The sequence below is a fragment of the Amycolatopsis sp. MtRt-6 genome, from assembly GCF_017308975.1.
Taxonomy (GTDB): domain Bacteria; phylum Actinomycetota; class Actinomycetes; order Mycobacteriales; family Pseudonocardiaceae; genus Amycolatopsis.
The window spans coordinates 1-54,952 of record NZ_JADWPD010000006.1; the positions used below are offsets into that span (position 1 = coordinate 1).

Consider the following 54,952-nt stretch of genomic DNA (forward strand, 5'->3'; position numbering starts at 1 on the left):
CCACATCGAGGGTGGCACCATAATTGATCACGTGGGGCCTCTGGAACCTCGGACTTGATCTTCGCAAATCCAGTCCTACCAGGGGCCCCACGCCTTATCCACACACACCGCTACTGAGAAAACCTCAATGTGGCCTTGGTTGCGTTGAACGCACCGAAGGCCACATTGGGTGCGTTGGACGCACCGAAGGCCACATTGGGGCGCATGAGCCGGACCGTCAGCGAGCCGGAACCGCGGCCCGAAGCCGGTCCCGGAACTCAGCCACCAGCTCCTCGAGCCCCCGCGGCCCGCTCGCGGTGCCGAAGACGTGGTAGTCCGGCCGCACCAGCGCCGAAGTCGCCCCGTACCGCGCCAGGAACGACCGCAGGACGTCGTCAGCCGGCTTCACCACGCGAGTCCCCAGCGAGGCGAGGAACGGCGAGTCGTACTCCTCCGTGGTGAGCAGCACGAAGCCCGGACCGACGCCAGGCCCGTCCGGCACCACCACACCCGCCCCCGGGCTCTCGTGCAACAGTCCGCCCGTGAGCGGCGCCGCCGGTTCAGGGCGCCCCGCGGGCTTCCCCCGCCGGTTCGCCAGCACCGTCTCGTCCCGCGAAGCGGCCGCCGCCGGGTCCGTCACGCAGATCACCCGGCCCAGCTGGACCGACGCGAGGATCGCCTCCTTCGCCGCCTCCCGGCGTTCCGGCTCGTACGTGTCCAAAATGGACTCGTCGGCCAGGTCGCCCAGTACCAGGTCCAGCTTCCACGCCAGGTTCGTGACGTCACGGACGCCGGAGCACATGCCCTGGCCGGCGAACGGCGGCATCAGGTGCGCCGCGTCGCCCGCGAGCAGGACGTGCCCGACCCGCCACCGGTCCGCCCAGCGGGCCTGGAAGATGTACGTCGTGCTGCGCAGCAGCGTGGCCGTTTCCGGGGTGACGCCGAACGGCGCCATCAGCCGCCACGCCGTCTCATCCTTGTTCAGTTCCGCCGGGCTTTCCCCGGGCAGCCGCATGAACTCCCAGCGACGGCGGCCGGGACCGCTGCCGACGAGCGTCGTCGGGCGGGCCGGGTCGCAGATCTGGACGTTCGTCGGCACGAACTCGCGCGGCTCGTTCAGCCGGACGTCGCAGAGCAGCCACTCGTACGAGAAGCCGAGGTCGGTCACCGGCACGTCGAGGTGCTCGCGGACGAAGCTGTTCGCGCCGTCGCAGCCCACGACCCACCGGGCCGAGATCGTCCGCGGCACGTCGTCTTCGTCGACGGCGGTCACCTCGACGCCCGATTCGCCGTCGGCGATGGCCACCACCTCGTACCCGCGCAGGACAGTGAGCCCGGAGAGGGCCTCTGCCCGGGCCGCGAGCAGCTCCTCCAGCGCCGGCTGGTGCATCGTGTTCGCGTCCGGCCAGCCGTACCGGCCGGTGGTCGAGAAGGCGATGTCCAGCAGCGTCCGGCCGTCGGCGGTCTGCCACTGGTAGCCGTTGGCCGGCTCGGTGATCCCGGCGAGGTCGCCGCCGATGCCGGTGGCGGCCAGCAGCCGGGCGGTCTCGCCGTCGAAGCTGGTCGCCCGGGGCAGCCGGTACGGCCGGGGCCGGCGTTCGAGCACCGTCACCCGCCGGCCGCGCTGCGCCAGCAGCACCGACAGCGTCGCGCCGATCGGGCCGTTGCCGACGACGACGACGTCCGTGTCCGTCACGGGAGCTCGTTCCGCAGCACGTGGCTCACCCGATCGCGCACGCAGGCGACGCGGCCGGGCAGCGACGGATCGCCTTCGGGCCACACCAGGTCGATCCCGACCCGGCCGCCGAAGGTGCTCAGCACGTAGCCGCCGAGGGCGAGGGTCTCACGCATCCGGGACGCGGAGTGCAGGTTGGTCAGCCGCAGCCCGGCCGGCGTGCGCATCGGCGGCGCCACGCCCCAGTTCATGATGCTGACCACGGCGAGGGCCAGCTTCGGGTCCCACGGCTTCGCGGCGGCGGGCCGCGAGAACATGTCCAGGATGCTGCGCTGCACGGAGCCGTCGGCCAGGCCGGCCCGCAGCTCGTCGCCGATCGCCCGGCCGATCACCACGGCGTCGGGCGCCGTCCCGGGGGACACCTTGAACCCGACGCCGCCGAGCACGTTCGTGCCCTCGGTCGCGCCGACCGGCGGAGCGAGCCGGCTGCGCAGGTTCACCGAGTACCGGTACACCAGGTCGGTCAGCGGCATGTCACGCAGCTCGGCCTCGGCGAGCAGGATCGCGCCCGACACCAGGCCGTTGATCGTCACCTTCTCGCGGTGCCCGAGATCCGCCAGCGCCGTCGTTTCGGCCTCGGTCAGGCGGTGCTGGACGACGTGGCGGACGACCGGTTCCGCGGGGGACACCGCCGGCGGCGGCCCGGCGGGCGGCGGACCGTCGGCGTGGATGCCCCGCTCGGCGAGCAGGTCCTCGAGCGACCGGGGGAACGGCTGCCGGGGCAGGTCGACGGGCACGCCTTCGACGATGTCGGTGTAGCACGACCAGAGCGTCGAGAGGATCGCCGTGGCGTGGTGCGCGTCCCCGACGCTGTGCTGAAGCGCGAAGCAGACACTGGCCTCGTCGCCGTCGCGGACGACGTTGAGCGCGCTCAGCGCCCGGCTCTGGTCGAGGTCCAGCCCGGACAGGGGCCGGCCCGGGTCACCGTCGGCGAACCGGATCTCCGGCCGCGCGCCGGACTCGGCCAGCACGACGCCGTCTTCGGTGACCTCCACCCGGGCCGCGAGGTGCGGGTAGGCGCGGTACACCGCTTCGAACGCGGTGGTCAGCGCTTCGGGATCCAGCCGGCCGGTCGCGCGCACCGTGTAACCGATGTACGCCTCCTTGACGGCGTGGATCCGTTCGCTGGGCGCCAACGCACGCCGGACACCAGCTCGCGTCACGAGTTCCTCCAGAGCGTCGCGGTCACGGCCGGCTCAGTGCGGTGCCGGCCAGTTTTTCGGTCATCGTCGCGATCATCGGGGCGGCCTGCTCGACCAGGAAGAAGTGGCCGCCCGGCAGCACGTGCAGCTCGGCCGGCCCGGTCGTGTGCTCCGCCCAGGCGCGGGCTTCGCCGACGGACACGCGCGGGTCGCGGTCGCCGGTGAACGCCGTGACCGGGCAGGCCAGCCGCCGTCCGGGTTCGTGCCGGTACGACTCGACCGCCCGGTAGTCGCCGCGGATGGCGGGCATGATCATCGCCAGCAGCTCGGGGTCGGCCAGCATGGCCGCGTCGGAACCGCCCAGCTTCCGCAGCTCGGCCACGAGCCGCTCGTCGGAGACACCGCGAAGGTCGTCTTCGCGGTAGCGCGACGGCGCCCGGCGGCCGGAGACGAACAGGTGCGCGGGTGCGGGCAGCCGCAGCGCGAGCTCGTAGCCGATGATCGCGCCCATGCTGTGGCCGAACAGCGCCAGCGGCCGGTCGTCGAACGGGCGCAGCACGGCCAGGATCCGCTCCGCCAGCTCGGTGATGCTGCCGACGGGCGGCTCGTGCCGCCGGTCCTGGCGCCCCGGGTACTGCACCGCCAGCACCTCGACCGCGGGCGCCAGCGCCTTGGCCAGCGGGAAGAAGAAGCTGGCCGAGCCGCCGGCGTGCGGCAGGCACACCAAGCGGACAGCGGCGTCCGGGGCCCGCTCGAAACGGCGCAACCACTTCTCGGCGTCGGGTCGGAGCACGAGCGGACTGCCTTTCGCGGTTTCCCCGCGCTCAGGCGAGGTTGAGGGGGAGGGTCTTGGTCCGGGTGAACGCGGGCCGCAGGATCCACGGGAGCTCGTCCCGCGGCACGGCCAGCGACAGGTTCGGGAACCGGGTGAACAGCGCGTGCAGCGCCACCTCGGCCTCCTGGTAGGCCAGGTGCTGGCCCAGGCAGCGGTGGATGCCCTTGCCGAAGGACAGGTGCGTCTCGTTGGCCACGGTCAGCCGGTCGACGATCAGCTTGTCCGGCTCCGGGAACTTGCGCGGGTCGGTGTTGGCCGCCAGCAGCAGCGGCGCGACCGGCGCGCCCCGCGGGATCGTGACGCCACCCAGCTCGACGTCTTCCGACGGGAACCGCACCTGCGTGAACTGCAGGGGCCCCAGCCGCTGCAGTTCCCGGACGGCCTGTGCCCACAGGGACGGGTCGGCCTTCAGCCGCGCGAGCTGCTCGGGGTGTTCGAGCAGGAAGAGCACGGAGTTGCCGATCAGGTAGGTCGTCGTCTGGTGCCCGGCGGTGACGAGGCTGAACAGGATGCCGACGATCTCGTCGTCGGAGACGCGCGAGGGGTCTTCGGCCTGCGCCTGCACGAGCGCGGTGACCAGGTCGTCCTTCGGTTCGACGCGCCGGCGGGCCATCAGCTCCCGCGAGAGGGCGATGCACTTGCGCAGGGCGGGCGGGATGTTCGGGGCGTCCATGGTCGCCATCGCGTTGCCCCAGGCGTGCCAGTCGGCGCGGTCCTCCTCGTCGATGCCGACGAGCTCGCAGATCACCGTGACCGGCAGCGGGAAGCAGAACTCCTCGACCAGGTCGACCGGCGAGCCGTCGGAGCTCTGGGCGACCATCCGGTCGATCAGGTCCTCGGTGATCTTCTCGACGCGGGGCCGCAGCGCGTTGACGCGGCGCGCGGTCAGCAGGTAGGAGACCAGCTTGCGCAGCCGCGTGTGCTCCTCGCCGTCGGCGGAGTTGAGCTTGTTGGCCATCCACGGGATCAGGTCCTCGGGGAAGTTCATCCGCTTGAAGATGCCGTCGCGGATGTCGGCCATCGGCGAGTCCGCCGGCGGGTTCGTCAGGAACCGCGGATCGGTGAGCACCTGCAGCACGTCGTCGTAGCGGGTGGCCAGCCACATGTCCGGCCCGCCCATCATGGTGCCGAGGTTCAGCGTCCCGTGCCCGGCCAAGGGTTCTTCGCGCAACCGCGCGTACCAGCCGAACGGGTCGGCGACGACCTCCGGCGACAGCAGGTCGACCGGTTCGGCCTTCGGCCCGGCAGTGGCGGTCATGGACCTCCCCTTTCCTGGTGGCGGACGTTCGGAGCGTAGGAAAGGCCCGGCCCGTTGACATCCCCCAACCTGACAGTGCTCGGTTTGTCCTCTGTGGACAATGGCGGTCCGGCGCTATCAGGTCGGGGGATGCCCGGCGGCCCGCGCACGACCTAGCCTGCGACAGGACTCGTGCCCGCAGCGACCGAGGAAGCGCGAATGCTGACGACAGAAGAGACGATAAAAGGCCTGTTCGCCAGGTTGACCGGGGACGACAAGCACCTGGCGGCCGCGACATCCACGCTGGACGTCCTCTGGGTGCTCTACGACCGCGTGCTGAACGTGTCGCCGGAGAACATCGACGACCCCGGCCGGGACCGGTTCTACCTGTCCAAGGGCCACGGGCCGATGGCGTACTACACGATGCTCGCCGCGAAGGGCTTCATCGAACCGGAAACCCTGGACACCTGGCGGACGTTCGGCTCGCCGCTCGGCATGCACCCGGACCGCAACCTGGCGCCCGGCGTGGAGATCAGCGCCGGCTCCCTCGGGCACGGGCTCCCGCTCGGGGTGGGCACCACGCTCGCGCTGCGCGCGCAGGGCCACCACGACGCCCGGGTGTTCGTGCTGCTGGGCGACGGCGAGTTCGACGAAGGCAGCAACCACGAGACGATGGCGATCGCCGGCCGCCTCGGGCTCGACCGCCTCACCGCGATCGTCATCGACAACAAGACGGCGAGCCTCGGCTGGCCGGGCGGGATCGCCGCCCGCTTCGCCGGCGAGGACTGGCGGGCGAGCACGGTGAACGGCCGTGACCACGACGCGCTGTACGAAGCACTCACCAGGGAGCCCGACGGACGGCCGCAGGTCGTCGTGGCGGAGATCCTCCCGTTCGCGGAAGGGAGCGCGGCATGACCGCCCAGCTGACCAGGAAGCAGATGCGGACCGTCTGGGCCGAGACCGTGGTCGAGTCGCTCGACGCGGACCCCCGGCTGGTCGTGCTGACCGCGGACATCTCGTCGTGGTTCTTCTGGGAAGCCAAGAAGGAGCACCCGGACCGGGTGGTCAACCTCGGCATCCGCGAGCAGGCGATGATCGACATCGCCGGCGGCTTCGCGCTGGCCGGGATGCGGCCGATGGTGCACACCTACGGGCCGTTCCTGATCGAGCGGCCCTTCGAGCAGATCAAGATCGGCCTCGGCCACCAGGACGTCGGCGCGGTGCTGGTCAGCGTCGGCGCCTCCTACGACGACCCGTCGTGGGGCCGCACCCACCAGGCCCCCGGCGACGTGGCGCTGCTCGACACGCTGCCGGGCTGGACGGTGCACGTGCCGGGCCACGAGGACGAGGTCGCCCCGCTGCTGCGCCAGGCGATCGCCGGCGACGGGCGGGTCTACGTCCGCCTGTCCGAGCGGGCCAACGCCGAGGCGGTCCCGGTGTCCGACGGCTTCACCGTGCTGCGCCGCGGCGGCCGGGGCGTGGTGCTCGCGGTGGGCCCGGTGCTGGACCAGGTGCTCGCGGCGACGGAGACGCTGGACGTCACGGTGCTGTACGCGTCGACGATCCGCCCGTTCGACCACGCGGGCCTGCGCGACGCGGTGGCCGCGGCACGGCCGGACGTGGCGCTGGTCGAGCCGTACCTGCGCGGCACCTCGGCGTTCGAGGTGGGCGAGGCCCTCGCCGACGTCCCCCACCGGCTGCGCTCCTTCGGCACCTGGCGCGACCGCGAGGCCCGGGTGTACGGCACGGCCGAGGAGCACGACCGGTTGCTGGGTGTGGACGCGGCGAGCCTGGCCGCGTCGATCGGGGACTTCATCGGCTGACCGCATGCCGAAAGGGCCGGCCCGGATGAACTCCGGACCGGCCCTTTCGGCACGCAGCATGCAGTAGTAACAAGGTCAGGGCGCGTCCCAGACGACCGGCAGCGTGTGCACCCCGAAGGTCAGCATGTCGTTGCGCAAGGTGACTTCCTCCGGCGGCACGGCGAGGCGGAGCCCGGGCAGCCGGCGCAGTAGCTCGGGGTAGCCGATCTGCAGTTCCATCCGGGCTAGCTGCTGGCCGAGGCACTGGTGCACGCCGTGGCCGAAGGCCAGGTGCGGGCCGCGGGCCCGCGTCACGTCCAGCTCCTGCGGGTCCTGCCAGTGCTGCGCGTCGCGGTTGGTGGCCAGCACGGAGACCACCACCGTCGAGCCGGCCGGGATCTGCTCGCCGCCGAACTCCAGGTCTTCCGTGGCGAACCGGAAGAGGCCCGGGTTGATCACCGACAGGTAGCGCAGCATCTCTTCGACGGCGTCCTCGGTGCGGGACGGGTCGTCGCGCAGCGCGGCGAGCTGGTCCGGGCGCTGCAGCAGCACGAAGATGCCCAGTCCCAGCATGCTCGCCGTGGTGTCGTAGCCGGCGAGGAGCAGCAGGTTGGCGATGTTGACGAGCTCGTCGTCGGTGAGCGCGGGGTCGGCCCCCGCGTGGTGGATCAGGCCGGAGAGCAGGTCGTCGGCGGGGTCGGCGCGCTTCTCGTCGATCAGCCGCTGGATGAAGGCGCGCAGGGCCTCGAAGTTCTCCATGCCCTCCTTGACCGGCAGATCCATCCTCAGCAGCAGCTTCGCGCGTTCCTGGAACTCCCCGCGGTCCGCGTAGGGCACCCCGAGCAGCTCGCAGATCATCAGCGACGGGACCGGGAAGGCGAAGTCGGCCATCAGGTCGGCGGTGTTCCCCTTGGCCAGCATGGCGTCCAGCTGCCCGGCGACGATCTCCTCGATCCGGGCGCCGAGCTCGCGGATCCGGCGGACGGTGAACTGCCCGGTGAGCAGCTTGCGGTACCGGGTGTGCTCGGGGGGATCCATGTTGATGAACGACCCGGCGCGCGCCTTGTCGTTGCGCAGCCGGTCCCGGACCTCTTCGGGCAGCTCCTTGAACCGGGGGTGGTAGCTGAACCGGTCGGAGGAGAACCGCGGGTCGGACAGCACCGCGCGGGCCTCGTCGAAGCCGGACACCAGCCAGAACAGGTCGCCGCCTGCCAGCTGCGCCCTGACGATCGGGCCCTGGCCGGCCGCCGCCACCAGGGCGGCGGGCACGGAGAAGGGGTCCTCGCGCCGGACGTACTGCTCGGGAAGGGGCGAGCGCATCGATTCGTTGCCGGACTCGGTCACCTTGGTCGTCACTGCGGCGGAACTCCATTCCCGATAGCGCGCGGCCCGCGACTGGCCTGGTCAGTCCGGAGCCTAGGCACGGCGCCGCGGGCCGGGCATCCCTCGGTCTGATAGGTCTGCGCGGCCGGGGAAGGCGACTATCAAGGTAAGGGTGGTCCGGTGTGGACGGCGCCGACAGCATGGGGTGGTCCGACTGGCCCAACGCCGAATGAGGTGTCCCGTGAGCGTCGTCCTTCTCCTGAATGGTCCGAACCTGGGTGTGCTGGGCCGGCGCGAGCCCGAGATCTACGGCACCGACACGCTCGCCGACATCGAGAAAGCCGTCGCCGAAGAGGTGCGTCCCCGCGGGTGGGAGGTCGTGTCGATCCAGCGCGAGGGCGAGGGCGAACTGGTCAGCGCGATCCACGAGCACCACGGCACCACGGTGGGCGCCATCGTGAACCCGGGAGCGCTGATGATCGCCGGCTGGAGCCTGCGTGACGCGTTGGCGAGCTACGCGCCGCCGTGGATCGAGGTGCACCTGAGCAACGTGTGGGCGCGCGAGCAGTTCCGGCACGAATCGGTCATCGCCCCGCTGGCCAGTGGCGTGGTGGTCGGTTTGGGTGCCTTCGGCTACCGGCTGGCGGCACAGGCACTGCTGCATCTGGTTGCGGGTAATCCGGATCTGTGAGGCGCTCGTGGAAGTGCGTCCCCGGGCCGGTTCACGACCCAAGACGGGCAAATGGGACATAGTTCCGGAAGACGGTTGGTTGACTACTAACCGAACACGCCCCTAGGCCAGTAGGCTGATCCAAGCATCGGTAGGGCAGAGAATCTTGTTGCTGCGCAAGGGTTTTGGCGCGTGGAGAGCATTCCAGAAGACTGTGACTGTAGTCACAGTGGTGCGGGGGAGGGGTTCGGCCGAAGCTATCGTGGGCTGAGCAAAGAGGTTAATCCTTCACAAGCCAACTGGGAGGTGGCTGTGGCGCGCTCATTTTTGTCCTGCCTGCGCGCCCCTGCACATTGATCAATCCGCTGCGCCAGGAACGGTGATTTGACGCGGTGCGCATTACATTGGCTTGGTTGGGCGGCCCTCTGCGGCCATGCCGTCCGCGGCCGGTGGTGCGAAATTCGCGGCAGCACGGCGCGCCGTAAGATCGATTCTCTTCGTCTATTTCTGGGGATGGCCGATGTTGGACGTATCCACCTTGCATGTGCCGAGAAATCCATTCACCGGATTCGGCGACGATTTGATGCAGCGGTCCTGCGACACCGCGGGATTCCTCCGGAGGTCTGCTTCTTCGTGGTTCGACGGGCGACTCGACCGGGGTCTGCAATGCGCCAAGGCGGCCGCCGCGGGCAGTCGTGAGGACGCCCCGGAGCTCTACGACCTGGCCCAGTTCTGGTACGTCGGGCTGCTCATCAAGGCGCGGGAGCTCGAGTCGGGCCGCCGGGTGCTCGACGCGGTCGAAGCGACCCGGAGCGGCTCGCCGTCGGAGCGCATGACGGCGGTGTCGCACAACGTCCGGGGCAGCCTGCTGTTCGCCATGGGCAGCGTCGACGGGGCGATGACCGAGATCAGCACGGGTCTGCAGATCGCCGAAGGGTGCGGCGACCGGTCCCTGCGGCCGCCGAGTTACGTCGTACTGGCGCTGGGCGCGCTGCGCCGGGCGGACATGCGGGCCTGCCGGCACTTCGTCGACAAGCTGGCGGACGAAGCCCTGCTGGGGTATTTCGGGCAGGCGCCGGGCGCGTGGGTGGCGGCGCAGGCGGTCGAGGCGCGCAGCGGTGTGGAGAGCGCCGCGAGCCTCATCGCCGGCATCGTGACGAATCCGGTGGTGCTCCGGCAGCTCCTCGTTTCGGAGCCGGCGGCGGCGTCCTGGCTGGTCCGCGTCTGCGGCAAATTGGGCGCGGAGGACCTGGCGAAGCTCACGGTGGACGCGGCCACCGCGATCGCCGCCGAGCAATCGGAATTCAGTGTCATCCGCGGCTCCGCCCTGCACGCGGCCGGTTTGCTGGAAAAGGACAAGGCCAAATTGGGTGAAGCGGCCGAAATCCATCCGGACCGGTGGTGCGCGGCATCCGCGCGCGAGGACCTGGCCAACTTGCTGGCGGGCCGCTCGTCGGAGCGCGATCGAACAAGCCGCATTCTCGAATCGGTATTGGACACGTATGCGGCGGTCGGCGCCACCCGCGACGCGGCACGGGTGGTGAACAAACTCCGTGAATTCGGCGTGATGCGGCGCACGGCCCGGAACGTGGAATGCGAAGGAGTGGTCCCGCACGGGCTGACGAGCACGGAGTTCGCGGTGGCCGAGCTGGTGAGCCAGGGCAACACCAACAACGAGGTCGGCAGGCAGCTGTTCATTTCCCGGCACACGGTCGCGTTCCACCTGAAGAAGGTTTTCCAGAAGATGGACATCACCTCACGAGTCGAGCTGGCGGCCGCCTGGAAGATGGTCTCCTGACGAGACGCCGGCGTCGTGAAGGGCAGCGCAGCCCACGACGCCGGTGACACGTTCGGTGCGCGCCGCTGCCCCGGTGCCGTGGCAGTGGTGGTCGCCGGCGCAGCCCCGGCGCAGTCCCGGGAGACGGTCGGCGAGGTCGCTGGTGGCTCCGGCAGCCTCTCGCCGCCGCTCCTTCGTATCGGGGTGCGTCTGTGTGTGTCCGTATGTAGCTGTGCGCGCGGGCCGGCCTGGTCTCGGTGCGCAGTCGTCCGCGTGGTCGCCGCGCCCTCGCGCCCAGTACGCCATCCTCGGCTGCTCGGCCCACGCAGCTGCCCGGCGCGCGCCCGTCCCCGAGGCCCCCCAGCTCACTCCGGACCCCACCGATCCACCCCTCAACCCGACCGGAAATCCCGCCCACCCCAGCCGCCACCGGTTCCTACCCCGTGGCCTACGCCATACCCCCACCCCGCCCCCGAAACCCCAGGTAGAACCCACCAAGGTGGCGTTACCGGCTGGTAGCTGGAATGATATTCGGCCGCTCACGCTCCGCTGAACCTCTTCCACGCTGCGCCAACCGGCGGGACCCCCGTGTGGCATCTTGACTGGAAGCTCCGGTGGGGTCACGCTTACTCCCGACGGCGAAACCGAGGCCCTTGCGGGAGGGACCTCCGGGTCGCCCGGAGGCATACCTGAAGACGTTGCGAAGCAGGCTGGGCCCCATCGGGAGCGCCCCCTGGACAAGCCGCGACGTTCGGGCTAGACTGCCTCTTTGCGCTGCCCTCTTTCAGGCTGCCCGGAGCCGGTAGTTAGGATAGTGGGCACACGGCACCCTTGACAGTCGCTCATAGCTGTTGCTATGGCGGCCGTCACCGCTCATTGTCCCCGGAAGGACGCATCTTGGCAGTCTCTCCCGCGAACCAGGCCACTGCTGCGACCAACTCGGCTGAATCTCGCTCGGAGGCCACGGGAATCCCCGGCGCGCCCAAGCGGGTTTCCTTCGCAAAGATTCGCGAACCCCTGAACACCCCCAACCTGCTCGACGTCCAGATCCAGTCGTTCCAGTGGTTCACCGGGGACGAAGCGTGGTTCCAGCGCCGTGTCGAGGAGGGTGAGGAGAACCCGGTCGGCGGCCTCGAAGAGGTCCTCAACGAGATCTCGCCGATCGAAGACTTCTCCGGTTCGATGTCCCTGTCCTTCTCCGCCCCGCGCTTCGACGAGGTCAAGGCCTCGATCGAAGAGTGCAAGGACAAGGACATGACGTACGCCGCCCCGCTGTTCGTCACGGCGGAGTTCGTCAACAACAACACGGGCGAGATCAAGAGCCAGACGGTCTTCCTGGGCGACTTCCCGGTGATGACCGACAAGGGCACCTTCGTCATCAACGGCACCGAGCGTGTCGTGGTGTCCCAGCTGGTCCGCTCGCCGGGCGTCTACTACTCCAAGGACATCGACAAGACCTCCGACAAGGACGTCTTCAGCGTCCGGGTCATCCCGAGCCGGGGTGCCTGGCTGGAGTTCGACGTCGACAAGCGCGACACCGTCGGCGTCCGCATCGACCGCAAGCGCCGGCAGCCTGTCACCGTGCTGCTGAAGGCGCTCGGCTGGACCACCGAGGCGATCCGCGAGCGCTTCTCCTTCTCGGAGACCCTGCTCGCCACCCTCGAGAAGGACCACACCGCCGGCACCGACGAGGCGCTGCTCGACATCTACCGCAAGCTCCGCCCGGGCGAACCGCCCACGAAGGAGAGCGCGCAGACCCTGCTGGAGAACCTGTTCTTCAAGGCGAAGCGCTACGACCTGGCCAAGGTCGGCCGGTACAAGGTCAACAAGAAGCTGGGCCTGTCGACGCCGATCGACAACGGGACGCTGACCGAAGAGGACATCGTCACGATCATCGAGTACCTGGTCCGGCTGCACGCCGGCGAGGACAAGATGGACGCCGCGAACGGCACCGAGATCCCGGTCGAGACCGACGACATCGACCACTTCGGCAACCGTCGCATCCGCACCGTCGGCGAGCTGATCCAGAACCAGATCCGGGTCGGCCTGTCGCGCACCGAGCGCGTCGTCCGCGAGCGCATGACCACGCAGGACGTCGAGGCGATCACCCCGCAGACCCTGATCAACATCCGCCCGATCGGCGCGGCGATCAAGGAGTTCTTCGGCACCTCGCAGCTGTCGCAGTTCATGCAGCAGACGAACCCGATCGACGGCCTCACCCACAAGCGCCGCCTCAACGCGCTGGGCCCGGGTGGTCTGTCGCGTGAGCGCGCCGGCATGGAGGTCCGTGACGTCCACCCGTCGCACTACGGCCGGATGTGCCCGATCGAGACGCCGGAAGGCCCGAACATCGGCCTGATCGGCTCGCTCTGCTCCTACGCGCGGGTCAACCCGTTCGGCTTCATCGAGACGCCGTACCGCAAGGTCGTCGAGGGCCGGGTCACCGACCAGATCGACTACCTGACGGCGGACGAGGAAGACCGGTACGTCAAGGCCCAGGCGAACGCGCCGATCGACGACGAGGGCAACTTCGTCGAAGACCGCGTCATGGCCCGCCGCAAGGGTGGCGAGGTCGAGCTGATCGACCCGCTCGACATCGACTACATGGACGTGTCGCCGCGGCAGATGGTCTCGATCGCGACGGCGATGATCCCGTTCCTCGAGCACGACGACGCGAACCGCGCGCTGATGGGCGCGAACATGCAGCGTCAGGCCGTGCCGCTGCTCCGCAGCCAGGCGCCGTACGTCGGCACCGGCGTGGAGCTGCGCGCCGCGATCGACTCCGGCGACATGCTGGTCGCCGAGCAGTCGGGCGTGGTCGAGGAGCTGTCGGCCGACCTGATCACGGTCATGCACGACGACGGCACGCGCAAGAGCTACAGCCTCTACAAGTTCCGCCGCTCGAACCACGGCACCTGCTTCAACCACCGCCCGATCGTCAACGAGGGCGACCGGGTGGAAGCCGGCCAGGTCATCGCCGACGGCCCGTCCACCGAAAACGGTGAGGTCGCGCTCGGCAAGAACCTGCTGGTCGCGGTCATGCCGTGGGAGGGCCACAACTACGAGGACGCGATCATCCTCTCCGAGCGCCTGGTGCAGGACGACGTGCTGACGTCGATCCACATCGAGGAGCACGAGATCGACGCTCGCGACACCAAGCTGGGCGCCGAGGAGATCACCCGGGACATCCCGAACGTCTCCGAGGAGGTCCTGGCCGACCTCGACGAGCGCGGCATCATCCGCATCGGTGCCGAGGTCCGCGACGGCGACATCCTGGTCGGCAAGGTCACGCCGAAGGGCGAGACCGAGCTGACCCCGGAGGAGCGCCTGCTCCGCGCGATCTTCGGCGAGAAGGCCCGCGAGGTCCGCGACACCTCCCTGAAGGTGCCGCACGGCGAGACCGGCAAGGTCATCGGCATCCGGGTGTTCTCCCGCGAGGACGACGACGAGCTGCCCCCGGGCGTCAACGAGCTGGTCCGCGTCTACGTGGCCCAGAAGCGCAAGATCCAGCCGGGCGACAAGCTCGCCGGCCGGCACGGCAACAAGGGTGTCATCGGCAAGATCCTGCCGGTCGAGGACATGCCGTTCATGGAGGACGGCACCCCGGTCGACATCATCCTGAACACCCACGGTGTGCCGCGCCGGATGAACATCGGCCAGATCCTCGAGCTGCACCTGGGCTGGCTGGCGTCGCAGGGCTGGACGATCGAGGGCGACCCGGACTGGGCGAAGAACCTGTCGCCCGAGCTCCGCGACGTCGCGCCCGGCACGAACACCGCCACCCCGGTGTTCGACGGCGCGAAGGAAGAGGAGCTCACCGGGCTGCTCGCCAGCACGAAGCCGAACCGCGACGGCGAGCGGATGGTCAAGGAGAACGGGAAGGCCAACCTGTTCGACGGCCGCTCCGGCGAGCCGTACCCGTACCCGGTGTCCGTCGGCTACATGTACATCCTGAAGCTGCACCACCTGGTCGACGACAAGATCCACGCCCGCTCCACCGGTCCGTACTCGATGATCACGCAGCAGCCGCTGGGTGGTAAGGCGCAGTTCGGTGGCCAGCGCTTCGGTGAGATGGAGTGCTGGGCGATGCAGGCGTACGGCGCCGCCTACACGCTGCAGGAGCTGCTGACGATCAAGTCGGACGACGTGGTCGGCCGCGTCAAGGTGTACGAGGCCATCGTCAAGGGGGAGAACATCCCCGAGCCGGGCATCCCGGAGTCGTTCAAGGTGCTCCTCAAGGAGCTCCAGTCGCTGTGCCTCAACGTCGAGGTGCTCTCCAGCGACGGTGCGGCGATCGAGATGCGCGACTCCGACGACGAGGACCTCGAGCGCGCCGCGGCGAACCTCGGCATCAACCTGTCCCGCAACGAGTCGCCCTCGGTGGACGACGTCGTGCACTGATCCGGTGTCGAGCGGGGACCTGCCTCCCGCGGGTCCCCGCTCCACCCGCCGACCCCTCTCTAGCCGATACAACCCCAAGGGGACTTAGACGTGCTGGACGTCAACTTCTTCGATGAGCTCCGCATTGGTCTCGCCACGGCCGACGACATCCGTCAGTGGTCGTACGGCGAGGTCAAGAAGCCGGAGACCATCAACTACCGGACGCTCAAGCCCGAGAAGGACGGCCTCTTCTGCGAGAAGATCTTCGGCCCGACCCGGGACTGGGAGTGCTACTGCGGCAAGTACAAGCGCGTCCGCTTCAAGGGCATCATCTGTGAGCGCTGCGGCGTCGAGGTGACCCGCGCGAAGGTGCGCCGCGAGCGGATGGGCCACATCGAGCTGGCCGCCCCGGTCACCCACATCTGGTACTTCAAGGGTGTTCCCTCGCGCCTCGGCTACCTGCTGGACCTGGCGCCGAAGGACCTCGAGAAGATCATCTACTTCGCTGCTTACGTCATCACCGGCGTGAACACGGAGCTGCGCCACAACGACCTGCCGACCCTCGAGAACGAGATCGGCGTCGAGCGCAAGAACCTCGAGACCAAGCGTGACGCCGACATCGAGGCCCGCGCGCAGAAGCTCGAAACCGACCTGGCCGCGCTGGAGGCGGAGGGCGCCAAGTCCGACGTCCGCCGCAAGGTCAAGGAGGGCGGCGAGCGGGAGATGCGCCAGATCCGCGACCGCGCCGGCCGCGAGCTGGACCGCCTCGAGGAGGTCTGGACGACCTTCACGAAGCTCGACACCCGCCAGCTGATCGCCGACGAGCTGCTCTATCGCGAGCTGGTCGACCGCTACGGCGAGTACTTCACCGGCGGCATGGGCGCGGAGGCCATCCAGAAGCTGGCCACCGAGTTCGACGTCAACGCCGAGGCCGAGAGCCTGCGCGACACCATCCGCAACGGCAAGGGGCAGAAGAAGCTCCGCGCGCTGAAGCGGCTCAAGGTCGTCGCGGCCTTCCAGGCCACCGGCAACGACCCGCGCGGCATGGTGCTCGACGCCGTCCCGGTCATCCCGCCGGACCTGCGCCCGATGGTGCAGCTGGACGGTGGCCGCTTCGCGACCTCCGACCTGAACGACCTGTACCGCCGGGTCATCAACCGGAACAACCGCCTCAAGCGGCTGATCGACCTCGGCGCGCCCGAGATCATCGTCAACAACGAGAAGCGGATGCTGCAGGAGGCCGTCGACGCGCTGTTCGACAACGGCCGCCGCGGGCGTCCGGTCACCGGCCCGGGCAACCGGCCGCTGAAGTCGCTGTCCGACCTCCTCAAGGGCAAGCAGGGCCGGTTCCGCCAGAACCTGCTCGGCAAGCGCGTCGACTACTCGGGCCGTTCGGTCATCATCGTCGGCCCGCAGCTGAAGCTGCACCAGTGCGGTCTGCCGAAGGACATGGCGCTCGAGCTGTTCAAGCCGTTCGTCATGAAGCGGCTGGTCGACCTGAACCACGCGCAGAACATCAAGTCCGCCAAGCGGATGGTGGAGCGGTCGCGGCCGCAGGTGTGGGACGTGCTGGAAGAGGTCATCACCGGCCACCCGGTGATGCTGAACCGCGCGCCGACCCTGCACCGCCTCGGCATCCAGGCCTTCGAGCCGCAGCTGGTCGAGGGCAAGGCCATCCAGCTGCACCCGCTGGTCTGCGAGGCGTTCAACGCGGACTTCGACGGTGACCAGATGGCGGTGCACCTGCCGCTGTCGGCCGAGGCGCAGGCCGAGGCCCGGATCCTGATGCTGTCGGCGAACAACATCCTGTCGCCGGCGTCGGGCCGCCCGCTCGCCATGCCGCGGCTGGACATGGTCACGGGTCTGTTCCACCTGACCCGCCTCACCGAGACGGCCGAGGGCGCGGGCAACGCGTACTCGTCGCCGGCCGAGGCGATCATGGCCTTCGACCGCAAGGCGCTGAGCCTGCACGCCCCGGTCAAGATCCGCATCACCGACCGGCAGCCGGCCAAGGCCGACGAGCCGGCGCTCGCGGAGAAGGGCTGGGAGCCGGGCAAGCCGTGGCTGGCCGAGACGACCCTGGGCCGCGTGCTGTTCAACGAGCTGCTGCCGGCGGACTACCCGTTCATCAACGAGCCGATGCCGAAGAAGCGGCAGGCCGCGATCGTGAACGACCTCGCCGAGCGGTACTCGATGACCCAGGTCGCGCAGACCCTGGACCGGCTGAAGGACGCCGGTTTCTACTGGGCGACCCGGTCGGGCGTCACCGTCGCCATCTCGGACGTGCTCACCCCGGTGGGCAAGAAGGCCATCCTCGACGAGTACGAGGGCAAGGCCTCCCAGGTGGAGAAGCGCTACCAGCGCGGTCAGCTGTCGCACGCCGAGCGCAACAACGAGCTCGTCAAGGTGTGGACGCAGGCCACCGAAGAGGTCCACAAGATCATGGAGACGGCGCTGCCGGACGACAACCCGATCGCCATGATCGTGAAGTCGGGCGCCGCCGGTAACATGACGCAGGTCCGGTCGCTGGCCGGGATGCGTGGCCTGGTGTCGAACCCGAAGGGTGAGTACATCCCGCGTCCGATCAAGGCCAACTTCCGTGAGGGCCTGTCGGTGGCGGAGTACTTCATCGCGACGCACGGTGCCCGGAAGGGCCTGGCGGACACCGCGCTCCGGACCGCCGACTCGGGTTACCTGACCCGGCGTCTGGTGGACGTCTCGCAGGACGTCATCGTCCGCGAGATCGACTGCGGCACCACCCGCGGCATCATGATGCCGATCGGCGAGGACATCGGCGACGGCAAGGTTCTGCGCGACCAGCACGTCGAGACCTCCGTGTACGCGCGGAACCTCGCGACGGACGCGGTCGACGCCAAGGGCAACGTCGTGCTGAACGCCGGCGACGACCTGGGCGACCCGGCCATCGAGAAGCTGCTCGGCAGCGGCATCTCGAAGGTCAAGGTCCGCTCGGTGCTGACCTGCGAGTCGGCCGTCGGTATCTGCGCGACCTGCTACGGCCGCTCGATGGCGACCGGTCAGCTCGTCGACGTCGGCGAGGCGGTGGGTATCGTCGCCGCCCAGTCGATCGGTGAGCCGGGTACGCAGCTGACGATGCGTACGTTCCACCAGGGTGGTGTCGCCGGTGACGACATCACGACCGGTCTGCCGCGTGTCCAGGAGCTGTTCGAGGCCCGCGTCCCGAAGGGCAAGGCGCCCATCGCCGACGTCGACGGCCGCGTGCGGATCGAGGAGAGCGAGCGGTTCTGGAAGATCACCCTCATCCCGGACGACGGGGGCGAGGAGATCGTCTTCGACAAGCTGTCCAAGCGGCAGCGGCTCGCGAACACCCCGAACGGCCCGCTGGGCGACGGCGACCACGTGCACGTCGGCCAGCAGCTGCTCGAGGGCACGCCGGACCCGCACGAGGTCCTGCGGGTCATGGGGCCGCGCGAGGCGCAGATCCACCTGGTGGACGAGGTCCAGAAGGTGTACCGCGCCCAGGGTGTGTCGATCCACGACAAGCACATCGAGGTCATCGTCCGGCAGATGCTGCGCCGGGTGACGATCATCGACTCCGGTGCCACGGACTTCCTGCCGGGCGAGCTGCCCGAGCGGACCAAGTTCGAGGCGACGAACCGGGCCGCGGTCGCCGAGGGCGGCGAGCCGGCTTCGGGCCGTCCGGTGCTGATGGGGATCACGAAGGCGTCGCTCACCACGGACTCGTGGCTGTCGGCGGCGTCGTTCCAGGAGACCACGCGAGTCCTGACCGACGCGGCCATCAACGGCCGCTCGGACAAGCTCGTGGGCCTCAAGGAGAACGTGATCATCGGTAAGCTGATCCCGGCCGGTACGGGCATCAACCGGTACCGCAACATCCAGGTGCAGCCGACCGAGGAGGCCCGGGTCGCGGCGTACGCGATCCCGTCCTACGACGACGGTTACTACACCCCGGACGTGTTCGGTACCGGCACCGGTGCCGCGGTTCCGCTGGACGACTACGACTTCGGCCGCGACTTCCGCTGAAGCTGAGCAACGGGAAAGGCCCTCGCCGGGTTTCCGGCGGGGGCCTTTCCCGTTTGTGGAACGTCACCCAATCGAGTATTGGCCCGTCCCGAAGGCCGCTAGAGTGAGCTGGTTCACAGTCTCGGGGGCTTTGCGCGTTTCAACGGGTAATGAGGGGTGACTGTTCGTGAACAAGTTCTGGGGCGCGAGATCGCTCGCGCGCGGTTTTGCCGCGTTGACGGCTGCGGCGGTGTTGACCAGTGTGTTCGCCGGTCCGGCGGCCGCGGAGCGCGCCCAGCTCGAGGGCTCGATCAGTGGCCTCAAGAGCGAATACGCGTCCAACGAGGACGTCCACTTCACGGTCAAGCTGACGAACACCGGGAGTGTCACCGCAGAAGGCGTCTACGTCTTCCCGCTCGCCGACAGGTCGACCGACCTGGACGTGCCGTACGGCGCCTGGGGCGACCTGAATGCCGGGCGGGGGATCAAGCTCGAGCCAGGGCAGTCCGTCGAGCAGCCGGTCACCGGGAGCATCCGGGACGTCCGGCAGGGCACCTTGACCGTCCGGGTCCGCGCGTTCGACAAAACCGGGAGCAGCGTGAGCCCGGACTTCGAAGGCTCGGCGAAGGTCGTTCCGGCACCCGGCGTGGCGTCGGGTGTCGTATACGGCGACAAGAACGGCAACGGCGTGCGCGACAGCGGCGAGGAGCTGGCTGGCCTCAAGCTGACCCTGCGGTACGTCCACGGCTACGACGTCACGTACACCACGACGAGTGACGACAAGGGCAACTTCACGTTCAAGGTCCCGGCCGCGGACTACCGGCTCGGCGGCGACGTGGTCGACGGCTGGCTGTTCCCGTGGCGCTTCGTCCACATCGGCGATGACGCGAAGCTGGATCTCCGCGGTGTACCGCCGCTGAACGGCGCGCTCGCGGCGTCGATGGCGTTCACTCAGGAGAGCTACCAGGCCGGCGACCTCGCGCACCTCACGGTGACGCTGTCCAATTCCGGCCCGATCCCGCTCACCGGCATCGTGGCGGCGTGCGACCGCTACGGCTCCGACTTCGGGCTCAAGGGCAACGGTCCTGGTTGGGGGGACCTCGGCAACACCGCCGCCGGCGTGACGATCGCCCCCCGGCCAGACGCGGACCTTCGACGTCACGGAGCGCGTGCCTGATGCGGCCCGGGACAGCGGCGTCGTCGCGGCGTACTGCGACTTCGGCTACCGCGAGGTCGACTTCGGAGAGCGCCCGAACGCCTCCGCCTCGGCGGCGGTGCCAGGGGTCAAGGCGACCGTGAACGGTCAGATGTCCTATTACCGGCGGGGTCAGCCGACGCAGTTCATCGCGGGGGCCAAGGTCGTGCTGGTGTCCGACCGGCACTGCCCGGTCACCGCCGAGCAGACGACCGACGCGGAGGGGCGTTACGGGTTTCGCGACGCGGTGCCCGGGCCCAAGTATCAGCTCTACGTCCTGCCGCCGGCGGGCTGGAAGGTCCGCGGCGAGAACCCGATATCGATCTACGTCAGCGGCCCGGCGGACCGCCCGATCATGGTCAGTATCCATGCCGAGCCCGGTGACGCGCCGCTGCCGGTGGTGCCTGCCAACCCGGCGGCCTGCACGGCCGGCGCCCCGACCGCGCGCTCGCGTTGATCGCCCTCGGGCTCGTGATGACCTGCTGTTCGGCGCCCGCCGTCGCAGGCGCACTACCGTCACCCAGCTGGGTATTCACCCGCCCCGAATGCGGCTAGAGTGAGCCAGTTCACGCGGTTCGGGGGCTTTGCGCGTTTCCAACGGGTAATCAGGGGTGACTGTTCGTGAACATTTCCAGAGGCGCGAGATCTTTCGCGCGAGGATTCGCCGCGTTGACCGCGGCAGCCGTGCTGACCAGCGTGTTCGCCGGTCCGGCTGCCGCGGAGGACCCGGCGCCGACGTCGACCGCGCCGTCCACATCGGAGGCGCCCGCCGATCCGCCGGCATCGACGCCGCCGGTTTCCCCGGCCCCCGAGAGCAAGCCTCCGGCGCAGCCGCAGGCCGAGCCCGCGGAACGGGCCCAGGTCGAGATCTCGATCGCCTTCGGCAAGGAGTCGTACCGGACCGACGAGGCCGTCGACTTCACGCTCAAGGTGAAGAACGTCGGCACCACGCCCGCGGTCGGGGTCACGGTCTTCCAGCACCTCCTCGAGCCGACCGACCTGAACGTCGGCGACGGCTGGGGTCCGCTCACGACCCCGGCCGGTGTGACGATCGAACCCGGGAAGACGTTCGAGCTGGCCGTCACCGGGCACATCCGGGACGTCGAGCAGGCCACCGCGGCCGTGCGGGGTGTGCTCTTCGACGAGACCCACTTCGGGATCGGTTCGTTCGACATCCGCGTGCCGGTCGTCAAGGTGCCCGGCCGGGCGGTGGGTGTCGTGTACGGCGACGGGAACGGCAACGGCGTCCTCGACGCCGGCGAGCCGCTGGCCGGCGCCAAGCTCACCCTGCGGTACGCCCACGACTCCGGGAACCGCACCTACACCGCCACCAGCGACGCCGCCGGCAAGTTCAGCTTCGACGGCATCCCGGCGGCCGACTACTTCATCGGCGGCGAGGTGGTCGACGGCTGGCTTATCCCGTGGGACACCGTCCGGATCGGCACGGACACCAAGGACCTGCTCGTCCGCGGGGCACCGCCGTTGAACGGCGCGCTCAAGGCCTCGATGAAGTTCACCAAGGACAGCTACCAGGTCGGCGAGCTCGCGCACCTCACCGTGACGCTGACCAACTCCGGCAAGATCCCGCTCACCGGCATCGTGGCCGGCTGCAACCGCATCGGTGACCCGCACATCCTGAGCGGACGCACCCCGGGCTGGGGCGACCTCGCCCGGGACGGCGTGACCATCGCCCCCGGGGAAACCCGCACCTTCGACGTGTCCGAAGCCGTCCCGCAGGCCGCCTTCAACCGCGGCGTCGTCGTGGCCTCCTGCGGCTTCGGGTACACCGACGTCGACATCGACAACCACGCGAACGCCGACGCCCAGGCCTGGGTGCCCGGCGCCAAGGCCGTCGTCGAGGGCACCCTCGGTGTCTTCGACGACCAGGGCGAGGTGAAGCAGGCCCTCGAGGGCGTCAAGGTCGTGCTCGTCTCCGACCGGCACTGCCCGGTGACCGGCGAGCGGACGACCGACGCGAAGGGGCACTTCAAGTTCGAGGACGTGGCTCCCGGGCCCCGCTACCGGCTGTACTTCCTGCTGCCGAAGGGCTGGAAGACCAAGTACGAGAACCCGATGGGGATCGACGTCTTCGGCCCGCCGGAGAACCACTACCCGTGGCGGATCGCGGTCGAGGAGGGTGACGCGCCGCTCCCGACAGTGCCGGTCAACCCCGCGGACTGCACGGCCGGCGCCCCGACCACGACGACCGGCCCGGGTGGCGGCACCGGCGGCGGCCAGGGCGGCGCGTCCGGGCTGGCCAGCACCGGCGTCGACGCGCTCGGGCTCGGCGCGCTCGCGCTGCTCGCCCTCGTCCTCGGTGGCGGCCTGGTGTTCGGCGCCCGCCGCCGTCGCTCGGCCTGACGTTCGAACCGGCGCCCCGCAGTCCACAGTGGACTGCGGGGCGCTTTCCGTTTCAGTGCAGGCTTCCCCGGGACACCGGGAAGTCGAAGTACGTGTCCGGGAACGGCTCGCCGTTCAGCGTGAAGTGCCACCACTCCTCGGGCAGGTTGCGGAAGCCCGCGGCCATCGTCGAGCGCAGCAGGTCGCGGTGCTGCCGGGCGGCGCCGGTGATCGCCGGGTTGTCGGTGTGGGCCAGCGGGTCGAAGCAGTCGTAGCCGGTGCCCATGTCGACCGTGTTGTCCGGGAAGCGCTGGTCCCGCGGCGCGAAGCACGGCACGAGCGGCTCGCCCGGGACGTACAGCCGCTGGGCCGGCGGCGGGATGCGGACCAGCGTCAGGTCGACCGTGCTGCCGCGGCTGTGCCCGGACTTCTCGGCGATGTACCCGTCGGCGAAGAGTCGAACCTTGGTCCACCGCACGAAGTGGTCGACGGCCCGCTGTGGCCGGTAGCAGTCGTACACCTTGAGCGTGTACCCCCGCCGGACCACCCGGGCCTGCATCTTCCGCAGCCCTTCGGCGGCCTGCCGGGGTCAGGACGCACAGCGGTTGGCGGTACCCGTCGCGACGTCGGAGAGCGCGAAGAAGGCACCGGAGGTACCGGCCTGCGCGGGCGTGGGCGCGGCGAGGCCACCCAGAGCGGCGAGGGTGACGGCGAACGCGCGCACCCGGCGAGTGAAGATCGGCATCCCTCCCGTCTAGCAGCTCGGCCCCGGCTGCGCAGCCGCCGTCGGGGTCAGGACCAGCCCTCGGACGTCGTCGCGCGCAGGAAGTCGTCCGAGGGCGGTTGCACCGGCCGGCCCTCGAACTGCGTCGACAGCACCACCGACGACCGCAGCTCGCCGTGCTTGCCCAGCCGCTCCAGCAGTCCCTCGAAGTGCTCGAGGGACGCCGCCCGGATCTTCAGCATCGTGCAGTGGTCGCCGGAGAGGCGGTGGATCTCCACGACCTCCGGGTAGTCCTCGGACTTCGACGTCTTCAGCAGGCAGCTGCTGAGCGCGCAGCGCATCTCGACGAACGCCTGCAGCGGCTGGCCCGCGCGCCGCGCGTCGACCTGGGCGCGGTAACCGGTGATCACGCCGGTCTCCTCCAGCCGCCGGACGCGCTCGGCCACCGACGGGGCCGACAGGTTGATCCGCCGCCCGAGCTCCTTGAACGACAGCCGCCCGTCGGCCTGCAGCAGGTCCAGCAGCCGCCAGTCGACGTCGTCCAGCGGCTTTTCCGAACGGAAGGTCATGGGCCCCATTTTCCTTCCGAAGCGGGGGTGGGGCGAGCGAAATCCCGTTCGCCGCCCCTTCGAACCGCGGCCGGAAATCCCTAACGTTGCCGGTCATGGGGACATCCACGGTGGCCGGCCGGACCCGGTCCATGGGGGCGTTGTTCGCGGGCGTCGCGTTGCTCAACACGGCGATGGCCGGCCTGACGACCGCGGCCACGCTGATCGTCGCGGCGGGCAGCGGCGCGGCCTGGAGCGGGCTGCCGAGCGTCGCGAGCGTGCTCGGCACCGCGGGCGGCGCGCTCGGCGCGGGACTGCTGCTGCCGGTCCACGGCCGCCGCCGCGTCCTGGTGTCCGGGTACGGCGTCGCGGCGCTCGGCGCGCTGACCGCGTTCGCCGGCGCGCTGGCGACGTCGGTGGTGCCGCTGCTGCTGGGGATCCTGCTGGCCGGCGTGGGCAACGGCGGCGCGCAGCTCTCCCGCTACCTCGCCGCCGACCTCTACCCGCCGGAACGCCGCGGACGCGCGCTGGGCACCGTCGTCTGGGCCGGGACGGTCGGCGCGCTCGCCGGCCCGGCGCTGCTGGCGCCCGCGGCCGGCGTCGTGTCCGGCTTCGGCTGGCCGCCGCTGTCCGGGCCGGCCGCGGTCGCGGTGGTCGCCACGGCGGGGGCGGCCCTCGCGGCGGCCGTCCTGCCGCGGGACGTCCCGCCGCCCCGGATGCGTGCTCCGCGCGGGCCGGTGCGCTCGCCCGCCGTCGTGCGCCCGCTGGCCGCGATGGTCGCCGCGCAGCTGGCCATGGTCGCGGTGATGACGATGACGCCGGTGCAGCTGCAGAGCCACGGGCACGGCCTCGGCACCGTCGGCTGGGTGCTGAGCGCGCACATGATCGGCATGTTCGCGCTGGCGCCGCTGTCCGGCCGGATCGCCGACCGCTGGGGCCCGGCCGTGACGGTCAACGCGGGCCTCGGCGTGCTGGCGCTGGCGTCGGCGACCGCGCTCGCGGCGCACACCGGCGGGCTGCCGGTGGCGCTGTTCCTGCTCGGGTACGGCTGGAACCTCGTGTTCGTCGGCGGCAGCGCCCGGCTCAGCCGTGACCTCCCGCCGGAGACGCGCAGCCGGGCGCAGGGCACGGTCGACGCGGTCGTCTGGTCGGCGTCCGCGCTGGCCGGGCTGGGCTCGGGCCAGCTGTTCGCCGGCGGCGGGTACGCGCTGGTCGCGGTGGTCGGCGGAGTGCTGGCCCTGCTCCCGCTGGCGTTCCTCGTGCCTCGGGCCGGCCGGTAGCGGGTCCCGGCCATAACGAAAACATAACGAGCAGCCCCGGCGTTCAGGCGCCGGGGCTGCGCCGTTGTGACCAACCGTGACGCCGCCGGTTGGTGCACCTGACCTGCTCACCCGTTCGGCTCAGCGGTGCGCGTCAACTCGGACCACTTCGTGGGAGATTAACCCTTTCGGGTCGGTTCTCATTCTTTGATCACGGCTGGACCCTTTGCCTGCTTGGCGCGAATATCCCGTTCGGGTCCGCTGACGTCAGCTTTCCGTTGTGCCCCAACGGTTTTCATTCGTGCGAAAAGACAGGGAGAACCATGCGATCGACCCCGTTGCACCCTGGCCGGTGGCGAAAGGTGGTGACCGGCGCCGCGGCACTCGCCCTCGCGGCCGGCGCCGTCACGTACACCGGTTCGGCCACCGGCGCCTATGCCGACGTCCAGACGATCACCGACGCCAAGACCGCGTCCGACGGCAAGCAGTACTGGGTGCGGAACCACCTGGTGTCGAAGGACCTCGCGCGCTCGGCAAGCGGCACGCCCAAGAAGTGGCTGCTCGTCTGGGCCGGCGACGAGAACATCGCCGACACGCTCGTCAAGGACGTCAAGAACCTGCCCGGCACTCTCGGCGGTGGCCTGAACAAGCTCAAGAACGCCCTGCCCGGACCGGACTTCCTCGCCGTGATCGACGCGACGCAGGGCTCGCCGACCTACGGCAAGGTCGTCAACACCGCCACCGTCGGCCCGCTCGTCGAGAACGAGCCGCACCACATGCAGTACGTGTGGCACAAGGGCGACACCGTCTACGCCGGGGCGCTGTTCGCCGCCGCGACCTACGCCTTCGACGTCAGCGCGCTGCCGCAGCTGAAGCTCAAGGGCGTCAGCCTGCCGACGAACACGCTCGGCGGGAGCGTCCCGGACGCCTACTGGGTGCTCAAGGACGGCACCGCGTACGGCACGTACATGGGCGGCCCGGTCGTTCCCGGCCCGCACACCTACGCCGACGGCTCCACGCAGGTCGGCAACGGCTTCGCGGGCAGCCCCGGCGAGGTCGTCCACTTCGGACAGAACGCCGAAGTCCTCTCGGAGTCGCCGGCGGCCACCCCGCAGGGCGACAACCGGAAGCTGTGCGACAACCTGCCGCAGCTGGGCAAGCCGACCTGCGCCAACCCGCACGGCATCCAGGCCCGCGAGGACCTGAACACGCTCGTCACCAGCGACTACGCCGAACCGCGCAACATCATCCTCGACCCGGTGAAGCAGCCGTCGCCGTACCTGCGCCGGCCGACCGTGCGGACCTGGGACATCTCCGACCGCAACCACCCGAAGCTGAAGTCGGTGTCGTACCTGCCGGACGGCCCGCGCGCCGACCCGGCCGACCCGCTGCACGCCGAGAGCCGCGCGGTCATGGAGACCACGGTGACCAACCTGCCGGGTCACAAGGGCGCCTTCGCCCAGACCATGCAGGGCGGGGCGGTGTTCTACACGCCGGACATCACCGCGGCCGAGCCGCACTGGATCGAGGTGTTCGACGACGGCGCCGCGAACAAGGCCATCCACGCGAACAACGACTCGAACGGCGGCAGCTCCAACGGCGGCTGGATCCAGACGAGCCCGGACGACAGGTACCTCTACCGCGCGATCGTCGGACGGCAGAAGGGCACCCTCTCGGCCGACGACCCCGGCACCACCGGCGGCGTCTACGTCCTCGACATCCGGAAGCTGGTCGACGCCGGCGACCGGATCGAGGACATCGAGGGCCGGATCGACACAAAGGCGAAGGCGCAGCAGGGCGGGGGCGGCGACCTGCCGGCCGTCGTCGGCGCGGCCCCGATCAACCCGGGCACGCCGGGCGCGGGCCCGCACTGGGGCGCCTACGACAACTTCGCGCTCGGCAGCGACGGTTTCTACCACGAAACCGGCACGCCGCAGCACCTCGCGGTGTCGAACTACTTCGTCGCGCGGTCCGGGCTGGACGGTGACCACAAGGTCAACCTGCTGAACCTCGGGCCGGACGGGACGGTCGCGGTCGACCGGAACTTCCGGGACGAGTTCACCGGCCAGGTCGGCGTCAACTTCAACCGCAAGTCGTGGCCGCACGGCGACTTCGGCAACGCCAAGCCGCACTCCGAGCTGTTCGTGGTCGCGGACGCGGACGTGAGGTAGACACGATGGACCACCACCACGACCCGGGGACCGGCTCGTCCACAGTGGACGTTCTAGCGCTCGTCCTCCGGCTGGCGCTGCTGCTGGCCACGGCGTTCCTCGCGGGCGGCGGGTTGCTGCGGCCGCTGGCGGGCGAACTGACGCGCACGCGGAAGGTCACCCTGTCCGGCCTCGGCGGGCTGTCGGCGCTGCTCGCCGTCGTGTCGGCGTTCGCGGCCGACGTCAACGTCGTCGCGCTCGCCGTGCACGTCGTGCTCGCGGTCGCCGTGCCGCTCCTGCTGCGGTGGCCGCGAGCCGGGCGCTGGGCGTCGGTCGCGTTGCTGGCGCTGGCCGTCCTCGAGACGTCGGCCGGCGGCACGGGCGTCGGCTTCGCGCTCGACTCGGTGTTCGTCGCCGGGGCGGCGGTGTGGTTCGGCTTCGCCCTGTTCGGCCCGGTGGCGACGGCGGCCGTCCGGCCCGGGCCGCTGGCGGTCACCCTCGGCGGGGTGTTCGCCGTCGCCGGTGCCGTGCGGTTCGGGGTGTCCGGGCTCGGGTTCGACCGGCGGCTGGTCACGACGGTCTTCGGGCTCGTGGTGGTGGTCCTGGTGGTCGTGCCCCTGGTGGTGAGCGGGCTCGCGGCGGTGCTGCGGGCCCGCGCCTACCGCGTCGGCGCGGCCGGGGTCGCCGTCGCGTTCCTCGCCTGGAGCGCGCTCGGCGCGATCCCGGCGCCGCCACCGCTGCCGGTGCCGGGCGTGCCGCTGCTGGCCGCCGAGCCGGGGTTCCCGGTGCTGGTCAGCCCGCAGCGGCCGGGGCACAACGTCGTCCACTTCCCGGCGAGCGCGGGCGACGACCTCTCCGCCGGCGTCCGCGGCGGCCCGGTCACGAAGGCCGTCGCGCGGCCCGGCGCCGAGGGCACCTGGGCCGACGTCGAGCTGCCGCCCGGGCGCAGCGACCTGGAGATCCACCGCGGCGGCACGACGACGGCCGTCGAGGTCGACGCGGGCACCGCGCCCGGCCCGGCGATCGCGCCCGCGGACGCGCCGGAATGCGCGTCGGCGGCGCTCGGCGGCCTGGTCGCCGGCCGCGCCGACGTGCTGACCGCGTGCCCGTCCGACGCGCTGACGCCGGAGGACGGGGGAGCGCTGGTCAAGCTGGTCGAGTTCCTGGCCGTCCGGAAACCTTCGGCGGTCACGCTGGTCGCCGACGCCTCGCCGAGGGGTGTCGCGGCCGCGAGGCTGGTGCGGGAAACCGCGGCCCGCACCGGCTTGGCGGTGCGGCCGGACGCCGGGCCCGACACCGCGCTCGTCGTCGTCTCCGGCTGGGGACCCGGCGCCACGGCGCTGACGCGCGCGGCCGAGCTCCAGCGCCTCGAACCCACCCACCAGTACGGGCTGTACCTGGCGCCGTGGCTGCTGAACGGCCCGATCGTCAACACCGTCGCGAGTGCCTCGCTGCCGCTGCGGTTCGACCCGCGGGAGGCCACCGCGGTCGGCTACGCGGTGGCGGTCGGCAACCACTTCGGCGGCGAAAGCCCGACCCTCGGCGGCTTCCGGAGCTGGCTGGGTGCCGGCGGGACGGCGGGTGACGTCCAGATCTTCGCCGCCGCCCAGGTCAACGCCATGCCGATGTACCCCACCGAACCCCACGCCACCGGAATGGTGCTGGACCGCGACTACGCGGGCCAGTGGGTGCCCGACGGAACCATCGTGCCGATCACGGCGGTTCTCCGCTGAATCCCTTGGTAGGAAAGGAAAAACATGAAGCGTCTTGCTGCCCGCGTGCTGCTGCCGCTGGCCGCGGCGACGGCGTTCACCGGCCTGGCCGCCGGCGTCGCCGGTGCCGACCCGGCCGACGGTTCCGTCTGGCTGGTGCCCGGCGTCGACCTCGGCAGCGTGCTCGGCCCGCTCGGCCGGCCGGTCGACCTGCTCGCCCCCGTCTTCGGCCTCGTCACCGCGGTTTCCTGAAAGGTGCCCACCATGAAGAAGAACCTCGTCCGCGCGGCCGGTGCCGCGGTCCTCACCGGAGCGGCCCTGTTCACGGCGGCGGGCCCGGCACTGGCGGCCGACGCCCCGGGTGTCGTCGTGGTCGACGAGCCGGACACCGGCGGCCTCGGCAACATCTGGACGTTCGCGCCGCTGGGGGTGCCGGTGCTCGGCCTGGTCCAGTCGGTCAACGGCGTGCCGGGCAAGCTCCTGCCCTCGTTCTGACCGCCGGCGGCCCCTCGTTCGCGCGAGGGGCCGCCCGCGTCAGCCGAGGTCCTTCGCGAACCAGTGCTCGGCGAACCGCCCGTCGTTGAACGGCTCGACCTCGGCGTAGCCCACCTTCGCGTACAGCGCACGGGCTTCGACGAGGTCGTGGCGGGTGTCGAGCCGCATGAGCCGCGAACCGAGCCGGCGGGCGGCTTCCTCGGCAGCCGCCACCAGCGCGGGCGCGCCGCCGGTGCCGCGGTGGGCCGGCTTGACGAACACCTTGGTCAGCTCGCTGATCCCCGGCGCGACGACCCGGGTCCCGGCACAGCCCGCCACCGCTCCGTCGAAGCGCCCGACGAGGAAAGCGCCGGTGGGCGGCACCAGGTCGGTGCCCGGTTCTTCGGCCACGTAGCCGTCGAGTTCCGCTTCGCTGACCGGACGCCCGTAGTACCGCGAAGCGACTTCGTCCATGTACGCGCGCATGATCGCGACGGCGTCCGGGTGCGCGACGTCGATCCGGGTGATCTTCCAGTTCACGTCCTCATCCTGGGCTCGCTGTCCAGCGAATTCGCCGGGCGCCGGGCACCATGGGGACATGACGACTGTCACGAAGCGCCTGACGGTGGTGGCCGTCCTGCTGATCACGGCGGGCGCGATCCTGCTGTCGGTGGGCGCGCTCGGTTTCCAGGCGTCCGAGCGGGCCGACGCCAACATCGGCGCGGGGTTCGCCCTGCTGGCCGGCCCCTACATCGTGGGCCTGGGCCTGGTGTTCGCGCTGTCGGCGGGGTTGACGCACCTCACGACGCGCCGCCGCTGACGCGCCAGAGGGTCGTGGGCAGCTGCTCGGCGAGGTCGGCGAGGTAGCCGGCCTCGGCGACGATGTTCTGCCGGGTCGCGCAGCCCGGCCCCCACGTCCGCGCCGAGCCGTGCTCGACGACGACGTCGCGCTCGGCGAACCGCGGGGTGGCCGCCAGCCACCGGGCCAGCTCGCCCGCGAGCCGTGGCTCCGTGGGCAGCGACACCTCGCCCGCGGTGATCCGCAGCTGCGGGCTCGGCGGCACCCGCACCTGCGTGACGTGGATGTCGCGGAAGTACGTGTGGTCGTCGAAGTGCCGGTAGGGCTCCTGCGCGTCCACGGCGATCACCGGCCGGTCGCGGTGGCGGAACTCGACCCACGTCGTGGCGCTGCCCGCCAGCGGCCGCCCGCTCGGGTGCAGCACGCCGAACGTCGGCACGGCCTTCGCGTCGCTGGGGACCCCGCTGTTGAACGTGCCGCCGCGCTCGGCCGCGAACGCCTTGAACCAGTGCTCCTTGCGGCCTTCGACGAACTTCGCGTGCGAGCGCCACCAGATCGCGGCCGCGCCCGCGAAGACCGCCGCGATCAGGACGATCACCACCACCACGAGCATCAGAAGTCCAGGTCCTCGCGTGTTTCTTCGTCGGACTGGGTGCGCCCCGTCTCGCCGTAGTCGCTCGCCTTCTTGGCGTTCTTGACGTGGCTGTTGAGCTTGCCGAGGTGGTCGTTCAGCGTCTTGGCCGGGTTGTCGCCCGGCTTGGCCGGGTTGAACCCGAGGACGCCCTTGGCCGCGGCCTCGCCACCCTTCTTCGCGATCTCCGACAGCGCGTTCTTCCCGGCCCGCTTGCCGATCATCCCGTCGGCGCCGGTCAGCTTGCCGGCCAGGCTCTTGCCCGCGTCCCGCTCGGCGATCTCGCCCAGCTTCTTCGCGGTCTTGCCGTCGGCGAACACCTTGCCCAGTTTCGTCGCGGCCAGCTTGGCCTTCATCTTCTGCAGCCAGTCGAGGATCTTCTGCAGCAGCTCGCGGACCTTCGACACCTTCCGCGTCGTCTTCGCGGTCGTCGTGCCGAGCTTGACCTCCGACGCGGTGCCCGCGGTGGCGACCGACGCCCCGCAGGTCGGTACCGCGGCGGCCAGCGCCGGGATCCAGATCATGACCAGCCAGGTCACCAGCTCGGTGAGGATCGCCTTGATCAGGTCCTCGACGAAGCTCATCAGCATGCTGCTCAGCTGCAGCATCTGCGCCAGGTCGCCGGACTTCGCCGAGACGCCGCCGATGCCGTGGGCGAACTCGCCGAGCGACCGGCGGGCCGCGTTGCCGGCGTCGCCCGTCCAGCCCTGGAGCGACGTGTCGGCGACCTCGGCGAAGTTCTTCGCCAGCTGGTCGAGCCCGGTGGCGATGGCGTTGAAGTTGTCGGCGGCGATGCCGAGCGCCGGCCCGTCGCCGCTGACGAAGTGGATCGCGTCCTGGATCGGCTGGACCGCGCTGATCAGGAAGTTCAGGCCCTGCCCGACGAGCCAGCCGAGCGGGTCGGTGGCGATGTCGGTGATGGTGCTCGCGCTCGACTGGATGAAGCTCGTCGTGTCGGTCGCGATGGTGCCCAGCCCGAGGGCGATGTCGACGCCGTCCGGGTGCGGCGCGCCGGCGGCCTTGACCACCGAGACGACGTCCTTGCCGACGGTCACGGCGCTGCCTGCGAACGGCGTCGCCTTCACCGCGTTGCCGACGTTGACGCCGAGCACGGTCGTCGGGTCGTCGCTCTTCACGGTGACGCCGCTCGCGACGTCCTGGTACTCCGCCATCGATCCCCCTACGGCTTCTTCGGGCCGTCGAGCAGGACCTCGACCTGGCCGAAGAAGGCTTTGTGGTCGTCCTCGGTGCCCTGGTAGACGTTGGCCGCGTCGGTGAACTTCTCCTGCGCCGACGTCAGGCCCTCGGCCATCGACGCCAGCAGGTCACGCAGCTCGTGCAGGGTCTCGTCGTAGCCGTGCTTGGTGAACAGGCCCACCACGCCCCACGACTTGTCGCCGACGTCGGCCTGCCCGACCTTCTCGGTGAACTTCGCGCCTTGGTCCTTGTACTTGCCCAGCACGCCGATGTACGCGCGCAGGGCGTCGACCTCGACCTGGTAACCCTCGGGCATCAGTCCTCCTCGTCGAACAGGTTCCGCAGGAAGGTGTCGCCCGCGGACCCACCGCTCGCGGGCGGCGGGGCCGGCGGGGCGCTGTCGGCCTGCCGCAGCACGCGTTCGCCGGAGAAGTCCTCCGGCGGCGGCGCCTCTTCCCGCGTGAGCTTCGACCGCAGTTCCTCGACGCTGGTTCCGAACGCCTCGGCCTGGGTCTCCAGGACCTGGTCCACCAGGCCGAGGTCGTCGCCCAGGTGCTCCTGGACGAGCACCACCTGCCGCCGCGCGGCCTCGCCGACGGCTTCCCGGAGCGCCGTCATGAGGGCCGCGGAGAGCGCCTGCGGCCCCTTCGCGAGCGCGGCGTCGGTGAACTTGACGTCGAGCACCGCGCCGCCGGGGCCGGTGACCACGGTCACCCCGCCGTCCGGCGAAGACGCGCTCGCCCGCAGCTCGGTCAGCTCCTGCCGCATCGCGCCGAGGCCGGCGAACCGGGCGTCGGCGTTCCGGATGCCGGCCTGGAACCGCTCGAACTCGGCCACCAGCTGGTCGAACTCGGCCGCCATGCCTGCCGCCTCCTCCTGTTCGCGTGCCGTCCGCCACCCATCGTGGCCCCTCGGCGACGGTGTGACGCGCGGAACGCCGGATCCGATCCCACTGCATCACCCGGTCGGGTAATGGGTAGGTTGCGGCCGCAAGGGGAAGCAGGGAACAGCGCTGAGGAGTGCGTGATGAGCAGCAGCGAAGGGGCCGGCCGGCCCGACGAAGAACCGAAGCCGACGGGCAGCCACGCGGCGCCCGAGGGAGCCGGGGTGCACCCGCTCATCGACCTCTCGCGCGACCCGAACCCGGGCAAACCGGACCACGCGAAGCCCGACGAGGACTGACCGGTCCCGGCGCGGGCCGGGTTCCGGCAGAGTCGCTCGAGCGGGTGCGACACCGGCGACAGCCTTCGGCCACCCGCCGAAGGGCGCCCGGCGAGCGGCCCTGCCGGAACCCCGGCCCGGCGCGGGCCGGGGAACATCCCCGAGGCCGGCCGTGTTGTACCGGGAGCGAGGGACCCGGCGCCGGCGAGGCCGGGGAACCGCGGCGCCACGCCGCGACGACCGGAGTCCGGAACATCTCCCGGCCGGGCGCTGTTGAGAGGTAGGCTGAAGGTTCGTCGACCTTCGGACCCCCCGCCGCGCTCCTCCCGGACCCGGGCGGGTATCTTTGGAGACCGTGCCCGGCATGCGTCGGGCCGCTCCGCGTGCCGTGCGCATGGGCGGGGTGCTCAGGCACCCGGTCACCGGCTTCGGCAGGTCGGGGTTCCGACGGAAATCCCTCCGGGAAGTTACCGGTCGCGAGACCGTGACGCGGGCCGACACGCCCGACCGCGGGGGCCGGTGAAGACACGAAGAAGCAGATCACGACAGGAAGCTGGTCCATTGCCCACGATCCAGCAGCTGGTCCGCAAGGGCCGCCAGGACAAGGCTGCCAAGCAGAAGACGGCGGCCCTCAAGGGGAGCCCGCAGCGGCGTGGCGTGTGCACCCGCGTGTACACCACGACCCCCAAGAAGCCGAACTCGGCGCTGCGCAAGGTCGCGCGTGTGAAGCTGACCAGCGGCATCGAGGTCACCGCCTACATCCCCGGTGAGGGCCACAACCTGCAGGAGCACTCGATGGTGCTCGTGCGCGGTGGTCGTGTGAAGGACCTTCCGGGTGTCCGTTACAAGATCATCCGCGGTTCGCTCGACACCCAGGGTGTCAAGAACCGCAAGCAGGCGCGCAGCCGGTACGGCGCGAAGAAGGAGAAGAGCTAATGCCCCGCAAGGGTCCGGCCCCCAAGCGGCCGCTGATCTCCGACCCCGTCTACGCCTCCCCGCTGGTCACCCAGCTGGTCAACAAGGTGCTGAAGGACGGGAAGCGGTCCCTGGCCGAGCGCATCGTGTACGGCGCGCTCGAAGGCGCTCGCGAGAAGACCGGCACCGACCCGGTCGTCACGCTGAAGCGCGCCCTCGACAACGTGAAGCCCACCATCGAGGTGAAGAGCCGCCGCGTCGGTGGTGCCACCTACCAGGTGCCGATCGAGGTCAAGCCGGGCCGCTCCACCACGCTGGCCCTGCGCTGGCTGGTCTCCTTCTCGCAGGCCCGCCGCGAGAAGACGATGATCGAGCGCCTGCAGAACGAGCTCCTGGACGCTTCCAACGGCCTCGGTGCCTCCGTGAAGCGTCGCGAAGACACGCACAAGATGGCCGAGTCCAACCGGGCCTTCGCGCACTACCGCTGGTGATGACCGCCCGGCTGTCGACCAAGCCATGCCGGGCCCCAAGCTTGAGAACAGGGGAACACTCTCGTGGCACGTGAAGTGCTGACCGACCTGAACAAGGTCCGCAACATCGGCATCATGGCCCACATCGACGCCGGCAAGACGACGACCACCGAGCGGATCCTGTTCTACACCGGGGTCAACTACAAGATCGGTGAAGTCCACGACGGCGCCGCCACCATGGACTGGATGGAGGAGGAGCAGAAGCGGGGTATCACCATCACCTCGGCTGCCACCACCACCTTCTGGGACGACCACCAGATCAACCTGATCGACACCCCCGGGCACGTCGACTTCACCGTCGAGGTGGAGCGCAACCTGCGGGTGCTCGACGGCGCGGTCGCCGTCTTCGACGGCAAGGAAGGTGTCGAGCCGCAGTCCGAGCAGGTCTGGCGGCAGGCGGACAAGTACGACGTCCCGCGCATCTGCTTCGTCAACAAGATGGACAAGCTGGGTGCGGACTTCTACTACACCCTTCGCACCATCGAGGAGCGCCTCGGCGTCAAGCCGCTGGCGATCCAGCTGCCCATCGGCGCCGAGAACGACTTCGAAGGCGTCGTCGACCTGGTCCGCATGAAGGCCCTGGTCTGGCGCGGCGAGGTGCAGAAGGGCGAAGACTACGCGGTCGAGGACATCCCGGCCGACCTGGCCGACCGCGCGGCCGAGTACCGCGAGAAGCTGGTCGAGACCGTCGCCGAGACCGACGACTCCCTGATGGAGAAGTTCCTCGAGGGCGAAGAGCTGTCCGAGGCGGAGATCAAGTCCGGCATCCGCAAGCTGGTCGTCACCCGTGCGGCGTTCCCGGTCCTGGCCGGCTCCGCGTTCAAGAACAAGGGCGTGCAGCCCATGCTCGACGCGGTGATCGACTACCTGCCGTCGCCGCTGGACGTCCCGGCCGTCGAGGGCCTGCTGCCCGACGGCGAGACCCCGGCGACCCGCAAGGCGTCGGTCGACGAGCCGTTCGCCGCGCTCGCGTTCAAGATCGCCGCGCACCCGTTCTTCGGCAAGCTGACCTACATCCGGGTCTACTCGGGCAAGGTCGCTTCCGGCGCGCAGGTCATCAACGCGACCAAGGAGCGCAAGGAGCGCATCGGGAAGATCTTCCAGATGCACTCCAACAAGGAGAACCCGGTCGACGACGCCCAGGTCGGCCACATCTACGCGGTCATCGGGCTGAAGGACACCACCACGGGTGACACCCTGGCGGACCCGCAGAACCCGATCGTGCTGGAGTCGATGACGTTCCCCGAGCCGGTCATCCGGGTCGCGATCGAGCCGAAGACGAAGGCCGACCAGGAGAAGCTCTCCCTGGCGATCCAGAAGCTGGCCGAAGAGGACCCGACGTTCCAGGTCAAGCTGGACGAGGACACCGGCCAGACGATCATCGCGGGCATGGGCGAGCTGCACCTCGAGGTGCTGGTGAACCGGATGAAGTCCGACTACAAGGTCGAGGCGAACATCGGCAAGCCGCAGGTCGCCTACCGCGAGACGATCAAGAAGACGGTCGAGAAGCTCGACTACGTCCACAAGAAGCAGACCGGTGGTTCCGGCCAGTTCGCGAAGGTCATCGTGAAGCTGGAGCCGCTCGAGCGCACCGACGGCGCGCTCTACGAGTTCGACAACAAGGTGACCGGTGGTCGCGTGCCGCGGGAGTACATCCCGTCGGTGGACGCGGGCGCGCAGGACGCGATGCAGTACGGCGTCCTGGCCGGCTACCCGCTCGTCGGGTTGAAGTTCACCCTGTTGGACGGTGCGTACCACGAGGTCGACTCTTCGGAGATGGCGTTCAAGATCGCCGGTTCCATGGCGATGAAGGAAGCCGCGAAGAAGGCCGGCCCGGTGATCCTGGAGCCGATGATGGCGGTCGAGGTGACCACGCCCGAGGACTACATGGGCGACGTCATCGGTGACCTCAACTCCCGCCGTGGTCAGATCCAGGCCATGGAGGAGCGGTCCGGTACCCGTGTCGTGAAGGCACTGGTTCCGCTGTCGGAGATGTTCGGCTACGTCGGCGACCTGCGGTCCCGCACCCAGGGCCGGGCGAACTACTCCATGGTGTTCGACTCCTACGCCGAGGTTCCCGCGAACGTCGCGAAGGAAATCATCGCGAAGGCGACGGGGGAGTAATACCCCCCAGCGCTCGCGGGCATTAAGGGACTCTCCTGAACGTCCGCAGCACCGACGAAGGAACAATCGTGGGGCGGCAGCCACGCCGCCCCACGAGCACAAAGCGAAATCAGTCCAGGAGGACATTCCAGTGGCGAAGGCGAAATTCGAGCGGACCAAGCCGCACGTCAACATCGGCACCATCGGTCACGTTGACCACGGCAAGACGACTCTGACCGCGGCCATCACCAAGGTGCTGCACGACAAGTACCCGGAGCTGAACGAGTCGCGGGCGTTCGACCAGATCGACAACGCGCCGGAAGAGAAGCAGCGCGGCATCACGATCAACATCTCGCACGTCGAGTACCAGACCGAGAAGCGTCACTACGCGCACGTGGACGCCCCCGGTCACGCGGACTACATCAAGAACATGATCACCGGTGCCGCCCAGATGGACGGCGCGATCCTGGTCGTGGCCGCCACTGACGGCCCGATGCCGCAGACCCGTGAGCACGTGCTGCTCGCCCGCCAGGTCGGCGTGCCCTACATCGTGGTCGCGCTGAACAAGGCCGACATGGTCGACGACGAGGAGATCCTCGAGCTCGTCGAGCTGGAGGTCCGCGAGCTGCTGTCCTCGCAGGAGTTCCCGGGCGACGACGCGCCGGTCGTGCGCGTTTCCGGCCTGAAGGCCCTCGAGGGCGACGAGAAGTGGTCCGAGGCCGTTCTCGAGCTGATGACCGCCGTCGACGACAACGTGCCGGACCCGGTGCGTGAGCTCGACAAGCCGTTCCTGATGCCGATCGAGGACGTCTTCACCATCACCGGTCGTGGCACCGTGGTGACCGGTCGCGTCGAGCGCGGCCAGATCAACGTCAACGAAGAGGTCGAGATCGTGGGTATCCGCGAGAAGTCGACCAAGACCACCGTCACCGGTGTCGAGATGTTCCGCAAGCTGCTCGACTCGGGCCAGGCGGGCGACAACGTCGGCCTGCTGGTCCGCGGCATCAAGCGCGAGGACGTCGAGCGCGGCCAGGTCGTCGTGAAGCCGGGCACCACCACCCCGCACACCGACTTCGAGGGCCGGGTCTACATCCTGTCGAAGGACGAGGGTGGCCGTCACACCCCGTTCTTCAACAACTACCGCCCGCAGTTCTACTTCCGCACCACCGACGTGACCGGCGTCGTGACCCTCCCCGAGGGCACCGAGATGGTCATGCCGGGCGACAACACCGACATCTCGGTCCAGCTGATCCAGCCGGTCGCGATGGACGAGGGTCTGCGCTTCGCCATCCGCGAGGGTGGCCGGACCGTCGGCGCGGGCCAGGTCACCAAGATCATCAAGTGACGTAGGCGCCCTGCACCCGGGTAATACACCCCCGGGTGCAGGGCGTCAACTCACGTGTGCGACACTATTTTGGTTGCTCGTCCTGGGGCGGCCGATCCCTTTGGGGTCCGGCCGCCTCGGTGCGAGTGGCCACGGTCCGCCGAGCTCTTCCTTCGGGTTGCAGGCGAGCGGGCAAAGGCGGTGAGACGGTCAGCCGGCTCATAGCCTCCTCACGTTGAGGAAGACCAGGCAAGACGACGATCCCGCGGGATCCGTCTGTGCGTCGGGCGCGACACGCCCGACCGCGTGGACCGGGGACAGGGCCGTTGAACTGCGGAAACCCGGGCCGGGTGGGGACACCCGGCGGGGTTTTGTGAGATAGCGGCACGAGACGACAAGGAACGAGCAGCCACCATGGCGGGACAGAAGATCCGCATCCGGCTCAAGGCCTACGACCACGAGGCGATCGACACCTCGGCGCGCAAGATCGTGGAGACGGTCACGCGCACCGGCGCCCGGGTTGTCGGGCCGGTGCCGCTGCCCACCGAGAAGAACGTTTACTGCGTCATCCGCTCGCCGCACAAGTACAAGGACTCGCGCGAGCACTTCGAGATGCGCACGCACAAGCGTCTGATCGACATCCTCGACCCGACGCCGAAGACGGTCGACGCGCTCATGCGCATCGACCTGCCGGCGAGCGTCGACGTCAACATCCAGTAGCGGCTGGCGAGCGGCGGAGAGTAAGAGACTCATGTCTGACAGGCAGATGAAGGGCATCCTGGGCACCAAGCTCGGCATGACCCAGGTCTTCGACGAGCAGAACCGGGTTGTCCCGGTCACCGTCGTCAAGGCCGGTCCGAACGTGGTCACCCAGGTTCGGACCCAGGACAAGGACGGCTACGCGGCCGTGCAGCTGGCGTTCGGCGCGGTCGACCCGCGCAAGGTGAACAAGCCGCGCACCGGCCACTTCGACAAGGCGGGCGTGACTCCGCGCCGGTTCCTCGCCGAGCTGCGCACCACCGACGCCGAGACCTACGAGGTCGGTCAGGAGATCACCGCCGAGGTGTTCGCCGCCGGCGTCGAGGTCGACGTGACCGGGACCAGCAAGGGCAAGGGCTACGCGGGTGTCATGAAGCGCCACGGCTTCAAGGGCCAGGGCGCGAGCCACGGTGCCCAGGCCGTGCACCGCAAGCCGGGTTCGATCGGTGGCTGTGCCACTCCCGGCCGCGTCTTCAAGGGCCTGCGCATGGCGGGCCGGATGGGCAACGACCGGGTCACCACGCAGAACCTGACCGTGCACGCCGTGCGTGCCGAGGACGGCCTGCTGCTGATCAAGGGCGCTGTGCCCGGTCCCAAGGGCGGCCTGCTGTTCGTGCGCAGCGCCGCGAAGGGTGGTAACTCCGAATGACAAGCGTCGAGCTGAAGACCCCGGCCGGTAAAGCCGACGGCACGGTCGATCTCCCTGCGGAGATCTTCGACGTGCAGGCCAATGTCGCGCTGATGCACCAGGTCGTGGTGGCCCAGCAGGCCGCCGCGCGCCAGGGCACGCACGACACGAAGACCCGTGGCGAGGTTCGCGGTGGCGGCAAGAAGCCGTACCGCCAGAAGGGCACCGGCCGTGCCCGCCAGGGTTCGACCCGCGCGCCGCAGTTCGCCGGCGGTGGCGTCGTCCACGGCCCCACGCCGCGTGACTACTCGCAGCGCACCCCGAAGAAGATGAAGGCCGCCGCCCTGCGTGGCGCCCTCTCCGACCGGGCTCGCGCCGGCCAGCTGCACGTCGTCACCGAGCTGGTGACCGGCGAGAAGCCGTCGACCAAGGCCGCCAAGACCGCCCTCGCCGCCGTCACGGCCGCGAAGCGCGTGCTCGTGGTGCTGGACCGGGCCGACGAGCTGAGCTGGGTTTCGCTGCGGAACCTGCCCGAGGTGCACCTGCTCTGGGCCGACCAGCTCAACACCTACGACGTGCTGGTCAACGACGACGTCGTGTTCACCAAGGCCGCGTACGACGCGTTCGTCGCCGGCCCCGCCCGTGGCAAGGCCGTCAAGGCTTCCGCGCGGTCGGGCGAGGTCACGGAAGGGAGTGACGAGAAGTGAGTTCGGTCGCCATTCCGGACCCCCGCGACATCCTGCTCGCGCCGGTCATCTCCGAGAAGTCCTACGGGCTGCTCGAGGACCACAAGTACACGTTCATCGTCCGCCCGGACGCCAACAAGACCCAGATCAAGATCGCGGTCGAGAAGGTGTTCGGCGTCAAGGTGGTCAGCGTCAACACGGCCAACCGCCAGGGCAAGCGGAAGCGGACTCGCGCCGGCTTCGGCAAGCGCAAGGACACCAAGCGCGCCATCGTGACTCTTTCGCCCGAGAGCAAGGCGATCGAGATCTTCGGCGGACCCACCGCGTAAAGGACTGAGCTGACAATGGGCATCCGCAAGTACAAGCCGACGACCCCGGGTCGTCGCGGTTCGAGCGTCTCGGACTTCGCCGAGATCACCCGCTCCACCCCGGAGAAGTCGCTGCTTCGTCCGCTGAGCGGTTCGGGCGGTCGCAACTCGTCCGGCAAGATCACCACCCGGCACAAGGGTGGCGGCCACAAGCGCGCCTACCGCGTCATCGACTTCCGTCGCAATGACAAGGACGGCATCCCCGCCAAGGTCGCGCACATCGAGTACGACCCCAACCGGTCCGCTCGCATCGCGCTGCTGCACTACGCCGACGGCGAGAAGCGCTACATCATCGCGCCGGAGAAGCTGAAGCAGGGCGACACCGTCGAGAACGGCCCCCGGGCCGACATCAAGCCGGGCAACAACCTGCCGCTGCGCAACATCCCGGTCGGCACCGTGATCCACGCGATCGAGCTCCGCCCCGGCGGCGGCGCGAAGATGGCGCGGTCCGCGGGCGCGAAGGTGCAGCTCGTCGCCAAGGACGGTCCGTACGCCCAGCTGCGTCTCCCCTCGGGCGAGATCCGCAACGTGGACGTGCGCAACCGCGCCACGGTCGGCGAGGTCGGCAACTCCGAGCACGCCAACATCAACTGGGGCAAGGCCGGCCGCAACCGCTGGCGCGGCAAGCGCCCCACGGTCCGCGGTGTCGTCATGAACCCGGTCGACCACCCGCACGGTGGTGGTGAGGGCAAGACCTCCGGTGGTCGCCACCCGGTCAACCCGAACGGTAAGCCCGAGGGCCGCACGCGTCGCCGCAAGGCGTCCGACGCCCTCATCGTCCGCCGCCGGCGTACCGGCAAGAACAAGCGCTGAGCAGGGAGGTAGAAGCACATGCCACGCAGCCTTAAGAAGGGCCCGTTCGTGGACGACCACCTGCTCAAGAAGGTGGACGCGCTGAACGAATCGGGCAAGAAGACGGTCATCAAGACCTGGTCGCGCCGCTCGACGATCATCCCGGACTTCCTGGGTCACACGATCGCCGTGCACGACGGCCGCAAGCACGTCCCGGTGTTCGTCACCGAGGCCATGGTGGGTCACAAGCTGGGCGAGTTCGCCCCGACGCGGACCTTCAAGGGTCACATCAAGGACGACCGCAAGTCGCGCCGCCGCTGAGCGGGCACGAGAAAAGACAAGGGAAGTAGCGATGAACGCCCAGAACGACGCGACGGTCGAGGCCCTGCCTACGGCTTACGCGCGGGCTCGCTTCGTCCGGGACTCGCCGACCAAGGTGCGCCGGGTGATCGAGCTCATCAAGGGACGTAGCGCCGCCGACGCCTTGGCCGTGCTCCGGTTCGCCCCCCAGGCGGCCAGCGAGCCGGTCGCGAAGGTGCTCGCCAGCGCCGTGGCCAACGCCGAGAACAACCTTCAGCTGGACCCGGAGACGCTCTGGGTCAAGAACGCGTACGCCGACGAGGGCCCCACCCTCAAGCGCATCCGCCCGCGGGCCCAGGGCCGCGCGTACCGGATCCGCAAGCGGACCAGCCACATCACCGTCGAGGTGGAGTCGCGTCCGGCCGTCGCGCAGAAGGCTCAGAGCAAGAAGAAGGCAGGTGGCCGGTAGTGGGCCAGAAGATCAACCCGCACGGTTTCCGCCTGGGTATCACCACGGACTGGAAGTCGCGCTGGTACGCCGACAAGCAGTACGCCGAGTACGTGGCCGAGGACGTCAAGATCCGCAAGCTCCTCGCCACCGGCATGGAGCGCGCGGGCATCTCCAAGGTCGAGATCGAGCGCACCCGTGACCGCGTCCGCGTGGACATCCACACCGCCCGGCCGGGCATCGTCATCGGCCGCCGCGGCGCGGAGGCCGACCGGATCCGCGGCGCGCTGGAGAAGCTGACCAAGAAGCAGGTCCAGCTGAACATCCTCGAGGTCAAGAACCCCGAGGCCGACGCCCAGCTGGTCGCCCAGGCGGTCGCGGAGCAGCTCTCCAACCGCGTGGCGTTCCGCCGCGCGATGCGGAAGGCGATCCAGACCTCCATGCGCTCGCCGCAGGTCAAGGGCATCCGCGTGCAGTGCGGCGGTCGTCTCGGCGGTGCCGAGATGTCCCGCTCCGAGCACTACCGCGATGGCCGCGTCCCGCTGCACACGCTGCGCGCCGACATCGACTACGGCTTCTTCGAGGCCAAGACGACGTTCGGCCGCATCGGCGTCAAGGTGTGGATCTACAAGGGTGAGCTCGTCGGTGGCCTGAAGGCCCGCGAAGCCCGTGACGCCGCCGAGCGCGCGCCGCGTCGCGACCGCAGCGACCGGCCGTCCCGTCCGCGTCGTTCCGGCGCCTCGGGCACGACCGCCACCTCGACCGAAGCCGGTCGTGCGGCCGCTGCCGCCACGACCGAGGCCCCGGCGGCCCCGGCCACTGAGACCGCAGAAAAGACGGAGGGCTGAGACGTGCTCATCCCGCGCAGGGTCAAGCACCGGAAGCAGCACTCCCCGAAGCGCCACGGCGCCGCCAAGGGTGGCACGAAGGTCAGCTTCGGCGAGTACGGCATCCAGGCGCTTGAGCACAGCTACGTGACGAACCGGCAGATCGAGTCCGCTCGTATCGCCATGACCCGTCACATCAAGCGTGGTGGCAAGGTGTGGACGACCATCTACCCGGACCGCCCGCTGACCAAGAAGCCGGCCGAGACCCGGATGGGTTCCGGTAAGGGTTCGCCCGAGTGGTGGATCGCCAACGTGAAGCCGGGCCGCGTGATGTTCGAGATCTCGTTCCCGAACGAGGAGACGGCTCGCGAGGCGCTGCGCCGCGCGATCCACAAGCTGCCCATGAAGTGCCGCATCGTGACCCGTGAAGGTGGTGAGTTCTGATGGCTAACGCAGGTGCTCAGGCATCGGAGCTGCGTGAGCTCACCGCGGAAGAGCTCGTCCTGCGTCTGAAGGAGTACAAGGAGGAGCTCTTCAACCTCCGCTTCCAGATGGCGACCGGGCAGCTCGACAACAACCGCCGTCTGCGCACCGTCCGCACGGACATCGCGCGGATCTACACGGTCATGCGCGAGCGCGAACTCGGCCTGTCCGTTGCCCCCGACGCCGAGAGTGAAGGTGCCGCATGAGCGAGCCCACCACCGAGACGCCGGCCCGGAACGACCGCAAGGTCCGCGAGGGCTACGTCGTCTCGGACAAGATGAACAAGACGATCGTGGTCGAGCTCGAGGACCGCAAGAAGCACCCCCGTTACTCGAAGGTCGTCCGCACCACCTCCAAGGTGAAGGTGCACGACGAGAACAACGAGGCGGGCGTGGGCGACCGGGTCACCCTGATGGAGACCCGCCCGCTGTCGGCATCGAAGCGGTGGCGCCTGGTGCAGATCGTGGAGAAGGCCAAGTAAGCAGGGCTCTTTAAGAGTTCTTAGTTCCGCAAGGCTCGCGGGTCCCCCGCGAGAACCGGCGCGACATACAGGAGTAGACGTGATCCAGCAGGAGTCGCGGCTTCGGGTAGCCGACAACACGGGTGCGAAGGAAATCCTCTGCATCCGGGTTCTCGGTGGCTCCGGGCGGCGCTACGCCGGCATCGGCGACATCATCGTCGCCACCGTGAAGGACGCCATCCCGGCCGCCGGGGTGAAGAAGGGCGACGTCGTCAAGGCCGTCATCGTCCGCACGGTCAAGGAGCGCCGTCGTCCGGACGGTTCCTACATCCGGTTCGACGAGAACGCCGCCGTGCTCATCAAGAACGACAACGAGCCCCGCGGCACCCGCATCTTCGGCCCGGTGGGCCGCGAGCTGCGCGACCGAAAGTTCATGAAGATCATTTCGCTCGCGCCGGAGGTGCTGTGATGAAGGTGAAGAAGGGCGACACGGTCGTCGTCATCGCCGGCAAGGACAAGGGCGCCAAGGGCAAGGTCATCCAGGCTTACCCCGAGCGCGAGCGCGTGCTGGTCGAAGGCGTGAACCGGATCAAGAAGCACACGCGGATCAGCCAGACCCAGCGCGGTGCGCAGTCCGGCGGCATCGTCACGCAGGAGGCGCCCATCCACGTCTCGAACGTGATGGTCGTCGACTCGGACGGCAAGCCGGCCCGGGTGGGTTACCGCATCGGCGAGGACGGCAAGAAGGTCCGGATCTCGCGCCGGAACGGTAAGGACATCTGATGACCACCGCAGAGAAGATCGCGCCGCGCCTCAAGGTGCGTTACCGCGACGAGATCAAGGGCCAGCTGCAGGCGGAGTTCTCCTTCACTAACGTCCACCAGATCCCGGGCGTGGTGAAGGTCGTCGTGAACATGGGCGTCGGCGACGCCGCCCGCGACAGCAAGCTGATCGAGGGCGCGGTCCGCGACCTCGCCTCGATCACCGGCCAGAAGCCCGAGGTCCGGAAGGCCCGCAAGTCCATCGCGCAGTTCAAGCTGCGTGAGGGCCAGCCGATCGGCGCGCGCGTCACGCTGCGCGGCGACCGGATGTGGGAGTTCCTCGACCGGCTGCTGACCATCGCGCTGCCGCGTATCCGCGACTTCCGCGGGCTTTCGCCGAAGCAGTTCGACGGCCACGGCAACTACACGTTCGGTCTCAACGAGCAGTCGATGTTCCACGAGATCGACCCCGACTCCATCGACCGCCCCCGCGGCATGGACGTCACCGTCGTCACGACCGCCACGAACGACGACGAGGGCCGGGCGCTGCTGCGCAAGCTCGGCTTCCCGTTCAAGGAGAACTGAGCCGATGGCCAAGAAAGCACTGGTCCACAAGGCCGCGAAGAAGCCGAAGTTCGCCGTGCGCGCCTACACCCGCTGCCAGCGGTGCGGCCGCCCGCACGCCGTGTTCCGCAAGTTCGGGCTCTGCCGGATCTGCCTTCGCGAGATGGCACACGCGGGCGAGCTGCCCGGCGTCCGCAAGTCCAGCTGGTAAGAGCTTCTATTTAACTCCACTTCGCCACAGGCCCCGCCCCTCTGTTTGGGGCGGGGAACCAGGCGAGAAAGGTTGACAGGTCACCATGACGATGACCGACCCCATCGCAGACTTCTTGACGCGTCTGCGTAACGCGAACTCGGCGTACCACGACGAGGTCAAGCTCCCGCACTCGAAGCTCAAGGCGAACATCGCCGAGATCCTCAAGCGCGAGGGTTACATCGCGGGTTACCACGACGAGCCGGGCGAGAAGCACAAGAACCTCGTCGTCGAGCTCAAGTACGGCCCCAACCGTGAGCGGAGCATCGCCGGCCTCCGGCGCGTCTCCAAGCCCGGTCTGCGGGTCTACGCAAAATCGACCGAACTGCCGTCGGTTCTCGGCGGCCTGGGCATCGCGATCATTTCGACGTCCGGTGGCCTGCAGACGGACCGGCAGGCCAAGCGCAACAGCGTGGGCGGCGAAGTCCTCGCCTACGTCTGGTAAGGGAAGGGGTAAAGGCATGTCACGCATCGGAAAGCTGCCGGTCGCCGTCCCTTCCGGGGTCGAGGTGACCATCGACGGTCAGCACATCAAGGTCAAGGGGCCCAAGGGCACCCTGGAGCACACCGTCGCGGAGCCGATCACCGTCGAGCGCGACGAGGACGGCACGCTGCTGGTGAAGCGCCCGGACGACGAGCGCAACTCGAAGGCGCTGCACGGGCTCACCCGCACGCTGGTGAACAACCTCGTCGTCGGCGTCACCGCCGGCTACGAGAAGAAGATGGAAATCCACGGCGTGGGTTACCGCGTGCAGGCCAAGGGCTCGGACCTCGAGTTCGCCCTCGGTTACTCGCACCCGGTCAAGATCGAGGCCCCGGAGGGCATCACCTTCAAGGTGGAGACCCCGACCCGGTTCTCGGTCTCGGGCATCGACAAGCAGAAGGTCGGCCAGATCTCGGCCGTCATCCGCAAGCTGCGTCGCCCGGACCCGTACAAGGGCAAGGGCCTGCGCTACGAGGGTGAGAAGATCCGCCGCAAGGTCGGAAAGACGGGTAAGTGATCATGAGCGACACGACTACGAAGCGCAAGCCGGTGGGCAAGGACATCTCGACCCGCCGCCGCGTCGCGAAGGCCCGTCGGCACTTCCGGCTCCGCAAGAAGGTCTCGGGCACCGAGCAGCGTCCGCGCCTGGTCGTCAAGCGGTCCTCGCGGCACATCGCCGTGCAGGTGATCGACGACCTCGCCGGCCGCACGCTGGTGTCGGCGTCCACCCTCGAGGCGGACATCCGGTCGGCCGACGGCGACAAGAAGGCGAAGGCCGCCAAGGTCGGCGCCCTCGTCGCCGAGCGGGCCAAGAACGCCGGGATCTCGGCTGTGGTGTTCGACCGTGGGGGCAACGCCTACCACGGCCGCATCGCCGCGCTCGCCGACGCCGCCCGTGAGGCGGGGTTGGAGTTCTGACGATGCAGAAGCTTGTTAACGGAAGGAAAGCCTGATGCCGGGACGTACACGGCAATTCGGCGGCGGCCAGGGTGGACCCGGCGGGCAGGGCGGCAACGACCGCGGTGACCGTCGCGACCGCCGCGACCGGCGCGACAGCGGCCGTGGCGGGGCGGCCCAGGACAAGACCCCGCACCTCGAGAAGGTCGTGACGATCAACCGCGTCGCCAAGGTCGTCAAGGGTGGTCGTCGCTTCAGCTTCACCGCCCTGGTGGTCGTCGGCGACGGCGACGGTCAGGTCGGCGTCGGCTACGGCAAGGCCAAGGAAGTTCCCGCGGCCATCGCCAAGGGCGTCGAGGAAGCGAAGAAGAACTTCTTCCGCGTCCCGCGCGTCGGCGGCACCATCCCGCACCCGATCCAGGGTGAGGAAGCCGCCGGTGTCGTGCTGCTCCGCCCGGCTTCCGCCGGTACCGGTGTCATCGCCGGTGGCCCGGTGCGCGCGGTGCTGGAGTGCGCGGGTGTCCACGACGTGCTGTCGAAGTCGCTCGGCTCCGACAACGCGATCAACATCGTGCACGCGACCGTGGCGGCCCTGAAGGGTCTGCAGCGTCCCGAAGAGGTGGCGGCCCGCCGTGGCCTGCCGCTCGAGGACGTCGCTCCGGCCCGGATGCTGCGCCAGCGTGCCGGCCAGGGGGTCTGACATGGCTCAGCTCAAGGTCACGCAGGTCAAGAGCAAGATCGGCACGAAGCACGCTCACCGCGAGTCGCTGCGCACCCTCGGGCTGCGCAAGATCCGCCAGAGCGTCGTGCGTGAAGACACCCCCCAGGTGCGCGGCCTGATCCACACCGTCCGCCACCTGGTGGAGGTCGAGGAGGTCAAGGCATGACGGCCATCAAGATCCACCACCTGCGTCCGGCTCCGGGCGCCAAGCGCGACAAGATCCGCGTGGGCCGTGGTGAGGGTTCGAAGGGCAAGACGGCCGGTCGCGGTACGAAGGGCACCAAGGCCCGGAAGAACGTGCCGGCCCGGTTCGAGGGTGGGCAGATGCCCATCCAGATGCGGCTCCCGAAGCTGCGCGGCTTCAAGAACCGCTTCCGCACCGAGTACCAGCCGGTGAACGTGGGCGACATCGCCCGCGTCTTCCCGGACGGCGGCACCATCGGTGCCGAGGAGCTCGTCAAGGGCGGTCTGGTCCGCAAGGGCAAGCTGGTGAAGGTCCTCGGCAACGGCGACGTGAACGGCGTCAAGCTGAACGTCACCGCCGACGCGTTCTCCGGCTCCGCCAAGGAGAAGCTCGAAGCGGCCGGTGGCTCCGCCACCACCAACTGAGGTTGCTCGTCCGAAGGCCCGTCTGGCTCCGCCAGGCGGGCCTTCGGCGTGCTTGCCCCTTGTGACGGCGGCGGGCCCGGAGAAGTATCGGACGAATGGGACTCGCCGCTCGTCGTTTCCTCGTGCCGGTGCTCGCCACGCTCGCGGTCGCCCTGGCGGTGACGGGGACGTTCCTGCCGCTGTTCCGGAACGAGCAGCCGTTCACCTCCGGCACGGTGCGCACGGTCGTCGGTGCCTGGCGGACCCACGTCACGCTTCCGGGCCGGGACGAGATCAGCGGACCGTCGGCCCCGCTGGGCGCAGCGTTGCTCGTGGGCGCCGCAATCCTGCTGGCGGCGGCGATCCTCGGCTTCCGCCGCCCCGGTCCGGCAGCGAGCCGGACGACCTTGGCCGGAGCGGCGTTCCTGCTCGGCGCGGTCGGCACGGTCGGGACACTGGGCGTGCAGTGGCTGTACGACCCAGGACGAACCGGTCCGGGACTGTCTCTCGAGCCCGGGTTGTGGCTGCTCATCGCGGCAGCGCTGACGGCAATGGCGGCAGCGGCCCTGAGCCTGCGCGAGCCGGCGCCCGGCCGTCCGGAGTGGGCGGACCCGGCGGTGGCGTACGCGGACACGACGACACCGCCGTCAGGGGTGGCGATCACCGTGTTGCCGCCCGAGCGGGAGTGAACGGCCGGATTCCTTGCCGCGACGGGAGTCCGGACGGAGGATTGAAGGGGTGGACAGACCGTCGCAGGAGCCCGTTCCCCAGCCCGCACCCCCGACCGAAGCCGCCGAGGCCGCCGAGTCGCCGTTGAGCTTCCCGGTGGAAGCACCGAGGCCGGCCGGCCCCGAGCCGGGCGCGGGCGCGGATCCACTGGCGTTCCCCGCGGCGGCCAAGCCGCACACCGAACCACCGCTCTTCCCGGCCGAGACGACGGCCACGCCGCCCACCGAACCGCCGCTCTTCCCGGCCGAGACGACGGCCAAGCCGCCCACCGAACCGCCGCTCTTCCCGGCCGAGACGACGGCCAAGCCGCCCACCGAACCGCCGCTCTTCCCGGCCGAGACGACGGCCAAGCCGCCCACCGAACCGCCGCTCTTCCCGGCCGAGACGACGGCCAAGCCGCCCACCGAACCGCCGCTCTTCCCGGCCGAGACGACGGCCAAGCCGCCCACCGAACCGCCGCTCTTCCCGGCCGAGACGACCGCCCAGCCGCCGTCCTCGACGCCGTGGCCCTTCCCGGTCGCCGAACTGCCGGGTCCCGCCGCCGTGCCCCCACCCGTTCCGGTGGCCGCACCCGCACCCGCACCCGAGCCCGCCCCGGCGCCCGCGGTGCCCTGGCTGTTCCGCCTCGGCCCGCCGGTGCTGGCCGCCGTCGCCGCCCTGCTGGCCGTCGGGGGCCTCTTCCTGCCCCTCTTCCAGGTGGCCCAGGAGCTCGACTTCCGCCAGGGGTTCCTCGACGCCCGGCTGACCGTCACCCAGACCGCGTGGGGCCACCGCGTCGAGGTCTCCGGGCAGGGGGTCATCGAACGCACGGGCGCGCCCGTGGGGATCCTGGTGATCGTCGCGGTCGTCGTGCTGGCCGTCGCGGCGTTCGCGGCCTCCTCCCGGCCGAACCGCGGCCTCACCCGGTGGCTGCTCTCGACCGGTGCGGCTTTCACGGCCGGCGTCGTCGCCACCGTCGGGTTGGGCGGGTTCGAGCTGGAAGCCATGGTCGGCGGCCAGGGAAAGCTGGAGGCCACCACCGGGCCCGGCATGTGGCTGCTGGCCGCGGCCACCGTACTGGCCGCCGTCGCCGCGGTACTGGGCCACCTGCCGCTCCGGAAACCCGCCGGGAGTCCCGGCTGGGCCGATCCGGCCGTCGCCTACGCCGACACCCCGACGCCGCCCTCCGGCGTCGCCATCACCGTCCTGCCGCCGAGCGAGCAGGCGGAACCCGGAGACCCCCGGCTACGGTGAACACGTGTGGGTCTTCTTCGGCGCCTCCGTGCTCCTCGCGCTTACGCCCGGCGCGAACAACCTCCTCGGCCTCCACCACGGCATGACGCACGGTGTTCGCCACGGCCTCGCCGGGCTGGGTGGCCGGCTGGCCGCCTTCACCCTGCTGATCGCCGCCGTCGCGGCCGGGCTGGGGCAGCTGCTGGCCGCCTCGGAGACCGCGCTGACGATCATCAAGTGGGCCGGCGCCGCCTACCTCCTCTACCTCGGCCTCCGCCTGCTCTGGTCCACCTTCTGGGGCGGAAATCCCACCAAAGAGCTGCCCACGGCCCCCACCTCGGCCTGGCGCGTCAGCCGCAAGGAGTTCGGCGTCGCCCTCACCAACCCGAAGGCGATCCTGATCTTCACGGCCTTCGTCCCGCAGTTCATCGACGCAGGTCACGGCTCCTTTCCGGCGCAGATCGCGTTGCTCGGCGCGGTCTACCTGGTGGCCGAGTTCCTGGCCGGCTCGGTCTACGTCGTCGCCGGCGCCGCGGTCAGGACGATCCGGCTGTCCCGGAAGGCCCGCCGCAACGTCGACCGGGGGACCGGCGTGGTCCTCGTCGGCCTGGCCGGCGTGCTCGCGACGTCGAACGCTTGATCCACAACGTGTCAAGGAATACGGCCAAGACGGCGATGTGGATCAACCCGCCGGAGCAACCTTGGTACGGAAAACGCACACGGACTGCGGACACGCCCTGTGAAGCTGTTAGAGTCGGCGACACGCTTCGGGACGAGTGTGCCCCGAAGCGTTCCTGGCTTGCGTGCCAGTAGTGCTGTGTGTTCCCGCCGGCCCCGTGCCGGCCAAGCCGATCGTCGGTTAGGACAGCCGACGACGCCGAGGAGGTCCCCCGCGTGCTCAGCGCCTTCCGCTCGGCTCTCGCGACGCCGGATCTACGCAAGAAGATCCTGTTCACGCTAGCCATCGTCGCGGTTTACCGAATCGGTGCGACCATTCCGGCGCCCGGCATCTCGTACGGTGCCGTACAGGCCTGTAGCTCCCAGGCGCAGCAGGAGGGCGTCTACCAGCTGCTGAACCTGTTCAGCGGTGGTGCGCTGCTGCAGCTGTCGCTCTTCTCGACCGGCATCATGCCGTACATCACGGCGAGCATCATCATCCAGCTGCTCACCGTGGTCATCCCGCGGTTCGAGGAGCTGAAGAAGGAAGGGCAGTCCGGCCAGGGCAAGCTGACCCAGTACACCCGGTACCTGACGATCGCCCTGGCGATCCTGCAGGCCACCGGCGTGGTCGCGCTCGCGGACCGCAAGCAGCTCTTCCCCGACTGCGACCAGCCGATCATCCCGGACAACAGCGTCTACTCGCTGGCGATCATCGTCATCACCATGACCGCGGGCACCGCCGTCATGATGTGGCTGGGCGAGCTGATCACCGAGCGCGGCATCGGCAACGGCATGTCCGTCCTGATCTTCCTGAACATCGCGGCGCGCATCCCGGTCGAGGGCGGCAACATCCTCAGCAACGCGGGTGGCATCGGCCTGGCGATGGTCTGCGTCTTCGGCCTGGTGATCATCGCCAGCGTCATCTTCGTCGAGCAGGGGCAGCGCCGGATCCCGGTGCAGTACGCCAAGCGCATGATCGGCCGCCGGATGTACGGCGGCACGTCGACCTACCTGCCGATCAAGGTCAACCAGGCCGGCGTCATCCCGGTCATCTTCGCGTCGTCCCTGCTGTACCTGCCGGACCTGATCAGCCGCCTCGTCGGCAACGCGAACGCCGACTCCGGCTGGCAGGTCTTCATCACGAACTACATCGTGAACCAGTCCAGCTGGGTGCACATCGCGCTGTACTTCGGCCTGATCATCTTCTTCACGTACTTCTACATCACGATCACGTTCAATGTGGACGAGCGTGCGGAGGAGATGAAGAAGTTCGGTGGCTTCATCCCGGGCATCCGCCCCGGCCGCCCGACCGCCGAGTACCTGAGCTTCGTGCTCGGCCGGATCACCCTGCCGGGCTCGCTGTACCTGGGCATCATCGCGATCCTCCCGAACTTCTTCCTGTCTCTGACCGGTAGCGGGAACAACCAGAACTTCCCGTTCGGTGGCACGGCTGTGCTGATCATGGTCGGTGTCGGCCTCGACACCGTGAAGCAGATCGAAAGCCAGCTGATGCAGCGCAACTACGAAGGGTTCTTGAAGTGACGCGCCTGGTTCTCGTCGGCCCGCCCGGTGCGGGCAAGGGCACGCAGGCGGTGGCCCTGTCCGAGCAGCTGCGCATCCCGCACATCTCCACGGGCGACCTGTTCCGCGCGCACGTCGGCCAGGAGACCCCGCTCGGCCAGGAGGCGAAGCGCTACCTGGACTCGGGCGAGCTCGTGCCCGACTCGGTGACCAACGAAATGGTGCGCGAGCGGCTCGCCGAGCCGGACGCCAAGGTCGGATTCCTGCTCGACGGCTTCCCGCGCAACACCAAGCAGGCCGAGGTCCTCGGCGAGATCCTGAGCGACTCCGACGTCTCGCTCGACGCGGTGATCCAGCTCCAGGTCCCGGAGGACGTCGTCGTCGCGCGGCTCATGTCGCGCGGCCGGGCGGACGACACCGAAGAGGTCATCCGCCGCCGTCAGCAGATCTACGTGTCGGACACCGCGCCGCTGCTGGAGTACTACGCCGACATCCTGGTGACCGTCGACGGCGTCGGCAGTGTCGAGGAGATCTCCGGCCGGGTGCTGAAAGCGCTGCGCGACCGCACGTGAACCTCGGAGGATTGCGTGTTCTGCAAGTGCTCCGCCGTGGGCGCATGATCGAAGTCAAGACCCCGGACGAGCTGCAGGCGATGCGGGCTGCGGGCCTCGTCGTCGCCCGCACGCTCGCGGCGGTCCGCGCGGCGGCGAAGCCGGGCGTCAGCACCGCCGAGCTCGACGAGCTGGCCGAGCAGACGATCCGGGACGCCGGCGCGGTGCCGTCGTTCAAGGGCTACCACGGTTTCCCGGCGTCGATCTGCGCCTCGGTCAACGAGCAGATCGTCCACGGCATCCCGGCGAAGACCCAGGTGCTGGCCGACGGCGACATCATCTCCGTCGACTGCGGTGCCATCCTCGACGGCTGGCACGGCGACTCCGCCGTCACGCTCGCCATCGGCCAGGTCTCCGACGCCGACCTCGCGCTGTCCGCGGCGACCGAGGCGGCGATGTGGGCCGGCATCGAGGCGGTCACCGCCGGCGGCCGGCTCACCGACATCTCCTACGCCGTGCAGTCCGCCGCCGAGCGCGCGGGCCGCGACGACGGCATCGAGTACGGGATGATCGTCGAGTACGGCGGCCACGGCATCGGCCGCCAGATGCACATGGACCCGTTCCTGCCGAACGTCGGCAAGCCCGGCAAGGGCCCGCGGCTCAAGCCCGGCATGGCGCTGGCGATCGAGCCGATGCTGACCGGCGGCGGCGGCGAAACCCGCGAGCTGGACGACGGCTGGACGGTCGTGACGGCCGACGGCTCCCGCGCGGCCCACTGGGAGCACACCGTCGCCATCACCGAAGACGGCCCCTGGGTGCTCACGGCCCCGGAAGACTCCTGACCTGCGATTTCACCCGTTCGAGGTGATCGCCATCACGTCCACCTGCACGGCCCTTTAGCATGGTCACCCCCGGTTTGGGGGTCGCGACACGACATGCGTACACTGTCAAGTCGGCGCACTTATCGCGCCCGGATCCTGCGCGCTCGTGAATTCACGGTCTAGGGAGCCGGGCACCAGTGTGCCACGCAACACCCCAACCCGGCACTAGTGCTCGGATTGATCATGGTGTGGCGACAGACGCTTGCTGACAAGGCAGGGTTCGACCAAGGAAATGCGGAGGACATGGCGAAGAAAGACGGGGCCATCGAGGTCGAAGGCCGCGTAGTCGAGCCGCTCCCCAACGCGATGTTCCGCGTCGAGTTGGAGAACGGCCACAAGGTCCTGGCACACATCAGCGGCAAGATGCGGCAGCACTACATCCGCATCCTGCCGGAGGACAGGGTTGTCGTGGAGCTCTCGCCCTACGACCTCTCTCGTGGTCGCATCGTCTACCGCTACAAGTGATCACGAAGAGCAGCTGACAAGCAGGAGCAGAAGACGTGAAGGTCCAGCCGAGCGTCAAGAAGATCTGCGACAAGTGCAAGGTGATCCGCCGTCACGGCCGGATCATGGTGATCTGCGAAAACCTGCGGCACAAGCAGCGGCAGGGCTGATCGCCCGCACTCGACCAGAGTGGATTGACGTTACACAACCTCCCCGCACCTGCCGGTTCACGCGTGAACCGGTTCACCCCCGGGCTTCAGGCCGGGGCCGGGACACCCGAAGCGCAAGCCGAGGGCACGACAGGCGAGTCGGTCCCGGAACCGGACGGGGAGCAGACCTGAAGAAGAAACCGAAGAAGGAGCATCAGCGCCAATGGCACGACTCGCTGGCGTAGACCTCCCCCGCGAGAAGCGGTTGGAGATCGCGCTTACCTACATCTACGGCATCGGCCGTACCCGCTCGAAGCAGCTCATCAAGGCTGCCGAGCTCAACGCGGACACCCGCGTCAAGGACCTCAGCGATGACGACCTCGCGAAGCTGCGTACGTACATCGAAGAGAACTTCAAGGTCGAGGGTGACCTTCGCCGTGAGGTGAACGCCGACATCCGTCGGAAGATCGAGATCGGGTGCTACGAGGGCCTTCGCTGGCGCCGCGGACTTCCCGTCCGTGGTCAGCGCACCAAGACGAACGCCCGCACCCGCAAGGGTCCGAAGAAGACGGTCGCCGGCAAGAAGAAGGCTGGCAAGAAGTGAGCGTCCAGGGCAAGAAGGTCGTGCAGATGGGTGGCGTGCACCGCCGCGGCTCGGCTTGTGTCTCGCCCAAGGCGCTCTACGCCCGCCCGATGGCGCTCCGCAACCTGTACACCGACGCCGGTTCGATCATCCGGCGCGGACAGGCCGAAGCGGTCGCCGCTCACCAAGAGAACGCGCGCTAACAGGAGAACCCTCAGAACATGCCACCGAAGTCTCGTACTGCGGCTGGGGCCAAGAAGGT

65 protein-coding genes (1 of these 65 cut by a window edge) are annotated in these 54,952 nt (G+C 69.6%); 52 read left to right on the plus strand and 13 right to left on the minus strand.

The window, feature by feature from the left end; genetic code table 11:
- Positions 1-217: 217 nt before the first annotated feature.
- From I4Q55_RS12420 to I4Q55_RS12435, 4 genes are read right to left on the minus strand one after another with little or no spacing between them, the layout of a single operon-like run.
- Positions 218-1,675, minus strand: coding sequence for a bifunctional 3-(3-hydroxy-phenyl)propionate/3-hydroxycinnamic acid hydroxylase (locus I4Q55_RS12420; RefSeq protein ID WP_206787479.1), 1,458 nt, complete (start codon positions 1,673-1,675; stop codon positions 218-220).
- Positions 1,672-2,877 (minus strand): acyltransferase, encoded by a 1,206-nt coding sequence (locus I4Q55_RS12425; RefSeq protein ID WP_206787481.1) that lies wholly within the window; start codon positions 2,875-2,877, stop codon positions 1,672-1,674. The genes I4Q55_RS12420 and I4Q55_RS12425 overlap by 4 nt, the downstream gene beginning before the upstream one ends.
- A gap of 22 nt (positions 2,878-2,899) precedes the next feature.
- On the minus strand, positions 2,900-3,622 hold the full coding sequence (locus I4Q55_RS12430; protein ID WP_206788080.1) for a thioesterase II family protein: 723 nt from the start codon (positions 3,620-3,622) through the stop codon (positions 2,900-2,902).
- A 58-nt stretch (positions 3,623-3,680) separates the two neighbouring features.
- A complete protein-coding gene (locus I4Q55_RS12435; RefSeq protein WP_206787483.1) occupies positions 3,681-4,949 on the minus strand; it encodes a cytochrome P450 in 1,269 nt (422 codons plus the stop codon).
- Between the two features lie 198 nt (positions 4,950-5,147).
- Here I4Q55_RS12435 and I4Q55_RS12440 point away from each other — a divergent pair, with 198 nt between their 5' ends.
- The gene (locus I4Q55_RS12440; RefSeq protein ID WP_206787485.1) at positions 5,148-5,843 is read left to right on the plus strand and encodes a thiamine pyrophosphate-dependent enzyme; all 696 of its coding nucleotides are present in this window, start codon (positions 5,148-5,150) and stop codon (positions 5,841-5,843) included.
- A complete protein-coding gene (locus I4Q55_RS12445; protein WP_206787487.1) occupies positions 5,840-6,751 on the plus strand; it encodes a transketolase family protein in 912 nt (303 codons plus the stop codon). The genes I4Q55_RS12440 and I4Q55_RS12445 overlap by 4 nt, the downstream gene beginning before the upstream one ends.
- A 75-nt stretch (positions 6,752-6,826) precedes the next feature.
- On the opposite strand, the gene I4Q55_RS12450 is transcribed toward I4Q55_RS12445, so the two are convergent.
- Positions 6,827-8,086 carry a cytochrome P450 gene (locus tag I4Q55_RS12450; RefSeq protein WP_206787489.1) on the minus strand — a complete coding sequence of 420 codons (1,260 nt, stop codon included), beginning with the start codon at positions 8,084-8,086 and terminating at the stop codon, positions 6,827-6,829.
- A 208-nt stretch (positions 8,087-8,294) separates the two neighbouring features.
- On the opposite strand from I4Q55_RS12450, the gene I4Q55_RS12455 reads away from it, so the two are divergent.
- The 7 genes from I4Q55_RS12455 to I4Q55_RS12480 all read left to right on the plus strand — a co-directional run bounded on the left by I4Q55_RS12455 (position 8,295) and on the right by I4Q55_RS12480 (position 22,438).
- Positions 8,295-8,744 (plus strand): type II 3-dehydroquinate dehydratase, encoded by a 450-nt coding sequence (locus I4Q55_RS12455; protein ID WP_206787491.1) that lies wholly within the window; start codon positions 8,295-8,297, stop codon positions 8,742-8,744.
- A gap of 412 nt (positions 8,745-9,156) precedes the next feature.
- Positions 9,157-10,521, plus strand: a complete 1,365-nt coding sequence (locus I4Q55_RS12460) for a helix-turn-helix transcriptional regulator (RefSeq protein WP_242545864.1) — start codon at positions 9,157-9,159, stop codon at positions 10,519-10,521.
- A gap of 876 nt (positions 10,522-11,397) precedes the next feature.
- Positions 11,398-14,901 carry a DNA-directed RNA polymerase subunit beta gene (locus tag I4Q55_RS12465; protein WP_206787501.1) on the plus strand — a complete coding sequence of 1,168 codons (3,504 nt, stop codon included), beginning with the start codon at positions 11,398-11,400 and terminating at the stop codon, positions 14,899-14,901.
- 90 nt (positions 14,902-14,991) lie between these two features.
- Positions 14,992-18,903 (plus strand): DNA-directed RNA polymerase subunit beta', encoded by a 3,912-nt coding sequence (locus I4Q55_RS12470; RefSeq protein WP_206787511.1) that lies wholly within the window; start codon positions 14,992-14,994, stop codon positions 18,901-18,903.
- A 166-nt stretch (positions 18,904-19,069) separates the two neighbouring features.
- Positions 19,070-20,059 (plus strand): hypothetical protein, encoded by a 990-nt coding sequence (locus tag I4Q55_RS49110; protein WP_242545865.1) that lies wholly within the window; start codon positions 19,070-19,072, stop codon positions 20,057-20,059.
- Entirely contained in the window at positions 20,052-20,534 is a 483-nt protein-coding gene (locus I4Q55_RS49115) for a hypothetical protein (protein WP_242545866.1), read from the plus strand. Before I4Q55_RS49110 ends, I4Q55_RS49115 begins: the two co-directional genes overlap by 8 nt.
- A gap of 212 nt (positions 20,535-20,746) precedes the next feature.
- Positions 20,747-22,438 carry an SdrD B-like domain-containing protein gene (locus I4Q55_RS12480; protein ID WP_242545867.1) on the plus strand — a complete coding sequence of 564 codons (1,692 nt, stop codon included), beginning with the start codon at positions 20,747-20,749 and terminating at the stop codon, positions 22,436-22,438.
- Between the two features lie 52 nt (positions 22,439-22,490).
- Here the strand turns inward: I4Q55_RS12480 and I4Q55_RS12485 are convergent, their stop codons facing one another.
- From I4Q55_RS12485 to I4Q55_RS12490, 3 genes are read right to left on the minus strand one after another with little or no spacing between them, the layout of a single operon-like run.
- A complete protein-coding gene (locus tag I4Q55_RS12485) occupies positions 22,491-22,976 on the minus strand; it encodes a M15 family metallopeptidase (RefSeq protein ID WP_242545868.1) in 486 nt (161 codons plus the stop codon).
- Positions 22,977-23,006: 30 nt separating this feature from the next.
- On the minus strand, positions 23,007-23,162 hold the full coding sequence (locus I4Q55_RS49120) for a hypothetical protein (protein ID WP_242545869.1): 156 nt from the start codon (positions 23,160-23,162) through the stop codon (positions 23,007-23,009).
- 47 nt (positions 23,163-23,209) lie between these two features.
- Positions 23,210-23,710 (minus strand): Lrp/AsnC family transcriptional regulator, encoded by a 501-nt coding sequence (locus I4Q55_RS12490; protein WP_206787514.1) that lies wholly within the window; start codon positions 23,708-23,710, stop codon positions 23,210-23,212.
- 95 nt (positions 23,711-23,805) lie between these two features.
- Here I4Q55_RS12490 and I4Q55_RS12495 point away from each other — a divergent pair, with 95 nt between their 5' ends.
- The 5 genes from I4Q55_RS12495 to I4Q55_RS12515 all read left to right on the plus strand — a co-directional run bounded on the left by I4Q55_RS12495 (position 23,806) and on the right by I4Q55_RS12515 (position 29,305).
- Positions 23,806-24,969: an MFS transporter gene (locus I4Q55_RS12495; protein WP_206787515.1), complete on the plus strand. Its 1,164-nt coding sequence runs from the start codon at positions 23,806-23,808 to the stop codon at positions 24,967-24,969.
- A 302-nt stretch (positions 24,970-25,271) separates the two neighbouring features.
- Positions 25,272-27,119: a hypothetical protein gene (locus I4Q55_RS12500; RefSeq protein WP_206787517.1), complete on the plus strand. Its 1,848-nt coding sequence runs from the start codon at positions 25,272-25,274 to the stop codon at positions 27,117-27,119.
- A 5-nt stretch (positions 27,120-27,124) separates the two neighbouring features.
- Positions 27,125-28,831 carry a hypothetical protein gene (locus tag I4Q55_RS12505; protein ID WP_206787520.1) on the plus strand — a complete coding sequence of 569 codons (1,707 nt, stop codon included), beginning with the start codon at positions 27,125-27,127 and terminating at the stop codon, positions 28,829-28,831.
- 24 nt (positions 28,832-28,855) lie between these two features.
- Complete coding sequence (locus I4Q55_RS12510; protein ID WP_206787522.1) at positions 28,856-29,062, plus strand: hypothetical protein; 207 nt, start codon at positions 28,856-28,858, stop codon at positions 29,060-29,062.
- Between the two features lie 12 nt (positions 29,063-29,074).
- Positions 29,075-29,305, plus strand: coding sequence for a hypothetical protein (locus I4Q55_RS12515; protein WP_206787524.1), 231 nt, complete (start codon positions 29,075-29,077; stop codon positions 29,303-29,305).
- Positions 29,306-29,344: 39 nt separating this feature from the next.
- Here I4Q55_RS12515 and I4Q55_RS12520 read toward each other — a convergent pair whose 3' ends face one another.
- The gene (locus I4Q55_RS12520) at positions 29,345-29,824 is read right to left on the minus strand and encodes a GNAT family N-acetyltransferase (RefSeq protein ID WP_307793194.1); all 480 of its coding nucleotides are present in this window, start codon (positions 29,822-29,824) and stop codon (positions 29,345-29,347) included.
- A 58-nt stretch (positions 29,825-29,882) separates the two neighbouring features.
- On the opposite strand from I4Q55_RS12520, the gene I4Q55_RS12525 reads away from it, so the two are divergent.
- Complete coding sequence (locus tag I4Q55_RS12525; protein ID WP_206787534.1) at positions 29,883-30,104, plus strand: hypothetical protein; 222 nt, start codon at positions 29,883-29,885, stop codon at positions 30,102-30,104.
- Here I4Q55_RS12525 and I4Q55_RS49125 read toward each other — a convergent pair.
- The 4 genes from I4Q55_RS49125 to I4Q55_RS12545 are packed head-to-tail and all read right to left on the minus strand — an operon-like array spanning position 30,085 to position 32,772.
- Entirely contained in the window at positions 30,085-30,696 is a 612-nt protein-coding gene (locus tag I4Q55_RS49125) for a hypothetical protein (RefSeq protein ID WP_242545870.1), read from the minus strand. The two genes, I4Q55_RS12525 and I4Q55_RS49125, sit on opposite strands and share 20 nt — an antisense overlap.
- Complete coding sequence (locus I4Q55_RS12535) at positions 30,696-31,886, minus strand: hypothetical protein (protein ID WP_206787536.1); 1,191 nt, start codon at positions 31,884-31,886, stop codon at positions 30,696-30,698. Before I4Q55_RS12535 ends, I4Q55_RS49125 begins: the two co-directional genes overlap by 1 nt.
- Before the next feature lie 8 nt (positions 31,887-31,894).
- Entirely contained in the window at positions 31,895-32,227 is a 333-nt protein-coding gene (locus I4Q55_RS12540) for an ESX-1 secretion-associated protein (protein ID WP_206787538.1), read from the minus strand.
- Complete coding sequence (locus I4Q55_RS12545; protein ID WP_206787540.1) at positions 32,227-32,772, minus strand: YbaB/EbfC family nucleoid-associated protein; 546 nt, start codon at positions 32,770-32,772, stop codon at positions 32,227-32,229. The genes I4Q55_RS12540 and I4Q55_RS12545 overlap by 1 nt, the downstream gene beginning before the upstream one ends.
- 165 nt (positions 32,773-32,937) lie before the next feature.
- On the opposite strand from I4Q55_RS12545, the gene I4Q55_RS12550 reads away from it, so the two are divergent.
- The 37 genes from I4Q55_RS12550 to rpsK all read left to right on the plus strand — a co-directional run.
- A complete protein-coding gene (locus tag I4Q55_RS12550) occupies positions 32,938-33,093 on the plus strand; it encodes a hypothetical protein (protein WP_206787542.1) in 156 nt (51 codons plus the stop codon).
- A 540-nt stretch (positions 33,094-33,633) separates the two neighbouring features.
- On the plus strand, positions 33,634-34,008 hold the full coding sequence (rpsL, locus tag I4Q55_RS12555; protein WP_003102113.1) for a 30S ribosomal protein S12: 375 nt from the start codon (positions 33,634-33,636) through the stop codon (positions 34,006-34,008).
- Complete coding sequence (rpsG, locus tag I4Q55_RS12560) at positions 34,008-34,478, plus strand: 30S ribosomal protein S7 (RefSeq protein ID WP_003102106.1); 471 nt, start codon at positions 34,008-34,010, stop codon at positions 34,476-34,478. Before rpsL ends, rpsG begins: the two co-directional genes overlap by 1 nt.
- 63 nt (positions 34,479-34,541) lie before the next feature.
- Positions 34,542-36,641: an elongation factor G gene (fusA, locus tag I4Q55_RS12565; protein ID WP_206787551.1), complete on the plus strand. Its 2,100-nt coding sequence runs from the start codon at positions 34,542-34,544 to the stop codon at positions 36,639-36,641.
- Between the two features lie 130 nt (positions 36,642-36,771).
- A complete protein-coding gene (gene tuf / locus I4Q55_RS12570; RefSeq protein ID WP_091304691.1) occupies positions 36,772-37,965 on the plus strand; it encodes an elongation factor Tu in 1,194 nt (397 codons plus the stop codon).
- Between the two features lie 393 nt (positions 37,966-38,358).
- Positions 38,359-38,664 carry a 30S ribosomal protein S10 gene (gene rpsJ, locus I4Q55_RS12575; protein ID WP_003102098.1) on the plus strand — a complete coding sequence of 102 codons (306 nt, stop codon included), beginning with the start codon at positions 38,359-38,361 and terminating at the stop codon, positions 38,662-38,664.
- 31 nt (positions 38,665-38,695) lie between these two features.
- Complete coding sequence (gene rplC / locus I4Q55_RS12580; protein WP_003102093.1) at positions 38,696-39,352, plus strand: 50S ribosomal protein L3; 657 nt, start codon at positions 38,696-38,698, stop codon at positions 39,350-39,352.
- Positions 39,349-40,038 (plus strand): 50S ribosomal protein L4, encoded by a 690-nt coding sequence (gene rplD / locus I4Q55_RS12585; RefSeq protein ID WP_206787553.1) that lies wholly within the window; start codon positions 39,349-39,351, stop codon positions 40,036-40,038. Before rplC ends, rplD begins: the two co-directional genes overlap by 4 nt.
- Positions 40,035-40,346, plus strand: coding sequence for a 50S ribosomal protein L23 (gene rplW, locus I4Q55_RS12590; protein ID WP_003102087.1), 312 nt, complete (start codon positions 40,035-40,037; stop codon positions 40,344-40,346). Before rplD ends, rplW begins: the two co-directional genes overlap by 4 nt.
- Positions 40,347-40,361: 15 nt before the next feature.
- The gene (gene rplB / locus I4Q55_RS12595) at positions 40,362-41,198 is read left to right on the plus strand and encodes a 50S ribosomal protein L2 (protein ID WP_003102084.1); all 837 of its coding nucleotides are present in this window, start codon (positions 40,362-40,364) and stop codon (positions 41,196-41,198) included.
- Positions 41,199-41,216: 18 nt separating this feature from the next.
- Positions 41,217-41,498 carry a 30S ribosomal protein S19 gene (gene rpsS / locus I4Q55_RS12600; RefSeq protein ID WP_003102083.1) on the plus strand — a complete coding sequence of 94 codons (282 nt, stop codon included), beginning with the start codon at positions 41,217-41,219 and terminating at the stop codon, positions 41,496-41,498.
- A gap of 31 nt (positions 41,499-41,529) precedes the next feature.
- A complete protein-coding gene (rplV, locus tag I4Q55_RS12605) occupies positions 41,530-41,946 on the plus strand; it encodes a 50S ribosomal protein L22 (protein WP_125306112.1) in 417 nt (138 codons plus the stop codon).
- Complete coding sequence (rpsC, locus tag I4Q55_RS12610; protein WP_206787555.1) at positions 41,946-42,773, plus strand: 30S ribosomal protein S3; 828 nt, start codon at positions 41,946-41,948, stop codon at positions 42,771-42,773. The genes rplV and rpsC overlap by 1 nt, the downstream gene beginning before the upstream one ends.
- Before the next feature lie 3 nt (positions 42,774-42,776).
- Positions 42,777-43,196: a 50S ribosomal protein L16 gene (gene rplP / locus I4Q55_RS12615; RefSeq protein ID WP_004558864.1), complete on the plus strand. Its 420-nt coding sequence runs from the start codon at positions 42,777-42,779 to the stop codon at positions 43,194-43,196.
- Positions 43,196-43,441: a 50S ribosomal protein L29 gene (gene rpmC / locus I4Q55_RS12620; RefSeq protein ID WP_191316653.1), complete on the plus strand. Its 246-nt coding sequence runs from the start codon at positions 43,196-43,198 to the stop codon at positions 43,439-43,441. The genes rplP and rpmC overlap by 1 nt, the downstream gene beginning before the upstream one ends.
- The gene (rpsQ, locus tag I4Q55_RS12625) at positions 43,438-43,716 is read left to right on the plus strand and encodes a 30S ribosomal protein S17 (protein ID WP_004558866.1); all 279 of its coding nucleotides are present in this window, start codon (positions 43,438-43,440) and stop codon (positions 43,714-43,716) included. Before rpmC ends, rpsQ begins: the two co-directional genes overlap by 4 nt.
- Before the next feature lie 79 nt (positions 43,717-43,795).
- The gene (rplN, locus tag I4Q55_RS12630) at positions 43,796-44,164 is read left to right on the plus strand and encodes a 50S ribosomal protein L14 (protein WP_004558867.1); all 369 of its coding nucleotides are present in this window, start codon (positions 43,796-43,798) and stop codon (positions 44,162-44,164) included.
- Positions 44,164-44,478: a 50S ribosomal protein L24 gene (rplX, locus tag I4Q55_RS12635; RefSeq protein ID WP_013222610.1), complete on the plus strand. Its 315-nt coding sequence runs from the start codon at positions 44,164-44,166 to the stop codon at positions 44,476-44,478. Before rplN ends, rplX begins: the two co-directional genes overlap by 1 nt.
- Positions 44,478-45,041 (plus strand): 50S ribosomal protein L5, encoded by a 564-nt coding sequence (gene rplE, locus I4Q55_RS12640; protein WP_206787557.1) that lies wholly within the window; start codon positions 44,478-44,480, stop codon positions 45,039-45,041. Before rplX ends, rplE begins: the two co-directional genes overlap by 1 nt.
- Before the next feature lie 4 nt (positions 45,042-45,045).
- The gene (locus I4Q55_RS12645; protein ID WP_004558870.1) at positions 45,046-45,231 is read left to right on the plus strand and encodes a type Z 30S ribosomal protein S14; all 186 of its coding nucleotides are present in this window, start codon (positions 45,046-45,048) and stop codon (positions 45,229-45,231) included.
- An 85-nt stretch (positions 45,232-45,316) separates the two neighbouring features.
- Positions 45,317-45,715, plus strand: a complete 399-nt coding sequence (rpsH, locus tag I4Q55_RS12650; protein ID WP_004558871.1) for a 30S ribosomal protein S8 — start codon at positions 45,317-45,319, stop codon at positions 45,713-45,715.
- A gap of 16 nt (positions 45,716-45,731) precedes the next feature.
- Positions 45,732-46,271, plus strand: coding sequence for a 50S ribosomal protein L6 (gene rplF / locus I4Q55_RS12655; RefSeq protein ID WP_206787567.1), 540 nt, complete (start codon positions 45,732-45,734; stop codon positions 46,269-46,271).
- A gap of 2 nt (positions 46,272-46,273) precedes the next feature.
- A complete protein-coding gene (gene rplR / locus I4Q55_RS12660) occupies positions 46,274-46,672 on the plus strand; it encodes a 50S ribosomal protein L18 (protein WP_206787569.1) in 399 nt (132 codons plus the stop codon).
- A 34-nt stretch (positions 46,673-46,706) separates the two neighbouring features.
- A complete protein-coding gene (gene rpsE, locus I4Q55_RS12665) occupies positions 46,707-47,351 on the plus strand; it encodes a 30S ribosomal protein S5 (RefSeq protein ID WP_004558874.1) in 645 nt (214 codons plus the stop codon).
- A gap of 1 nt (position 47,352) precedes the next feature.
- On the plus strand, positions 47,353-47,538 hold the full coding sequence (rpmD, locus tag I4Q55_RS12670) for a 50S ribosomal protein L30 (protein WP_033291195.1): 186 nt from the start codon (positions 47,353-47,355) through the stop codon (positions 47,536-47,538).
- Positions 47,535-47,981, plus strand: a complete 447-nt coding sequence (gene rplO / locus I4Q55_RS12675; RefSeq protein WP_043781950.1) for a 50S ribosomal protein L15 — start codon at positions 47,535-47,537, stop codon at positions 47,979-47,981. Before rpmD ends, rplO begins: the two co-directional genes overlap by 4 nt.
- 95 nt (positions 47,982-48,076) lie before the next feature.
- Positions 48,077-48,649 (plus strand): hypothetical protein, encoded by a 573-nt coding sequence (locus I4Q55_RS12680; RefSeq protein WP_206787571.1) that lies wholly within the window; start codon positions 48,077-48,079, stop codon positions 48,647-48,649.
- 49 nt (positions 48,650-48,698) lie between these two features.
- Positions 48,699-49,922, plus strand: a complete 1,224-nt coding sequence (locus I4Q55_RS49130) for a hypothetical protein (RefSeq protein WP_242545871.1) — start codon at positions 48,699-48,701, stop codon at positions 49,920-49,922.
- 4 nt (positions 49,923-49,926) lie between these two features.
- A complete protein-coding gene (locus I4Q55_RS12690) occupies positions 49,927-50,541 on the plus strand; it encodes a LysE family translocator (protein WP_206787573.1) in 615 nt (204 codons plus the stop codon).
- Positions 50,542-50,795: 254 nt separating this feature from the next.
- A complete protein-coding gene (secY, locus tag I4Q55_RS12695) occupies positions 50,796-52,103 on the plus strand; it encodes a preprotein translocase subunit SecY (RefSeq protein ID WP_091304682.1) in 1,308 nt (435 codons plus the stop codon).
- On the plus strand, positions 52,100-52,654 hold the full coding sequence (locus tag I4Q55_RS12700) for an adenylate kinase (protein ID WP_206787575.1): 555 nt from the start codon (positions 52,100-52,102) through the stop codon (positions 52,652-52,654). The genes secY and I4Q55_RS12700 overlap by 4 nt, the downstream gene beginning before the upstream one ends.
- A gap of 44 nt (positions 52,655-52,698) precedes the next feature.
- The gene (gene map / locus I4Q55_RS12705; RefSeq protein ID WP_206787583.1) at positions 52,699-53,475 is read left to right on the plus strand and encodes a type I methionyl aminopeptidase; all 777 of its coding nucleotides are present in this window, start codon (positions 52,699-52,701) and stop codon (positions 53,473-53,475) included.
- A gap of 282 nt (positions 53,476-53,757) precedes the next feature.
- Positions 53,758-53,979, plus strand: coding sequence for a translation initiation factor IF-1 (gene infA, locus I4Q55_RS12710; protein WP_004558881.1), 222 nt, complete (start codon positions 53,758-53,760; stop codon positions 53,977-53,979).
- Between the two features lie 35 nt (positions 53,980-54,014).
- The gene (rpmJ, locus tag I4Q55_RS12715; protein WP_004558882.1) at positions 54,015-54,128 is read left to right on the plus strand and encodes a 50S ribosomal protein L36; all 114 of its coding nucleotides are present in this window, start codon (positions 54,015-54,017) and stop codon (positions 54,126-54,128) included.
- A gap of 202 nt (positions 54,129-54,330) precedes the next feature.
- Positions 54,331-54,711 (plus strand): 30S ribosomal protein S13, encoded by a 381-nt coding sequence (gene rpsM / locus I4Q55_RS12720; RefSeq protein ID WP_004558883.1) that lies wholly within the window; start codon positions 54,331-54,333, stop codon positions 54,709-54,711.
- Positions 54,708-54,893 carry a hypothetical protein gene (locus I4Q55_RS12725; RefSeq protein WP_004558884.1) on the plus strand — a complete coding sequence of 62 codons (186 nt, stop codon included), beginning with the start codon at positions 54,708-54,710 and terminating at the stop codon, positions 54,891-54,893. The genes rpsM and I4Q55_RS12725 overlap by 4 nt, the downstream gene beginning before the upstream one ends.
- 18 nt (positions 54,894-54,911) lie before the next feature.
- A protein-coding gene (rpsK, locus tag I4Q55_RS12730; protein WP_004558885.1) for a 30S ribosomal protein S11 crosses the window boundary here: on the plus strand, positions 54,912-54,952 show its 5' portion. The gene runs 367 nt beyond the window's last position; only the first 41 of its 408 coding nucleotides appear in the window; the start codon lies at positions 54,912-54,914; its stop codon lies beyond the right edge, outside the window.

Excerpts from the sequence above, each read along its gene's own strand:
- I4Q55_RS12435 (WP_206787483.1), bottom strand. The coding sequence starts at position 4,949 with ATGACCGCCACTGCCGGGCCGAAGGCCGAACCGGTCGACCTGCTGTCG.
- I4Q55_RS12440 (WP_206787485.1), top strand. The coding sequence starts at position 5,148 with ATGCTGACGACAGAAGAGACGATAAAAGGCCTGTTCGCCAGGTTGACC.
- I4Q55_RS12445 (WP_206787487.1), top strand. The coding sequence starts at position 5,840 with ATGACCGCCCAGCTGACCAGGAAGCAGATGCGGACCGTCTGGGCCGAG.
- I4Q55_RS12460 (WP_242545864.1), top strand. The coding sequence starts at position 9,157 with ATGCCGTCCGCGGCCGGTGGTGCGAAATTCGCGGCAGCACGGCGCGCC.
- I4Q55_RS12485 (WP_242545868.1), bottom strand. The coding sequence starts at position 22,976 with ATGCAGGCCCGGGTGGTCCGGCGGGGGTACACGCTCAAGGTGTACGAC.
- I4Q55_RS49120 (WP_242545869.1), bottom strand. The coding sequence starts at position 23,162 with ATGCCGATCTTCACTCGCCGGGTGCGCGCGTTCGCCGTCACCCTCGCC.
- I4Q55_RS12490 (WP_206787514.1), bottom strand. The coding sequence starts at position 23,710 with ATGACCTTCCGTTCGGAAAAGCCGCTGGACGACGTCGACTGGCGGCTG.
- I4Q55_RS12495 (WP_206787515.1), top strand. The coding sequence starts at position 23,806 with ATGGGGACATCCACGGTGGCCGGCCGGACCCGGTCCATGGGGGCGTTG.
- I4Q55_RS12500 (WP_206787517.1), top strand. The coding sequence starts at position 25,272 with ATGCGATCGACCCCGTTGCACCCTGGCCGGTGGCGAAAGGTGGTGACC.
- I4Q55_RS12505 (WP_206787520.1), top strand. The coding sequence starts at position 27,125 with ATGGACCACCACCACGACCCGGGGACCGGCTCGTCCACAGTGGACGTT.
- I4Q55_RS12510 (WP_206787522.1), top strand. The coding sequence starts at position 28,856 with ATGAAGCGTCTTGCTGCCCGCGTGCTGCTGCCGCTGGCCGCGGCGACG.
- I4Q55_RS12515 (WP_206787524.1), top strand. The coding sequence starts at position 29,075 with ATGAAGAAGAACCTCGTCCGCGCGGCCGGTGCCGCGGTCCTCACCGGA.
- I4Q55_RS12525 (WP_206787534.1), top strand. The coding sequence starts at position 29,883 with ATGACGACTGTCACGAAGCGCCTGACGGTGGTGGCCGTCCTGCTGATC.
- I4Q55_RS49125 (WP_242545870.1), bottom strand. The coding sequence starts at position 30,696 with ATGCTCGTGGTGGTGGTGATCGTCCTGATCGCGGCGGTCTTCGCGGGC.
- I4Q55_RS12535 (WP_206787536.1), bottom strand. The coding sequence starts at position 31,886 with ATGGCGGAGTACCAGGACGTCGCGAGCGGCGTCACCGTGAAGAGCGAC.
- I4Q55_RS12540 (WP_206787538.1), bottom strand. The coding sequence starts at position 32,227 with ATGCCCGAGGGTTACCAGGTCGAGGTCGACGCCCTGCGCGCGTACATC.
- I4Q55_RS12545 (WP_206787540.1), bottom strand. The coding sequence starts at position 32,772 with ATGGCGGCCGAGTTCGACCAGCTGGTGGCCGAGTTCGAGCGGTTCCAG.
- I4Q55_RS12550 (WP_206787542.1), top strand. The coding sequence starts at position 32,938 with ATGAGCAGCAGCGAAGGGGCCGGCCGGCCCGACGAAGAACCGAAGCCG.
- rpsG (WP_003102106.1), top strand. The coding sequence starts at position 34,008 with ATGCCCCGCAAGGGTCCGGCCCCCAAGCGGCCGCTGATCTCCGACCCC.
- rpsJ (WP_003102098.1), top strand. The coding sequence starts at position 38,359 with ATGGCGGGACAGAAGATCCGCATCCGGCTCAAGGCCTACGACCACGAG.
- rplC (WP_003102093.1), top strand. The coding sequence starts at position 38,696 with ATGTCTGACAGGCAGATGAAGGGCATCCTGGGCACCAAGCTCGGCATG.
- rplD (WP_206787553.1), top strand. The coding sequence starts at position 39,349 with ATGACAAGCGTCGAGCTGAAGACCCCGGCCGGTAAAGCCGACGGCACG.
- rplB (WP_003102084.1), top strand. The coding sequence starts at position 40,362 with ATGGGCATCCGCAAGTACAAGCCGACGACCCCGGGTCGTCGCGGTTCG.
- rpsS (WP_003102083.1), top strand. The coding sequence starts at position 41,217 with ATGCCACGCAGCCTTAAGAAGGGCCCGTTCGTGGACGACCACCTGCTC.
- rplV (WP_125306112.1), top strand. The coding sequence starts at position 41,530 with ATGAACGCCCAGAACGACGCGACGGTCGAGGCCCTGCCTACGGCTTAC.
- rpmC (WP_191316653.1), top strand. The coding sequence starts at position 43,196 with ATGGCTAACGCAGGTGCTCAGGCATCGGAGCTGCGTGAGCTCACCGCG.
- rpsQ (WP_004558866.1), top strand. The coding sequence starts at position 43,438 with ATGAGCGAGCCCACCACCGAGACGCCGGCCCGGAACGACCGCAAGGTC.
- rplX (WP_013222610.1), top strand. The coding sequence starts at position 44,164 with ATGAAGGTGAAGAAGGGCGACACGGTCGTCGTCATCGCCGGCAAGGAC.
- rplE (WP_206787557.1), top strand. The coding sequence starts at position 44,478 with ATGACCACCGCAGAGAAGATCGCGCCGCGCCTCAAGGTGCGTTACCGC.
- I4Q55_RS12645 (WP_004558870.1), top strand. The coding sequence starts at position 45,046 with ATGGCCAAGAAAGCACTGGTCCACAAGGCCGCGAAGAAGCCGAAGTTC.
- rpsH (WP_004558871.1), top strand. The coding sequence starts at position 45,317 with ATGACGATGACCGACCCCATCGCAGACTTCTTGACGCGTCTGCGTAAC.
- rplF (WP_206787567.1), top strand. The coding sequence starts at position 45,732 with ATGTCACGCATCGGAAAGCTGCCGGTCGCCGTCCCTTCCGGGGTCGAG.
- rplR (WP_206787569.1), top strand. The coding sequence starts at position 46,274 with ATGAGCGACACGACTACGAAGCGCAAGCCGGTGGGCAAGGACATCTCG.
- rpsE (WP_004558874.1), top strand. The coding sequence starts at position 46,707 with ATGCCGGGACGTACACGGCAATTCGGCGGCGGCCAGGGTGGACCCGGC.
- rpmD (WP_033291195.1), top strand. The coding sequence starts at position 47,353 with ATGGCTCAGCTCAAGGTCACGCAGGTCAAGAGCAAGATCGGCACGAAG.
- rplO (WP_043781950.1), top strand. The coding sequence starts at position 47,535 with ATGACGGCCATCAAGATCCACCACCTGCGTCCGGCTCCGGGCGCCAAG.
- I4Q55_RS12680 (WP_206787571.1), top strand. The coding sequence starts at position 48,077 with ATGGGACTCGCCGCTCGTCGTTTCCTCGTGCCGGTGCTCGCCACGCTC.
- map (WP_206787583.1), top strand. The coding sequence starts at position 52,699 with ATGATCGAAGTCAAGACCCCGGACGAGCTGCAGGCGATGCGGGCTGCG.
- infA (WP_004558881.1), top strand. The coding sequence starts at position 53,758 with ATGGCGAAGAAAGACGGGGCCATCGAGGTCGAAGGCCGCGTAGTCGAG.
- rpsM (WP_004558883.1), top strand. The coding sequence starts at position 54,331 with ATGGCACGACTCGCTGGCGTAGACCTCCCCCGCGAGAAGCGGTTGGAG.